Raw genomic sequence first — 57,671 nt, 5'->3', positions numbered from 1 at the left:
TAGGCCGGGAGCCAAGAGGCGCGCGAAATATATCCCCATACGCACCCAATGAAAACGAGTATCACAATGATATTTTCTCGTTGGCTGGATGAAAAGAACTGCTACAACGACAAACATTAATACAAAACACTCACCATTCAGCCAACTTGTATAATAAAACACCGACACCGGCGTCATTACTGGCGATAAACGGCGATTACCTCCATACGGGTGAGAAGCAGAATGTGAATGTCAGTCAGACAAGTTCTGACAAGCCAGCCGTTTCCCTTGCTGGTGACTGTCACGGGCCAGATCCAGCAGCGCCATCACGGCCAGCGCCTCACCGGCCGGGACAGGGTTCTCCCCCTCCCCCCGAATGGCGGCGCAGATACCGCGATAGTAGGCACCATAATCGCCCGCCTCACCGGCCACAATCTGTTGCTGGAGCTGACCATCCCGAATGCGGCTGAGCTGGCCGGGCTCGTTATCCACGCCCCAGTCCTTCGCCGGTGGCCGTTTGCCGAGCTTGAGCTGATCTTCCTGCACATCCATGCCGAACTTGATAAACGACCCCTCGCTGCCGTGGATGACAAAACGCGGCATGGTAGCCGAGACCAGACAGCTGCCGTGCAATATGACTCTCAGCTCGCCATAACCCAGCACCAGGTGGAAGTAGTCATCCGCCAGGGCACCGGGGCGCTGCTGCGCCAAATCGGCCTGTAGCCAGTCTGGCTGACCGAACAGCTGGAGTGATTGATCCAGAATGTGAGGGCCGAGATCGAACCAGAGTCCGGAACCCGGGCCACCCGCTTCACGCCAGCGCTGGCGCACCTCGGGACGGTAGCGATCGAAGTGGGATTCAAACTGGGCGATCTGCCCCAGAGTACCTTCTGCCAGCAAACGACGTATTGTAAGGAAGTCTCCGTCCCAGCGCCGGTTGTGGAAGATGCTGAGCAGCCGCTGCTGCTTCCCGGCCAACTCCACCAACGCTTTCGCCTCGGCCAGATCCAGCGCGAACGGCTTGTCGATCACCACGTGCTTGCCGGCCAGCAACGCCTGGCGGGCGATCGGGGCATGAGTATCATTGGGGGTGGCGATCACCACCAGATCCACCGACGGATCGGCCAACACCTCTGCCAGCGAACCAACCCGGCAACCGGGCAGATCGGCCTGCACTTTGGCGGCATCCCGGCTCACCACCCAGTCGAGGGAGAGCCCGGGGGTACTGGTCAGGAAGGGGGCGTGAAAGGTCTTGCCTGCGAAGCCATAGCCCACCAGGGCGGCGTTGAGAGTCTGGCTCATCCGGTTATCTCCACGGGTCTGTGTCATGGGGCGCAGGCGAGAGGCCACCTGCAAAAAGAGAAGGGGGCTCATGGCCCCCTGAGTGTGCCCATCAGAGCACAGGATTTATTGCAAACACAAGCGCCGGCCCTGACGGGTCAACAGCAGCAACAGGGGCGGCAACAACAGCCACATGTGCAGCGCCAGCTGATTGAGCGGATCCGGCATCAACCAACCTGTGATCCCCACCAGCGCGCCGGAGCCGCTCATCTGGAACAGACCGAGCAAGGCGGCCGCTGTGCCGGCACAGTGACCGAACGGTGCCAGCGCCATGCCGGCGGCGGCCCCCAGGATCATGGCAAAACCGATACTGGAGAGAAATACCGGACCCATCATGGCCAACGGGTGCTCGATGTGCATAACCAGAGTCAGTACGATGGCGGAGAGCAGCAGCACCAACAGGCCGATGCGCAGGGTGCGTCTTGGCCCCACTCTGGCAATGAAGCGGGGCGCCAAGAAGCAGGCCAGGATGTTCAGGGCGGCATTGGCCGTGAACCAGTAGCTGAAACCGCTCATGTCCAGCCCCAGCTTCACCATCAGCTGCACCGGCGCTGCCGTGACATAGGCCAGGATCACCGCCATCGCCAGCATGCAGAGGCTGGCGTTGAACAGGAAGCTGGGGGAGCGCAGCACCGGGCTGTAGCGGGCCCAGCTGATAAGCGGACCGCTGCTGCTGGTCTCCTCCGGGCGGGTCTCCGGCATGCGCCACAACAACCAGCTGCCGACGATCACCGCATAACCGGCCATGAACCAGAAGTTGGCCGACCAGCCCGCCTTGGCGGTGAGCCAGCCACCGAGCAGCGGCGCCAGGGCAGGAATGAAGCAGATGGCACCATTCAGATAAGAGATCATCTGACCGCTCTTCTTGGGGCCATAGCTGTCACGCACCACCGAGAAGGCGGCGACCGAGGTGGCACAGGCACCGAAGCCTTGCAGGACTCGCGCCAGCATCAGCTCACCCAGGCTGGCGGCAAAACCGGCCGCCAGCGCGCTCAGACCATAGAGCAGCACACCGCCCAAGGCGATGGGCTTGCGGCCGTAGCGATCGGCGAGCGGGCCTACCAGCAGCTGCCCCAGTCCCATGCTGAACAGGAACCAGGTGATGGTGCCCTGCATCAGGGTCACCTCGGCGCCCAGCTGCTCGGCCATCTGCGGGATGGCGGGCAGATAGATGTCGATGGCCAGCGGACTGAACAGCACCAGTAGAACAAGCAAAAGTATCAATGGCATCAGTCACCTCGTGGCATGGGAAAAATTGATTGGGGCGCGAGTCTACTGACTCACAGTAATGAATTGAAATGGTATTTAATCACTTATGTTATTCCATTCAGGAAACATTCATTCTATCCACATCTCATGACAGCCCCGGCAAGGGTGATCCAGGGCAATTGGCGCTTTTCCTCCACGCCAGCCCCGCATAGAATGCGCAGATTATTTTTGCGGAGGTGCTCGATGAACAAGCTTGTCCTGGCAACAGGTAACCAGAAAAAGGTGAAGGAATTGGCCGCCATGCTGGCCGATATGAAGATCCAGGTGATCCCACAGAGCGAGTTTGCGGTCTCCGATGCCGAAGAGACCGGCACCACCTTCGTCGAGAATGCCATCATCAAGGCCCGCCATGCCGCCCGCATCACCGGCCTACCGGCGGTTGCCGACGACTCAGGTCTGGAAGTGGATCTGCTGCACGGCCGTCCCGGCGTCTACTCCGCCCGCTTTGCCGGTGAGGGTGCCAGCGACAAGGACAACATCGACAAGCTGCTGGCCGAGCTGAAAGGGGCTCCCGAGTATCTCAAGAGCGCCCGTTTCTGGTGCGTGCTGGTCTACATGCGCCACGCCGACGATCCCACCCCCATTATTTGCCAGGCAAGCTGGGAGGGGATGATCATCGACGAACCCCGCGGTCAGCACGGCTTTGGCTATGACCCCGTGTTCTTCGTCCCCGAGCATGACTGCACCTCGGCCCAGATGCCGAGCGAGCTGAAAAACCAGCTCAGCCATCGCGGCCAGGCACTGGCCAGGCTGAAAGCCGCCCTGGCGGCGACTCACTGAGTCCGGACAAGGCGCCAGCATACGCTGGCACGCATTTCATCTACAATGGGGGCCGTCAGCCCCCGTTTTTTATGTTTGATCATTGGAAGCCCCATGTTGCAACTGCCGCCCCTCTCCCTCTATATCCATGTGCCCTGGTGCGTCCAGAAGTGCCCCTACTGCGACTTCAACTCCCACGCCCAGAAAGGGGAGCTGCCTCACCTCGAGTATGTGACCGCCCTGCTGGAGGATCTGGATCAGGATCTGAAGTGGGCGCAGGGGCGTTCGCTCTCCTCCATCTTCATCGGCGGGGGAACCCCCAGTTTATTGAGTGTGGAAGCCATGCAGACCCTGCTGGACGGGGTACGCGCCCGCATCGCCCTGACCCCGGATTGCGAGATCACCATGGAGGCCAACCCGGGCACGGTGGAAGCGGACAAGTTCGCCGGCTTCCAGCGAGCAGGCATCAACCGCATCTCCATCGGGGTGCAGAGCTTCCAGCAAGAAAAGTTGACCCGGCTCGGCCGCATTCACGGCCCCGAAGAGGCGCGCAAGGCCGCCGCCCTGACCCACGCCATCAAGTTGCCCACGTTCAACCTGGATCTGATGCACGGCCTGCCGGATCAGAGCCTGGACGATGCCCTTTATGACCTGCAGCAGGCCATCGACTGCGCACCGCCGCATCTGTCCTGGTATCAGCTCACCATAGAGCCGAACACGGCCTTTGCCTCCAAGCCGCCACGGCTGCCGGAGGATGACACCCTGTGGGACATCTACGAGCAGGGCCACGCCATGCTCACCGCCCAGGGTTATCACCAGTACGAGATCTCGGCCTATGCCAAAACGGGCTATCAGTGCCGCCACAACCTCAACTACTGGCGTTTTGGCGACTATCTCGGGATAGGTTGCGGCGCCCACGGCAAGATGACGGATCTGGCCAGTGGCCAGATACTGCGCAGCGCCAAGGTGAAGCACCCGAAAGGCTATCTGGATCCCGCCCGCCCCTACCTGGACAACCAGTGGCAGGTGACCGAGGACGAACTGCCGCTGGAGTACTTCATGAACCGGTTCAGATTATTCGAGCCGGCCCCCAAGGCAGAGTTCGAGGCCTACACCGGCTTGGGCCTGGAGCGGGTGGAGACAATGCTCGCGATTGCCCAGACTAAGGAGCTGATCGAAGACCTGGGGGATTGCTGGCAGCTCACCGCCCTCGGCCATCGCTATCTCAACGTGCTGCTCGAACTCTTTATGGATGAGTGAGAACTCGTTCACGATCTTGCGGCAAGACAGTGAGCAAGTTCTGTCGTATAGAGAAAAAGTCGGGGCGCCATTGGCGCCCCGTTTTTTTTTGCTTTCAACTCAGTAGAAACCCGCTCAGCAGCAGACGCGCACCCTCTGCTGTTGACCGGGCTCCCACCGCTTGCCGTGCTTGGCCTTGCGCTGATAGCTGCCCCTGCCCTTCTTGCTCGGCTCAACCCTTGCCTGGAACAAGGGAGACGTCACCAATGCCTTGAGGTGATTGTCCTGAATGATTCCGCGCAGATGTTCGCAGGCGGGCTCGGTGGTGACCAGGGTCACCTTCTTCTTGGCCATATCGGCTCCTTGATGCGGTTGTGTGTATGCCCATCGCCCCTGCCACCACAGATCCGGGGCAGGCGGCGAAAAAACGTGCCGATTGTGCACCTCTATCATCCCGCCAGAAAGGGTCCAAATGGAATGCTCAGGCGGGACGATAGATAACCCGTACCAGCCCGCTCTGCAGCACGGTACTTGAGACCGGCGTGAGCCGTCCGGGCAGGGCGCCCGTAAATAGAGGTGCGCCAGCCCCCAGAGTGACCGGCACCCAGAACAGGGTCAGCTCGTCCACCAGTGCGGCCTGCAATCCCTGCCGCACCACCTCGCCACCGTCCAGATAGATATGTCTACACCCCTCCTGCCACAACTCGCTCAGTACCTGTGCCAGTTCTCCCTGTCTGAAGGAGACATGGGCACGAGCGGCGGCGGGTCTGTGTGTCAGCACAACGACGGGCTTGTCGCCATAAAACCACTCTGGAAAACCGAGTACGGTATCGTAGCTGTTGCGCCCCATCAGCAAGGTATCCGCACTGGCCATCAGCGCACTGTAGCCTGTCTCCTCTTGGGAGTCGCCGTTGTAGGGCTCAAGCCAGGCCAGATCGCCGCCCTCTCCCGCAATAAAGCCGTCAAGGGACAGAGCGAGAAAGGCGGATACCCGTGGCCGGCGGCGCTCAGTGCTCATGGTCGTGGTGCTCATGGCGGGAGGGCGCACCGGATTCCAGTGTCTCGAGGATGGCGCAGTGCTCCGCCGAGCGTGGACCGCCACAGCAGATGTTGGAGAGCTCGCGCAGGTTCTCGCGAAAGCGGGTCAGCTCCATGATCTTCTGCTCCACCTGAGCCAGCTTGGTGTCGGCCACTGCCTTCACCTCCTGACAGGTGACCTTGGCCTTGTTGGTGTCCAGATCCAGCAGCTCACCTATGTCGGCAAGGGAGAAACCCACCGACTTGGCGCGTATGATGAACTCCAGTCGCCGCTTGTCCTGCTCGCCGTAGAGACGGTAGCCGGACTCATTGCGAATGCCCGGCGAGATGAGTCCATTTTTCTCATAAAAGCGCAGCGTATCCGCCTTCACTCCACACGCCTTGGCCAATTCCCCGATCCGATACATGCCCTGTCCCCCATTGGATTTGCCGTTCAAAAAACCGGAACCCACTATCGCCCCTTTGCCCATTGATTGCCAGCCAAGGGCAGGGAACGGACAACCAAAAGGTGCTGCCGTCACTTTTTTCCATCAAAAACACCGAAAAGACAAACGTTTCACAAAAAACAACCAGAAAACGTTTAACACCGCACCAGGCAAGGCTTTGCCACCTTAAAAAATCCACCACAGTTCACATTTTTTGTGTAGAATACGCGCCCACAAGAGAGCGTCGCGTCAAGCGGGCATTTCCTAAAACGCGTTTGCCAACAGCAGGTCTTTTTGGCGAGAGTGGTTTGCGAAATCCCCCACTTCCATTTATTTGGGGACTCTCTGTGTTGAGCCTCGCCTCCCATGGAACAGTCCCCGTTATGCTGAGGACGATAGTGTGATGGAACAAGCTCGACCCATTCGCCGTGCACTGCTGAGTGTGTCTGACAAAACTGGCATCCTGGAATTTGCCAAGGCACTCAACGAACGTGGCGTGGCCTTGCTCTCCACCGGCGGTACCGCCAAGCTGCTCGCCGACGCGGGTCTGCCGGTGACCGAGGTCTCCGACTACACGGGTTTCCCAGAAATGATGGATGGCCGGGTCAAGACCCTGCATCCCAAGGTTCACGGTGGCATTCTCGGTCGTCGCGATCAGGATGACGCCATCATGGCCCAACACGCTATCTCCCCCATCGACATGGTTGTCGTCAACCTCTACCCCTTCGCCGCGACCGTGGCCAAGGCCGGTTGCACTCTGGCTGATGCGGTCGAAAATATCGACATCGGCGGCCCGACCATGGTGCGCTCCGCCGCCAAAAACCACAAAGACGTGGCCATCGTCGTCAAGGCTACCGATTATGGCCGCGTGATCAGCGAGATGGATACCAACGGCAACAGCCTGCAGCTTGCGACCCGCTTCGATCTCGCCATCGCAGCCTTCGAGCACACAGCCGCCTATGACGGCATGATCGCCAACTACTTCGGCACCATGGTGCCGAGCTATGGTGACAACAAGGAGGGCGACGCCGAGTCCCGTTTCCCGCGCACCTTCAACAGCCAGTTCATCAAGAAGCAGGACATGCGCTACGGCGAAAACAGCCATCAGGCTGCCGCCTTCTATGCCGAGGAACAGGCTGCACCAGGTTCTGTCTCCTGTGCCATCCAACTGCAGGGCAAGGCGCTCTCCTACAACAACATCGCCGACACCGACGCGGCGCTGGAGTGCGTAAAAGAGTTTGATGAGCCGGCCTGCGTCATCGTCAAGCACGCCAACCCCTGTGGCGTGGCCATCGGCAGTGACCTGCTGACTGCCTACGATCGCGCCTACCAGACCGACCCCACTTCAGCCTTTGGCGGCATCATTGCCTTCAACCGCGAACTGGATGGTGCCACTGCTGCAGCTATCGTTGCGCGCCAGTTCGTCGAGGTGATCATTGCCCCGAGCATCAGCCAGGCAGCCCGTGATGCCGTTGCCAGCAAGCAAAACGTGCGCCTGCTCGAATGCGGCCAGTGGACGGCGCCGGCCCAAGGGTTTGACCTCAAGCGGGTCAACGGCGGCCTGCTGGTGCAGGAGCGGGATCTTGGCATGGTGACGCAAGGTGACCTGAAAGTGGTCAGCAAGCGCCAGCCAACCGAGGCTGAACTGAAAGATCTGCTGTTCTGCTGGAAAGTGGCCAAGTTCGTCAAATCCAATGCCATCGTCTACGCCAAAGAGGGCCAGACCATAGGTGTCGGTGCCGGCCAGATGAGCCGGGTCTACTCCGCCAAGATCGCCGGCATCAAGGCCGAGGATGAAGGGCTGACGGTGGTGGGCTCCGTCATGGCCTCCGACGCTTTCTTCCCGTTCCGCGATGGCATAGATGCCGCCGCCGCCGCCGGCATCTCCTGCGTTATCCAGCCAGGTGGCTCGATGCGCGATCAGGAGGTGATCGACGCCGCCGACGAACACGGCATGACGATGGTGTTCACCAACATGCGCCATTTCCGTCACTGATGGGTCAGGGTCGCCGCTGGCGGCCCTTTTGTTGTCTCTTTTCAACTGACTATTTTCAACCGGCGATGTGCCATCTGCGGCCGAGCCGGTTACCACAAATAGAAGCGAGCGATACGATGAAAGTACTGATCATTGGCAACGGCGGCCGTGAACACGCCCTGGCCTGGAAGGCCCAGCAATCCCCTCTGGTGACCCGGGTGTTCGTCGCCCCCGGTAATGCCGGTACTGCCCACGAGGGCAGCATCGAAAACGTGGCCATCTCGGCCACTGACATCCCGGCCCTGCTTGCCTTTGCCCAGGAGCAACGCATCGGGCTCACCATCGTCGGCCCGGAAGCGCCGCTGGTGAAGGGAGTGGTCGATGCATTCCGCGCCGAGGGGCTGGCCATCTTCGGCCCGACCGCCGCCGCCGCCCAACTGGAAGGCTCCAAGGCCTTTGCCAAGGATTTCCTGGCCCGTCACGCCATCCCGACCGCCGAGTACCAGAACTTCACCGAGGTGGAGCCGGCACTGGCCTACCTGCGCCAGAAGGGCGCCCCCATCGTCATCAAGGCCGATGGCCTGGCTGCCGGCAAAGGGGTCATCGTTGCCATGACGCTGGCCGAGGCTGAAGAGGCGGTGTGTGACATGCTCTCCGGCAACGCCTTTGGCGATGCCGGTGCCCGAGTGGTAATCGAGGAGTTTCTGGACGGGGAAGAGGCGAGCTTCATCGTCATGGTAGACGGCACACACGTGCTGCCGATGGCCACCAGTCAGGATCACAAGCGGGTCGGCGATGGTGATACAGGGCTCAACACGGGTGGCATGGGGGCTTACTCCCCGGCCCCCGTGGTGACGGCTGACGTGCACAAGAAGGTGATGGAACAGGTCATCATGCCGACAGTGCGTGGCATGGCGGCAGAAGGCAACGTCTACTCCGGCTTCCTCTACGCCGGCCTGATGATCGACGGTCAGGGCAATCCCAAGGTGATCGAGTTCAACTGCCGCTTCGGCGATCCCGAGACCCAACCCATCATGCTGCGCATGCGCTCCGATCTGGTGGAGCTGTGCCTGGCAGCCTGCGCCGGCAAGCTGGATCAGGTCGAAGCCATCTATGACCCTCGCGTCGCCATCGGTGTGGTGCTGGCGGCCGGCGGTTACCCCGGCGACTATCAGCAGGGCAAGCCCATCAGCGGCCTGCCGGTCGAAGAGGCAAGCGGTGAGAAGGTATTCCACGCCGGTTCACAGCTGGATGGCGATACCGTCATCACCGCCGGTGGCCGCGTGCTGTGTGCCACAGCCCTTGGCTACACAGTAGCCGAGGCGCAGCAACGCGCCTATCAACTGGCGGCTCGCATCAAATGGGACGGTGTCTTCTATCGCAAGGACATCGGCTGGCGTGCCATCGAGCGTGAACAGCAGCAGTAATGAGCAGGGCCCGGCAGGGCCCTCTCTTTATCCGACTTATCCGACGGCCAGCTGGCCCGGCATCATGGCCGGAGCTGCATGGTTCGGTTGACTCAGCATCTTCCTCACATCTCCCCCTTCCCCGTTACCCTTTGTGACAAAAAACAGCAATATTCACAAACAGTTCACGCAATGTCATGGCATCATGCCTGTGACGAATCCAAACAAGGGTTCATAAGAAGCCATACAAAATCGATAAGCATGTCGTTAAATAAGGAAATCCCATGTTGAAAACTGTTCGCCCCCTGTTGCTGCCCCTGATGTTTGGCCTGATGACCCTGCCTGCCATCGCCGGTGAGCTGGAACAACCGATGAAGAAGATCGGCTTCAACTACAAGCAAGCCGTCAAAGCCGACGATGCAGCCACCATGGAAAAGTACATTAACGAGATGAAGGCTCAGTTCGACGTTGCCAAACAGAAGAACATGCCTGCCGCCAAGAAAGAGAAGTTTTTGGAAGGTATGAACGAAGTACAGACTGAACTGGATGCCAGCCTGGCGGCACTCAAGGCGGGTGATGAGGCCAAGGCACGTGAGCACCTGGCCAAGGTCAATGACCTGAAGAAGGAGTACCACAAATATGCCAAGCAAAAAGGCTGATCCCTTTCACTGGGACAGTCTGGTTCGCCTCACCCACTGGGGTGTGGCGGCCATCTGTATCGGCAACCTCTGGCTCAACGAGGCGGGCGAGGAATGGCACGAGCGGCTGGGTTATCTGGCCATTGCCCTGATCAGCCTGCGTCTGGTGTGGGGACTCTCTTTTGCCAAAGGTCATGCCCGGCTGCGAGCCCTCATCCCAAGCCGGGAAGATTTTCGCCAGCAAGCGGTGGAGCTGCGCGAGCGCACGCCACCGGCCCCCGGCCATCACGGCAGCGGCAAGCTGGCGGTATGGGCACTATGGCTGACTATTCTGGCCACAGCCGGCAGCGGCTGGTTCCAGAATACAGAGACGGGTTTTGAGCTGGGAGCGGACGACTGGCACGTCTGGTGTACCTGGACACTGCAAGGGCTGATCGCTCTGCACCTGACTGCACTTGTATTCACCTCCTGGCGCCAGCGCAGCAATCTGGTGGCCCGTATGTTGCCCCGACGTCGGGGTACACGGCTCCAGCAGCAGGAGCCCAACGCCTGACATCTCATGGGGCCCCCTCAGGGCCCCTGTTATCCCTTCTTCCCTTTGACCACATGCAGCACCATCTCCGCCCCTCTCTACTGCATGCTCCCTCCCCCCCCTCTCACCCGCGGTGAGACGCGGTAATCCCTTCGGATGCACAGTCAATGAAAGCATTTTCATTCACAATTATTAACTAATTTCGACAGTTCGATTTTCAACCTCGCCAATTTCATCAATGCTACTGAGCCGAACGAGGATTGTTCGTAGTCCGTTCGAAATTCATGCAGTGATACACCAATAACAGCAAAGTCGAAGGGAAAATCGTCATGCATAACACACTGTTTCGAACTGCCATGCTGGCCGCGATATTGGGCTCATTCAGCCACAGCGCCGCAGCCGAAGGCGTCATGGTCCACCTGTTCCAATGGAAGTTCAACGACATTGCCAACGAGTGCGAGAAGGTACTCGGTCCCAAGGGATTCGGTGGCGTGCAGATCACGCCACCGGCTGAACACAAGCAGGGAAGTGAGTATTGGTGGACAGTCTACCAACCTGTCAGCTTCAAGAATTTCAACAGCTTTGGCGGCAGCGAGACCGAACTCAAGAGCATGATCGCTCGCTGTAACGCCGCAGGGGTCAAGATCTATGCCGACGCCGTCTTCAACCAGCTTGCCTCTGGTACCGGTACCGCAACGGGCGGCGGCAGCTACAACTCGGGACAGTACCTGTATCCCCAGTTCGGCTACAACGACTTCCACCACAGCGGCGACATCACCAGCTACAGCGACAGCAGCAACGTCTGGAATGGTGCCCTCTACGGCATGCCGGATCTCAACACCGGCTCCTCCTACGTGCAGGATCAAATAGCCACCTACATGAAGACCCTGCTCGGCTGGGGGGTCGCAGGCTTTCGCATCGATGCGGCCAAGCACATGGCCCCTGCCGACGTGAAGGCGATCCTCGACAAGGCTGGCACCCCCAAGGCCTACCTTGAGGTAATTGGCGCCGCTGGCGAGTCAGCCGACATCCAGCCCAACCGCTACACCTACATCGATCGGGTCACCGACTTCAAATACGGTACCGATCTCGCTGCCAACTTCAACGGCCAGATAAAGAACCTCAAGACCTTGGGCGAGAGCTGGGGGCTACTCCCTTCCAGCAGCGCTTTCGTCTTCGTGGTCAACCACGACCGCGAGCGTGGCCACGGCGGCGGTGGCATGCTCACCTTCATGAACGGCGCCCGCTATGAACTGGCCAACACTTTCATGATGGCCTGGCCATATGGCTGGAAGCAGGTGATGTCGGGCTATCGCTTCGCCGACCTGAGCAAATACGAGACCGACAAGGGCGCCCCGCCCAGCACCCCGTGCTCCGACGCCCAGTGGAACTGCGAGCAACGCCGCCCGATGATCATGAACATGGCCCTGTTCCATAACAGAACTGATGGCCAGCCAGTCAACAACTGGTGGGACAACGGCAACAACCAGATAGCCTTCGGTCGTGGTGACAAGGGCTTTGTTGCCATCAACAACGAGAGCGGCAACCTGGTAGCCACAGTGCCGACCGGCCTGCCGGCTGGCGAGTACTGCAACATACTGAGCGGCGACAGCTACTGCAACGGCAGCTACATCACGGTAGACGGCAGCGGCAAGGCCGCTCTCAACGTACCCGGTATGAAGGCCGCAGCCATTGTGGCGGGCTGCACCAAGAGCACTCCTTGTGGTGAACCTATCTCCACCAACAAGTTCACCAGCATGAACATTCGCGGTACCCAGAACGCCTGGGGCAACACCGCCATGACGGTCGATGCCACCCGCGTCTGGACCAGCACAGTTACCTTCACTGGTGCCGATGATGCCACCGCAGCCCAACGATTCAAGTTCGATGTCTATGGCAACTGGACGGAAAACTATGGTGACAACGAGGGGGATGGTATTGCCGACAAGGGCAGTACCAAGGACATCTACGTCAGCGGTGCAGGCACCTACCGCATCTCCCTCAAGGAGAACGATATGAGTTATACGGTGACGCCCCTGATCAACAACCAGGCGCCGATCGCCGCCATATCGCCCAAAACCATCAGCGTCAAGCTCGGTGACAGCCTGGTGTTTGACGCCTCCGCCTCCAGCGACGATACCGCTGTTGTGAGCTACAGCTGGTCCAGTGGCGGCAATGCCAAAACCGAGAGCGTGCTGTTCGATACCCTGGGTTTGCACACCATCACGGTCACAGTGGCAGATGCCGAGGGGCTGACCTCAAGTACCAGCGCCACCGTCAACGTCACCGATGTCAACGGCACCTACTCCAGTGTGCTGCCGACCCTGAGCTTCCGCGGCACCCCCAACAGCTGGGACGCTCTGGCCATGACCCTGGTCGGCGACAACCTGTGGGAGGCGCAGGTCACCTTTGATGGACAGGTTAACCAGCGCTTCAAGTTCGACGTCAAGGGTGACTGGACCCAAAACTACGGCGATAACAACAAGGATGGCGTGGCCGATCTGACTGGTACCGACATCTACACCACAGTCACCGGTCAGTACCGCGTACGCTTCAACGACCAGACCCTGGCCTACAGCCTGACACCCGTCAGCATCAGCTACGCCAAGAACTTCGCCAGCCTGAACATTCGTGGCACCACCAACAGCTGGGGCACCACCCCCATGACTCTGGTGAGCGATCACCTGTGGCAGGCCACTGTCAACTTTACCGGCGCAGGTGATGCCAATGGCGGACAGCGCTTCAAGTTCGACATCAAGGGCGACTGGACCCAGAACTACGGCGATACCAACAAGGATGGCGTGGCCGAACTGACCGGCGCCGACATCACCACTTCCGTGGTTGGTGCCTATGTGGTTCGCTTCAACGACCAGACCCTGGCCTATACCCTAAGCGCCCAATAAGCCCCGGGAGCTCTCTCAGGCTTCCCCCGAGGGCTCAGCTGTCCTCGGGGGAAATGAGCCCCTGACCTTCATGACCTCCTTCCCACACGGCAGGAGGTCTTTTCATACTGGCTGGCTCCTTCTCCCACATTATCAGATACTTGCCACGCTCCCTGTTCGCTGACGTGCAGACATAGTACCTTCACATCCCAATGCAGGAGCGCATATGAAACGATTGGAAAGCCTCAAGGCCGAGGGCAGGATAGAAGAGGCTCGCCAGCACGGCCTGCTGCAGCTCATCAAGCCTCCACGAGATACCGGACTGCATGACGAAGTAGCCTGCCTGCACGATAACTAGGGGCAAGAGGCGCAGGCTATTCCCCTCTATCTGCTGGCCAGCGCACAGGGACTGACGGGTGAGGCGCTGCGTGGCGCTCGGCTCGGCCTTGGCAGCTCTTATCGCGCCACTGGGGTGCTGGTCGCCTTCGAGCAGGGGCTGGCCCACTTCTCCGATGCCAATGAGTTCAAGGTATTTCGCGCCATGGTTTGCTACAACCTGAGGCGCCACAAGGAGGGAATGGAAAGCCTGCTGGTGGTACTGCCAGAGACGGCGACAAGTCCGACGCTGACCCCTTATCTGCACGCCATCGCCCTCTATGCCGCCGATCTGGATCGACGCTGGTAAAGAGCCAGAAACAAAAAGGCCGCTCATGATGAGCGGCCTTTTTACGGAATTTGGTGGCCCCTGCCCGACTTGAACGGGCGACCAATCGATTATGAGTCGACTGCTCTAACCAACTGAGCTAAGGGGCCAGATTGTTGGTTTTGCGGCGTGGATTATAGGGGATGTAGAGAAGGCAGTCTATAGGCAGATCAACCACTTGGCGACATTTTGTCCACTTCCCTGCCCAGATCTCTGCCGATCTGCTCACGTCCCATAAAGTCCGGATAAAACAAAGCCCCGCATGGCGGGGCTTTTGAGACGACGGCTCTGGGCACAGACCTCAGGACTATTCGTCCAAGAAGCTGCGCAGCACTTCCGAACGGCTCGGGTGACGCAATTTGCGCAGTGCCTTGGCTTCGATCTGACGAATACGCTCACGGGTGACGTCGAACTGCTTGCCCACTTCCTCGAGGGTGTGGTCAGTGTTCATGTCGATCCCGAAACGCATCCGCAGCACCTTGGCTTCGCGGGCAGTCAGACCGGCCAGCACTTCGCGAGTCGCGTTGCGCAGGCTTTCGCTGGTCGCCGCATCCGCCGGCAGAGCCAGGGTGGTATCTTCGATGAAGTCGCCCAAGTGGGAGTCTTCATCATCGCCGATGGGCGTCTCCATGGAGATAGGCTCCTTGGCGATCTTCAATACCTTGCGGATCTTGTCTTCCGGCATGCCCATGCGCATGGCCAGCTCTTCCGGATTCGGTTCGCGACCCATCTCTTGCAGCATCTGACGGGAGATTCGGTTGAGCTTGTTGATGGTCTCGATCATGTGTACCGGGATACGGATGGTACGGGCCTGATCCGCGATGGAGCGGGTAATGGCCTGACGGATCCACCAGGTCGCATAAGTCGAGAACTTGTAGCCACGACGGTATTCAAACTTGTCTACCGCCTTCATCAGACCGATGTTGCCTTCCTGGATCAGATCCAGGAATTGCAGACCACGGTTGGTGTACTTCTTGGCGATAGAGATAACCAGACGCAAGTTGGCCTCAACCATCTCTTTCTTCGCACGGCGGGCCTTGGCCTCGCCTATGCTCATGCGGCGGTTGATATCCTTGATCTGGGCGATGGAGAGACCCGTCTCTTCTTCGATCTGCTGCAACTTGCCGATGGAACGCAGCACTTCTTCGTCCATCTCGACCAGACGCGAAGACCAGGCTTTGCCAGCCTGTTTCTGGTATTCAAACCAGGCAGTTTCACACTCATTGTTGGTGAAGGCCGCGACGAAGGTTTTCTTCGGCATTTTGGCCTGCTCAACGCAGAGTTTCATGATGATGCGTTCCTGTACGCGGACCCGCTCCATCATCTCGCGCATGTTGTTGACCAAGCGATCGAACTGCTTGGGCATCAGGCGGAATTGACGGAACACATCGGCCAGCTGGGCAATCGCAGCCTGGGTATCTTCGTGCGCGCGGCCATTCTTCTGAATGGAGAGGCGCGTTACCTCATACTGGGCACGCAGCTCACCAAACTTTTCGCGAGCGACTTCCGGATCCGGACCACCGTCACCGTCGTCGTCCGAGCTTTCGCCGTCTTCGTCTTCATCTTCGTCTTCATCTTCGTCTTCATCGGCCAGATCGTCTTCGCCGAGCTCGGAGCCGATATGGGTCGCGGTCGGCGCGACGTCATCAGCCTCGTTAGGATCAATGAAACCAGAGATGATGTCGGACAGACGCAGCTGTTCGGCTTCATATTTATCATACTGCTCAAGCAGATAGGTAATCGCTTCCGGGTACTCGGCAACAGAGCTTTGTACCTGGTTGATACCGTCTTCGATCCGCTTGGCGATGTCGATTTCGCCTTCGCGGGTCAGCAGTTCGACGGTACCCATTTCACGCATGTACATGCGGACAGGATCGGTCGTACGACCAATCTCAGATTCAACAGATGCCAGTGCCTGGGCAGCTGCTTCGGCAGCGTCCTCATCGGCGGTACCACCTTCAGCCATGATAAGGTCATCGGCATCCGGGGCGTTTTCAACCACCTGAATGCCCATATCGTTGATCATCTGGATGATGTCTTCGATCTGATCAGAGTCGACAATGTCTTGCGGGAGGTGATCGTTCACCTCGGCATAGGTCAGGTAGCCCTGTTCTTTACCTTTGGCAACGAGGAGTTTAAGCTGAGACTGCGGGGTTTGCTCCATAGAACTCATCCGGTTGGTGTTGCTAGGTTGCGCGTACAGTGCGCTGCTGCGCAAATAGCCAATTCTAATAGAAAACCGCCAGACATGCTATGTCTGGTTGCGGCGTCGGTCATGAGAAACCCCTGCCCGCAGTATTGTCGGGGCCAGGCGGTTATAAAATTTTTGCTTTTAATCCCGTCGATTCGGGCAACGGTATTCATATTGGGACTAATCACTCAAATATCAAGCCCCACTCTCATTTCTTTTCTCAATCTGTACCTCTCTGATCAGCATCATCAGCTCCTGCGTTTCCTCAGAGCTTAGCCCTTCCTGAGCCACCTTGGCCTGCAATTCTTCAATTCGTTGCTTCAGAAACTGGTTGATGAAACCGACGAAGGTATCCTGCAGCTCTCCCAGAATATCCGGCTCCTGGTCGAGCTTGATCTCTTCAAACAAGTCGTGCATCGCAAGCTGGGCGAGGATCTCGCCCTCTTTGGTGCCGCGCCAGTGTTCCAGCAAGATGCCCGTGGTGATCCCGGGCTGCGCCAGGATCTGCTGATGCAGCTGCAGCAGGAACTTGATGCCTTGTACCCGCAGCCCGGCCAGCTCAGGCATGGCTGGCAGCTCGGCCGTCACCGCTGGATATTGCACCATCAGGGCCAGGGCACGACGCAGCGGCGTCAGCTTGGCAGCCTTGGGTTTGGTTAGCTCGGCCTTGGGTTGGCTATTGCGGGCGAACAGTTCGGCGATACGCTGCTTGTTCTCACCCCAGCGCATCATGCTGGAGAGGCGAGTGATCAGCCCCTCACGGGTAAACCCCTCCGGAACCCGGCGGATCAGTTCGGCAGCCTTGTTGGCCACCTCGAACTTGCCCGCCTCACCAGACAGTGACGCATCCCGCCCCAGACGCTCAAACATGAAGTCGGCGAAAGGTTGCGCCTGATCCAGCAGGGCCTCGAAACCCTCCCTGCCGATCTGGCGCACCAGCGAATCGGGATCCTCACCATCGGGCAGGAACACAAACTTCAGCTCACGGCCATCCTGTAGATGGGATAGGGCATTATCCAACGCCCGCCAGGCCGCCTCACGGCCGGCCTTGTCGCCGTCATAGCAGCAAACCACTTCGGCGGTGGTACGAAACAGGGTATGGATATGGTCAGTGGTGGTGGCAGTACCCAGTGCAGCCACCGCATAATCGATGTCGTACTGGCCGAGCGCTACCACGTCCATGTAGCCCTCTACCACCAGGATCCGGCGAGGATCCTTGTGTGCCTGCTTAACCTCGTAGAGGCCGAACAGCTCCCGTCCCTTGTGGAATATGGGGGTCTCCGGCGAGTTGAGGTACTTGGGCGTACCGTCTCCCAGTACCCGACCGCCAAAACCGATGACCCGGCCTCGCTTGTCCCGGATCGGGAACATGATGCGATCGCGAAAGCGATCATAGCTGCCGGGACCGCTGTCACGAGTGATCAGCATGCCACCCGAGATGAGTAACTGCTCGTGATCGCGGCTGGCACCAAAACGGCGTCTCACCTGATCCCAGTCTGCGGGGGCATAACCGATATTGAAACGCTTGACCACTTCGCCGGTCAGGCCGCGCCCCTTCAAGTATTCCACCGCCTGGGGTGCACTCTTGAGATTGCTCTCGTAGAAGCGGGCGATCTGGTTCATCAGCTCATAGAGATCCTTGCTGACGGACGGTTGGCTACTGCTCGATCCACCAACGCTCTGCTCACGAGGCACCTGCATGCCCTGCATGCTGGCGAGCTCTTCAATGGCATCAGGAAATTCGAGACCGTCATACTCCATGACAAAGCCGATGGCATTGCCGTGGGCGCCACAGCCGAAACAGTGATAGAACTGTTTCTCCTGGCTGACGGTAAAAGAGGGACTTTTTTCGTTATGAAAAGGGCAGCAAGCCTGATAGTTCTTACCGGCTTTTTTCAGCCGCACTCGCGAGTCGATCAGCTCGACTATGTCTGTGCGTACGAGCAGATCATCGATAAAGGATTGTGGGATCCTGCCTGCCATAACCGTCCTGTTTCACTGCGTAGAAAATAAAAAAGCCGCGCATTCCCAGGGAAGCACGGCTTCTTCGACCAAACAAGAGAGTTGCCTGTTACGCCAAGCGGGTTTTCACCTGAGCACTGACGGCGCCGACATCTGCACGCCCCTGAATTTTCGGCTTCAAGACAGCCATGACCTTGCCCATATCAGCCATGACGGCAGCACCACTTTCAGTGATGGCTTGCTCAATCAGTGCGGCAATTTCGTCTGCGGTCAGTTGTTGTGGCAGGAACTCCTGCAGCACAACGATCTCTGCGGACTCTTTGTCGGCGAGATCCTGGCGACCGGCAGCTTCAAATTGGCTGATGGAATCACGGCGCTGTTTGACCATTTTGGTCACGACAGCGAGGATATCCTCATCATTGAGCTCGATACGGGAATCAACTTCACGCTGCTTGATTTCTGCCATCAACAAACGGATCGCCCCCAAGCGAGCCTTATCTCTGGCAAGCATGGCGAGTTTTTGTTGATCCTTGAGTTGATCCTTCAGAGACACGGCATTATCTCCCGATTAGTACAGGCGGATACGACGTGCGTTTTCGCGAGACAGCTTCTTGGCGTGACGCTTTACAGCAGACGCTTTGGCGCGCTTACGAATGGTAGTCGGCTTCTCGTAGAACTCACGGCTACGAACTTCAGACAGGATACCGGCCTTTTCGCAAGAACGCTTGAAGCGACGCAGAGCAACGTCAAACGGCTCATTTTCACGGACTTTGATTACTGGCATGTGCCTTTCACCTCAGTGATATATTGTTAGCTGACCATCAGTCGATCAGCATGTCTTAAAATGGTGCGAAATTATACTCTGGACAGGGAATGAAAGTAAACCCGCAGAGATCGCTCTGGTTTAAAAAACCCGCGAAGGTTACCATAGCCGTCTCATTTTAGCAGTGAAATTTTTTAGCAATGCGTGTATTGGGCATAGAGACATCCTGTGATGAAACCGGGATCGCGATCTTCGACGATCAAAAAGGGATCCTTTCCCATCAGTTATACAGCCAAGTCAAGCTGCATGCGGACTACGGTGGCGTCGTCCCCGAGCTCGCCAGCCGGGATCATGTACGCAAGACGATCCCCTTGATCCAGGCCGCATTGCAAGAGGCGGGACTGGGTAAAGATGACATAGATGGCATCGCCTATACTGCGGGTCCAGGGCTGGTTGGCGCCATTCTGGTAGGGGCCACCATAGGCCGCTCACTGGCGATGGCGTGGAACAAACCGGCCATCGCCGTGCATCATATGGAAGGCCACCTGCTGGCTCCCATGCTGGAAGAGAGAGCGCCCGAATTCCCCTTCGTGGCGCTGCTGGTCTCCGGCGGTCACTCCATGCTGGTGCGGGTTGACGGTATCGGCAGCTATCAACTGTTGGGCGAATCCATCGACGATGCCGCTGGCGAAGCGTTCGACAAGACCGCCAAGTTGATGGGGCTGGACTATCCGGGGGGGCCTCTGCTCTCCCGGCTGGCCGAGAAAGGCGCCAGCGGTCGCTTCCACTTTCCCCGTCCCATGACGGACAGGCCCGGACTCGACATGAGTTTCTCCGGCCTCAAAACCTTTGCTGCCAACACCATTGCCGCCAACGGCGATGATGAGCAGACCCGCGCCGATATCGCCCGCGCCTTCGAAGATGCAGTGGTCGATACCCTGGCCATCAAGTGCCGCCGTGCCTTGAAGGAGACCGGCCTCAATCGCCTGGTGGTGGCCGGCGGCGTCAGCGCCAACCGTCACCTGCGCGCCCAGCTGGCCGAGCTGATGGAGAGCCTCAAAGGCGAGGTATTCTATCCGCGCACCGAATATTGCACCGATAACGGCGCCATGATTGCCTATGCAGGCATGCAGCGCCTGAAGGCGGGTATATTCGAGCCGCTGGCGGTCAAAGCTGTGCCGCGCTGGCCGCTGGACACTCTGGATCCGGTGTGATCCTGCGGATCCGGTTGCAATGAAAAAGGGGCTTATGGCCCCTTTTTTGTTGCTGTCAGCCGCGCCAATGCGCGCTACGCGCTAATTGGTACGAAACAGCGCCTCAATGGAGAGTCCCTGCCCCAGCAGGATCTCCCGCAGGCGCCGCAGTCCTTCCACCTGGATCTGGCGTACCCTCTCCCGGGTCAGGCCGATCTCGGACCCCACGTCTTCCAGCGTGGCCGGTTCATAACCGAGCAGGCCAAAACGACGAGCCAGCACCTCACGCTGCTTGGGATTAAGCTCCTCCAGCCAGTGCACTATGCTGGCACGCATGTCGTCATCCTGCGACTCCAGCTCGGGCCCCATGCCACGTTCGTCAGAGAGTACATCCAGCAGCGCTTTGTCGCGATCGCCGCCGATGGGGGTGTCCACAGAGGTTATTTTCTCGTTGAGCTTGAGCATGCGATTCACGTCGTCTACCGAGCGATCCAGCGCAAAGGCAATATCCTCTGCGGTCGGTTCATGATCAAGACGATGGGAAAGTTCACGAGCGGTACGCAGATAGACGTTCAGCTCCTTGACCACATGGATGGGCAGACGGATGGTACGAGTCTGGTTCATGATGGCCCGCTCTATGGTCTGGCGGATCCACCAGGTAGCATAGGTCGAGAAACGGAAACCGCGCTCCGGGTCGAATTTCTCTACCGCGCGGATGAGGCCGAGGTTGCCTTCTTCGATGAGATCCAGCAGCACCAGGCCGCGGTTGTTGTAGCGACGGGCTATCTTGACTACCAGTCGCAAGTTGGACTCAATCATGCGCTTGCGAGCGGCTTTATCACCTCGCAAGGCACGACGAGCATAATAGACTTCTTCTTCGGCGGTGAGCAGGGGAGAGAAACCAATCTCCCCCAGATAGAGCTGGGTGGCATCCATCACCTTGTTCAGTTCCGGTGCCATCAGTTCATCGGAAATAGTCTCTTCGACCTCGGCCGCTACTTCCCGAACCTCTTCCTCCTCATGGGTCTCCAGCTCCTCGTCGAACTCTAACTCTGCATCCTGCATAACCAGTTGTTCTTGGCTCATGGTGTGTCTCCCTGACCTGAACCAGAGTAAGACTTAACTCTCTGGGGTTAACGCTTTGGCAAATGGCTCATCGGGTTTATCGATTTGCCTCGATACCGGATTTCAAAGTGCAATCGCACATCCGGGGCGTCCGTGCTACCCATGTTGGCAATGACTGCTCCGCCCTTGACGCTATCCCCTTCCCTGACCCGCAACTCATCGTTGTGAGCGTAGGCAGAGAGGTAGTCATCATCATGCTTGAGGATGATCAGCTTGCCATAGCCTCTTAGTGCGCTACCCGCATAGACGACCTTGCCGCCACTCGCTGCGTAGACGGGTTGCCCCTTCTGACCAGCGATATCTATGCCTTTGTTTCCCTGTTCTGCAACGGAGAAACCCTCGACAATCCGGCCTTGTGTCGGCCAGTGCCAAGAAAGTCTCGACTGAGGCTTATTGTCTGTTTTTTGTTCTTTGATCTGAGCGTATTCTTTTGAAGATGGCTGAGCAATCGTTTTCTGTTTGATAAATGGCGTGGTCGTACCTGATGGCGCTGTCGCCAGCGGTTTGGGGCCTGTACTTTGTGGCGTGACCGGACTCGTTATGGCGACCATCTGGCTGCCTCCGGTGCTGGCAGACTGCACATTCAATACTTGGCCAACATGGAGTGCATAGGGCGCCTGCAGGCTGTTGCTCTGTGCCAACGTCTGATTCGACATGCCAAACTGACGGCCTATGCTGCTCAGAGTATCCCCTGGGCGCACCTGATAGGTCCCAGCACTACGTACAACCGTCTGACTGCCGGCGGACGCATCGAACCGGAGCTGTTGCCCTGGATAGATGTTATAGGGAGGACTGATGCCGTTGAGGCTGGCAAGAGACGGCACATCATTGCCCGAATTGAAGGCGATGGAGTAGAGGGTATCCCCTTTTTTCACCGTGTAGCTGTTGCCCTGAATGGCCGGCTGAGCCGCCCCCTGACGAGTCGGTATGGTAGAAACAGGGCGATCATTGCCCAATCCCTGTACCGGAGCAGCAGTCTTGCTGGAAGAGCAAGCGAGCAGCAGCCATGACAACACGACGATACTGCTTCCTTGCCAAACACGCGAACGCATAGTGGATCCTTAACGACTAAACCAGAAATAGGCCACAACGGCCAAACCAATACAGAGCCAGCCCAGCACATCCACATATTGCATCAGCTTGCGCTCCATCTTCTCACCGCCCCAGCGCATCAGGCCTGCCACCAGGAAAAAACGCATGCCACGCCCGATCAACGAGGTCACGATGAAGGGCAACAGCGCCATGTGCAACAGGCCTGCCGTAACGGTAAACACCTTGTAGGGGATCGGCGTGAAGCTGGCAATAAAAATCACCCAGATGCCCCACTGCTCGAACCACTGCCGGGCCAGGGTAATCTTGTCTTCGTATCCGACCGAGGTAACCAGTGGCTGCACCACAGGATCCCACAGCGCATAGCCAAGCGCATAGCCAAACAGCGCCCCCAATACAGAGAAAAACGTCGCCAACGCAGCGTAATGCCATGCCTTGTGTGGCTTGGCCAGTGCCATGGGCGCCAGCATCACGTCCACCGGGATCGGCCAGAACACCGACTCGATGAAGGCGGTGATCGCCAGATAATAAGGGGCGTACTTGTGGCGAGCCCACTGCATCACCAGCACGTATAGACGAGAAAAAAATGTCACTCAACATCTCCGTTGATCAGGGGAACAAAGCGCACCGGCTCCAGGATCTTGCTGGTCAGCTGGGAGCCCGACCGCTCGATCAGCTGCAGCGTCTGCTGGCTATCCCCCACCGGCAACACCAGACGGCCGCCATCGGCCAGTTGATCGGTGAGGGCCGTCGGTACCTCGCTGGCTGCGGCCGTGACCAGAATGGCATCGAATGGTCCCTTGTTGGACCAACCCAGCCAGCCATTGCCGTGCTTGGCTGAGACATTGTGCAGATCGAGCTGTCGCAGCCGGCGTCGGGCCTGGAACTGCAGCGACTTGATCCGCTCCACCGTATAGACATGCTCTACCAGATGGGCCAGCACCGCCGTCTGATAACCGGAGCCTGTGCCGATCTCCAGCACGTGGGCCGGATCATTCTGGATCAGCAATTCAGTCATCCGCGCCACCATATAAGGCTGGGAGATGGTCTGACCGTGGCCGATGGGCAACGCCGTGTTGTCCCAGGCCTTGTGGGCCATGGCTTCATCCACAAACAGCTGGCGCGGCACTTTCGCAATCGCCGCGAGCACGCGGAAATCACGAATATCCTGTGCGATCAGCTGGTTTAACAGGCGCTGTACTATCACACCGTCATCCCTGCAGGTCTAACCAAGCCCCCAGACCCGCCAGACTGCTGTAGGCAGTCATATCGATGGTCAGGGGGGTGATCGAGACGTAGCCCTGCTCGATGGCGGCGAAATCCGTGCCTTCTCCCGCATCCTGCTGGCTGCCGGGGGGGCCGATCCAGTAGATGGGCTGACCACGGGGATCCTCGCTGCAGATCACAGATTCCGCCCGATGACGGTTGCCAAGGCGAGTCACCCTGATCCCCTTGATCTGATCGAGGGGCAGGTCCGGCACGTTGACGTTGAGGATCTGATCGGCAGGCAGCGGGTGCACCATCATGCCCTTCACCAACAGGGCCGCATAGTGGGCCGCGCTGGCGAAATGGGTCTTGCCTACCAGCGAGATGGCCAGCGAGGGAAAGCCGAGGTGACGCCCTTCGGTAGCCGCCGCGACCGTGCCCGAGTAGATGACATCATCCCCCAGGTTGGCACCGTGGTTGATGCCAGCCACCACCATGTCGGGTTCAGGGCGCACCAGTTCGTTGACCGCCAGGTGCACGCAGTCGGTCGGCGTCCCCTTCACCGCATAGCTCTCGATCCCATTAAAACCGGTTTCGCTGAGGCGGGTAACCCGCAACGGCACCTCCAGCGTCAGGGAGTGACTCGCGCCGCTGCGGTTGCGATCCGGCGCCACCACTATGACTTCGCCACAGGCCGTCAGCGCAGCGCTGAGGGCACGGATCCCCTCGGCATGCACGCCATCGTCATTACTGACCAGAATTCGCATCGGACTGATTCCTGAAACCATGATCGGCCTCTTCGGCCTGCATTAATTCGCGTACCACGCTGGTGGCAAAGGCACCGGCCGGCAGGAAGAACGACAGGGTCAAGGCCTCGCCGTCCAGCTGCCAGCTCATCTGTTCCGGCTTGAGCAGGAGCGGGCGGCGGTCCTGATCCAGCCCGGCCTTCTCCAGACCTGCGCACCATTCGGGGTAAGCGGCCAGCACTCCCTGCTCGAACTCGGCCGCCGCCCCCTGGCTGGCCAGCCGGCCACGGCCCCACTGGGGAGCGGTCAGCTGCACGTCACCGGAGGCGAGACGCGCCTCCAGCTCGGGGGTCAGCAGCTCTTCGCTGAAGATGGAGTGGCTGCCCTTGAGCATCACGCAATCACCGGCCAGCAGCTGGTGAGCCAGCCCCTGCTCGATACGGGCACTGACGATGGCATTGAACAGCATGCTGCGGGCGGCGGAGAGGTAGAGGGAGCGCTTGTTGCGATCATTGATCCGCTTGCCGGCAAACATCGCCTTGGCCGCTTCCAGATTGTTGCCACCCCGGCCAAAACGCTGCTCGCCGTAGTAGTTCGGCACCCCCTGACTGGCGATGGCCTGCAGGCGGGATGCCAGTCCCTCGGTCTGTTCCAGCCCGGTCAGACGCAGGGTGAAGTGGTTGCCCTTGAGGTAGCCGACCCGCAGCTTCTTGTTGTGGCGCTTCACCTGCAGGATCTGGATGCTGTCGCTCTCAATTACCGAAAGGTTCGGCTCTGCCTTGCCCGGCAGGTGAATGCCGAACCACTGCTCGGTCACGGCGTGGCGATCTTTCAGCCCAGCCCAAGTCACCGCATTGCGGTTGACCCCGGCCGCATCGGCCAGCAGGCCCGCCACCCAGGCGGTGTTCTCGCCGGTTTTGCGCACCCGCACGAAAATGTGTTCGCCCTCGCCGCAGGGCTCGAAGCCGAGATCCTCAACCACCACGAAATCACTGGCCTCGGCCTTGAGGATGCCGCGGGCGGCGGGCGCTCCGTGCAGATAACTGAGTTGTTCCAACATTATTGTTTCACCAGTAAGACGACGGCTTCGGTGGCGATCCCTTCCTTGCGCCCCGTAAACCCGAGTTGTTCTGTGGTAGTCGCCTTGACATTCACCCGGTTCAAATCACACATCAGGTCGGCGGCCAGCACGGCGCACATGGCGTCGATATGGGGCGCCATCTTGGGGGCCTGGGCTATGATGGTCACGTCCAGATTGCCGATGGCATAACCCGCCTTTTTTACTCGGGCAAACACGTCCCGCAGCAGGATCCGGCTGTCGATCCCCTTGAATTGCGCGGCGGTATCGGGAAAGTGGCGGCCTATGTCACCGGCACCTATGGCGCCAAGCAGGGCATCGCTCACCGCGTGCAGTACCACATCGCCGTCGGAATGTGCCAGCAGGCCCTGTTCATACGGCACGGCGACGCCACCCAGCATGCAGGGGCCAACCCCACCAAATTTGTGTACATCAAAACCATGTCCAATTCGTATCACGCCTGACATCCTCCAAACACGCAGGAAACTTCTCCGCCTAAACCTTGTTCACCTCAAGATCGGCCTGACATCCTCCAAACAGGCAGGAGACTCATCCACCCAAACCCTGTGCACCTCAACCGCATGTCCCATCCGGATCATGCTCGCTCCTTGTCTGGGTGTATCGACTTATGCCTGCTGGCTTAAAAACAGCCCCGCCAGAGAGAGATCCTCCGGCCGGGTCACCTTGATGTTGTCGGCACGCCCTTCCACCATCCGCACGGTGAAACCGGCACGCTCCATGGCGGAGGCCTCGTCGGTAATGGTGGCCCCCAGCGCCAACCCCTCCTCCAGCGCCCGCAGCAGGGTGCGGGCGAGGAACATCTGCGGCGTCAGGGCATGCCAGAGCTGCTCGCGATCGACGGTGCCGAGTATGTTGCCCATGGCGTCTGAACGCTTCATGGTGTCGCGCACCCGGCTGCCGAGAATGGCGCCACCACACTGGATGGCGGTGGCGATGAGCCGGTCGAGATCGCCGTGGGTCAGACAGGGACGGGCGGCATCGTGCACCAGCACCCACTCCCCCTCTGCCACATGCAGCGCATTGAGAACGGAAAAGGCGCGCTCGGCGCCCCCCTCTACCCGCAGGACACGCGGGTCGGTCGCAACGGGCAGGGCATCAAACCAGCGATCGTGGGGCGCCAGCGCCACTATCACCCGGGCGATGGCCGGGTGAGACAGCAGGGCGCCGAGGGTATGTTCGAGAATGGTCTGTCCCGCCAGTTGCAGATACTGTTTCGGACAATCGGCGCCCATCCGGCTGCCAATCCCGGCGGCGGGGACTATGGCGGTCAACCCGGTCTGGCGATCAGTCATCGTAAGCTGCGTCTCCCGAGCTGGAGCCCTTGTCCTTATCCTTATCCTTGGGGATGATCCGGTAGAAGGTCTCGCCCTGCTTGATGTAGCCGAGATCGTTGCGCGACAGCTCCTCTATGGCCTCGAGGCCCGAGGTCAGATCGTCAATCTCGCGATAAATCAGGTTGTTGCGATCCTTGAGTACCAGATTGTCCTGCTGCTGCCGGGAGATGGCGTCGGACAATTCGTGATAATCGGACAGGCCATTCTTCCCCAGCCAGAGGTCATATTGAAGCCCTCCCAACAGGAAGAGCAGGATAAGAGTGAGTAGCCGCATGCACTGAGTCTCCTTCAAGCGGCCTAGTTTCCCATATTCGCAGGCAAGACAAAAGGAAGCCTGTGTCCCGGATGGGCTGGGCCGGAATAAAAAATGCAGAAACCGCACCTAGCGATGACGGAAACGAAAAAGCCCCGCCAGATTGGCGGGGCTTTGAGCAGATTAAGGGCGGGCTGGAATTAAGCCTGGTTTTTAACTTCTTTCAGACCGCGGAAAGGAGCTTTGGCACCCAGAGCTTCTTCGATACGGATCAGCTGGTTGTACTTGGCAACACGGTCAGAACGGCTCATGGAACCGGTCTTGATCTGGCCAGCAGCGGTACCCACGGCCAGGTCGGCGATGGTCGCGTCTTCGGTCTCACCGGAGCGGTGGGAGATGACGGCAGTGTAGCCAGCGTCTTTAGCCATCTTGATGGCAGCCAGAGTTTCGGTCAGGGAACCGATCTGGTTGAACTTGATCAGGATGGAGTTGGCAACGCCGTTGTCGATGCCGCGCTTCAGGATCTTGGTGTTGGTTACGAACAGGTCGTCACCCACGATCTGGATTTTCTTGCCCAGTTCAGCTGTCTGGTAAGCAAAACCGTCCCAGTCAGATTCGTCTAGGCCATCTTCGATGGAGACGATCGGGAACTTGGTGGTCAGGTCAGCCAGGTAGTCAGAGAAACCGTTGGAGGTGAAGATACGACCTTCGCCTTTCAGGTTGTACTCTTTCTTCTCTGCGTCGTAGAACTCGGAAGCAGCACAGTCCATGGCCAAGGTGATGTCTTTACCCAGAACATAGCCAGCAGCAGCAACGGCTTCTGCGATCACTTCCAGCGCTTCGGCGTTGGATTTCAGGTTGGGAGCGAAACCACCTTCGTCACCAACAGCAGTGTTGTAGCCCTTGGACTTCAGCACTTTGGCCAGGTTGTGGAACACTTCGGCGCCCATGCGAACGGCTTCTTTCAGGGTCTTGGCGCCAACCGGCTGGATCATGAACTCCTGGATGTCGACGTTGTTGTCGGCGTGCTCACCACCGTTGATGATGTTCATCATCGGCAGCGGCATGGAGTAAACACCCGCGGTGCCGTTCAGCTCGGCGATGTGAGCGTACAGCGGCATGCCTTTGGCAGCAGCGGCGGCTTTGGCGTTGGCCAGGGAAACAGCCAAGATGGCGTTGGCGCCAAACTTGGATTTGTTCTCGGTGCCGTCGAGGTCGATCATGATCTGGTCGATAGCGGCCTGGTCCTTGGCATCTTTACCCAGCAGAGCTTGAGCGATCGGGCCGTTTACGGCTTCGAGGGCTTTCAGAACGCCTTTACCCAGGAAACGGCTCTTGTCGCCGTCACGCAGTTCCAGCGCTTCGCGGGAACCGGTAGACGCGCCAGACGGAGCGGCTGCCATACCAACAAAACCACCTTCCAGGTGAACTTCGGCCTCAACGGTCGGGTTACCACGGGAGTCGATGATTTCACGACCGATCACTTTAACGATCTTGGACATGTGTATTTCCTCAGGTTTCGTAAAAAAACAACAAAAATATGCCAAAAAAAGCGGCTGTGGCACAGAGCCTCAACCGCATTTATTTTCAATTACTTCAGATTACGCTTCTGATACTCGCCTGCCGCCTTCACAAAACCGGCGAACAGGGCGTGGCCATCACGGGGAGTCGAGGTGAACTCCGGGTGGAACTGCGCCGCCACGAACCAAGGGTGATCCGGGATCTCGATAATTTCCACCAATTTTTTGTCGGCGGAGAGACCGGTCACTTTCAGACCTGCCGCTTCAATCTGCGGCAGCAGCTTGTTGTTCACTTCGTAACGGTGACGGTGGCGCTCGTAAATGGTCGGGCTGCCGTACATCTGACGCACCTTGGAACCTTCGACCAGGTGGCAGAGCTGGGAGCCCAGACGCATGGTGCCGCCCAGATCAGACTTCTCGGTACGGGTCTCGACGTTGCCTTCGTCATCCACCCACTCGGTGATGAGACCGACGACCGGATAGGCGCAATCTTTCTTGAATTCGGAGGAGTGAGCCCCTGTCATGCCCGCCACGTTGCGTGCAAATTCGATCATGGCAACCTGCATGCCGAGGCAGATACCCAGATAAGGGATCTTGTTCTCACGGGCATACTGGGCCGCCTGGATCTTGCCTTCCACGCCGCGCTCACCGAAGCCACCCGGCACCAGGATCGCGTCCAGGCCTTCCAGCAGCTCGGAGCCACGGGTCTCAATGTCCTGGGAGTCGATGTACTTGATGGTGACGGAGAGACGAGTCTTCAGACCACCGTGCTTGAGTGCTTCGTTGACGGACTTGTAGGCATCCGGCAGGGAGACGTACTTGCCGACCATGCCGATGGTCACTTCCGCAGTCGGGTTGGCCTCTTCAAAGACAACCTGTTCCCACTCGGACAGGTCGGCTTCTTTGCACTCCAGACCGAAACGCTCGGTGAAGTAGGAGTCCAGATTCTGGGATTTCAGCAGTGCCGGGATCTTGTAGATGGAGTCGACGTCTTTCATGGAGATGACGGCGCGCTCAGGCACGTTGCAGAACAGGGCAATCTTGGCACGCTCATTGGCCGGAATGGCACGGTCGGAGCGGCAGATCAGCACATCCGGCTGGATCCCGATGGAGAGCAGCTCTTTCACCGAGTGCTGGGTCGGCTTGGTCTTCACCTCGCCGGCGGCGGCTAGGTAAGGCACCAGGGTCAGGTGCATGAACATGGCGCTGTTGCGGCCTACTTCGGCAGCCAGCTGACGAATGGCCTCGAGGAACGGCAGGGACTCGATATCGCCCACGGTACCGCCCACTTCGACGATGGCAACCTGATGGCCTTCGGCACCGGCAATCACCCGCTCCTTGATGGCGTTGGTGATGTGCGGGATGACCTGAATGGTGGCGCCCAGATAGTCGCCACGGCGCTCTTTACGCAGCACGTCGGCGTAAATGCGGCCAGTGGTAAAGTTGTTGCGGCGAGTCATCTTGGTGCGGATGAAACGCTCGTAGTGGCCCAGATCCAGATCGGTTTCGGCCCCGTCCTCGGTTACGAATACTTCACCGTGCTGAGTCGGGCTCATGGTGCCCGGATCCACGTTGATATAGGGGTCCAGTTTCATGATGGTCACATCCAGACCACGGGCTTCCAGAATGGCTGCCAGAGAAGCTGCGGCAATGCCTTTGCCGAGGGATGAAACAACGCCACCAGTTACAAAAATATATTTTGTCGTCATGCTGAACCTGAAAGAAGTTTAGGGAATTTTAAGGGGTGCTTCGGGGATGAAGCAGGACGGGGAAACAGTATACCAAAACCCCCTCTCCCAAACAATGAACAAAAATCTATCAGGCTCACAGCCCCTTCATCTTGCGCCAAATCAACTTTGTTCGGTTTCCTTGGCCTTGTCCCAGGCTGCGTCTAGCTTTTCCAGCGAGCAATCGGTCATTTTCAGCCCTTCCGCGGCGATAAACTGCTCAACCTGACGAAAGCGACGTTCGAACTTGCTATTGGCGCCTCGCAGCACCTGCTCCGGATCCTTGCCAAGATGACGTACCAGATTGACGGTGGCAAACAAGAGGTCGCCGAGCTCATCGCTCACCCGTGCCTCGTCGACGTCGGCCATCAGCGCCTCTTCCATCACCTCGTCGATCTCTTCGTGGATCTTGTCCACCACAGGACCCAGCGTCTTCCAGTCGAAGCCCACCGTGGCACAGCGCTTCTGGATCTTGGCCGAGCGGGTCAGGGCCGGCAGCGCGAGCGGTATGTCATCCAGCACGCTTTCCTTGTCGAGCGCGGCCCGCTCCTTGGCCTTTTCTGCTTCCCAGTTCTGCTTCACCGCCTGTTCGTCGCCAAGGTCAGCCTCGGCGAACACATGAGGATGCCGGCGAATGAGCTTCTCGCTCACAGTGTCGACGATATCGGCGAAATCGAACAGTCCCTGCTCCTTGCCCAGCTGGGCGTAGAAGACCACTTGGAACAGCAAATCGCCGAGTTCCCCCTTCAATCCCTGCCAATCGCGAGTTTCGATGGCATCGGCAACCTCATAAGCCTCTTCCAGAGTGTGCGGCACTATGGTCTGGAAGCTCTGCTTGAGATCCCAGGGGCAACCCTCTTGCGGGTCGCGCAGGCGAGACATGATATCGAGCAATTGAGAGAGGTCGTAACGTTGAGACATGAGCTACTCACTTTCGATTCGTTAAATGGGGATGAAGCGACATCAAGCCGCGCAGCCGATCAATCTCATGTCGAGCAGTTGGGGCAGATCGTAACGTTGGGACATGGGAGATTCGCTTTCAGGTCGTTCAAACAGGGGAAAAGCGACCGGCCACCCAGGGCCGGTCACTTTTTATCGGGTATCAGAGGCGCTTGGCGCTGATCACGTCGTTGAGCTGACTGAGCTTGGCCAACGCCCGGTTAAAGGCATTGATGTTGTAAATCTCCAGCTCCATGTCGATCTCGGCGGTCTGCTCGCGCACGTTGGAGCGCGAACGCACCCCCATCACGTTGATCTTCTCGTTGGCCAGCACTGTAGTGATGTCCCGCAGCAGACCCGAGCGATCGTTGGAGAGGATGCGTATGGTGAGGCCATAACCACCCGAGTAGTTCTCCCCCCACACGGCATCGATCAGTCGCTCCGGGTTGCGACGGGAGAGCTCCTTGAGCTGCTCGCAATCATCCCGGTGGATGGACACCCCGCGCCCCATGGTGATGAAGCCCTGAATGGTGTCGCCCGGAATGGGCTGGCAGCAGCGGGCGATGTGGGTCATCAGATTGCCGACCCCTTCCACCACGATGTGATCCTTGGGCTTGGGCCGGAACGGGGTATTGGCCTTCTGCTCCAGTTTTTCCAGCACACGGCGATCTTCTTCCTCCGCCGTCGGCTTGTTGTAACGGGTGTCCAAGTAGTTGAGCAGCTGATTGATGCGGATGTCGCCGCTGCCGATACCGGCCAGCAGATCTTCCAGCTCCTCGGCGTGGAAACGCTCGAGCACCACTTTGTCCACCTTGGAGAGGGTCAGGTTGTGCCTGTCCAGCTCCTTCTCCAGCAGCTCCTTACCGGCGGCGATGTTCTTGTCCCGATCCAGCTTTCTGAACCAGGTGGCCACCTTGGCCCGCGCCCGACTGGAGCGCAGGAAGCCGGAGTTGGGGTTCATCCAGTCGCGGCTCGGGTTCGGCTCCTTCTGGGTGATCACTTCCACCTGGTCGCCGGTCTGCAGCGCATAGGTGAAGGGCACTATGCGACCGTCAATCTTGGCGCCGATGCAGCGGTGGCCGATCATGCTGTGCACGTGATAGGCGAAGTCGAGCGGGGTGGCCCCCGCCGGCAGATCAATGACATCCCCTTTCGGGGTGAACACATAGACCCTGTCCTCGAACACCTGACTGCGCAGATCCTCGAGCAGGGATCCGCTCTCGGAGAGATCCTCCTGCCAAGCGAGCAGCTTGCGCAGCCACTCGATCTTGTCTTCGAAATTGTTGGCCTTGTTGGCGGCCTGGGCCCCTTCCTTGTAACGCCAGTGAGCAGCCACGCCCAGCTCGGCGTCCTGATGCATCTGGTCGGTACGGATCTGGATCTCCACCGTCTTGCCCTCGGGCCCCACCACCACGGTGTGGATCGACTGGTAGCCGTTGGGTTTGGGGTTGGCGACATAGTCGTCAAATTCGCGGGGAATATGGTGGAAATGGGTATGGACTATGCCGAGCGCCGCATAGCAATCCTGCAGCCGCTTGGTCACCACCCGCACAGCACGCACGTCGAACAACTCGTTGAATTCGAGGTGCTTCTTCTGCATCTTGCGCCAGATGCTGTAGATGTGTTTCGGGCGCCCGTAGACCTCGGCCTCGACCCCCGCCTCTTTCAGCGCATCGCGCAGGGACTGTACGAACTCACGAATGTAGCGCTCCCGGTCGAGGCGCTTCTCATCGAGCTGTTTGGCAATCTGCTTGTAGGTGTCCGGGTGCAGGTAACGGAAGGCGAGATCTTCCAGCTCCCATTTGAGCTGTCCTATGCCGAGCCGGTTGGCGAGCGGCGCATAGATGTTGGTGATCTCCTGGGCCATCAGCACCCGGGTCTCTTCATCCGCCTTCTTGGCCTCACGCAGGCAGGCGATACGCTCCGCCAGTTTGATGACCACGGCACGCACATCCTCGACCATGGCGAGCAGCATGCGCCGCACGTTGTCGACCTGCTCCGGCGAGGTTTCGCTGCGGTGCAGGGTCTGCAAGGAGCGGATGGCTTCCATCTCCAGTACCCCTTCCACCAGCTTGGCGATCTTGGGACCGAAGTCTTCGTCCATCCGCTCCTGGCTGATGAGGCCGGCTTCGACGAAGGGGTAGATGATGGCGGCCTTGAGGGTGCCGAGATCCATGCTGAGCATCAGCAGGATGCCCGCCATCTCGACGCCACGCACCAGCAGGCGGTTGGTGAGCGCCTCGTCACCGAGCGTCAGACAATACTGGTAGACGGTTCGCAACTGATCCTTGTCACTGTCACTCAGGGTGAGCGAGCTGACCCACTCTTCCAGGGTGAAGTTGTCTTTCAAATGAATATCGCGAACCGCAACCATGGTATCAATCCTTTAAATTATTGGGCCGAAAGCTGCCGCTTCCTCCCCCTCACCTGATGAGACTGCCTCAAATGGGGATATGCGGAGATTTTTTCAAGGCATATTGTCAAGAAAGACAATAGAGTTCTCCGCCAGGCCCTGCCGATTTACGAGGGGCTAGATTACCCCAATCATGCCCGCTCAAACAGCCTGATGGACGCCAGATATACCGGAATAAAGGCACCTCTCCGGCCCCCAAACACATCAGACCAGGGGGCTGAATTACTCCGTTCATTCACGCTCAAACAGGGCCATGGACTCCAGATGGCCGGTGTGAGGGAACATGTCGAGCATTCCCAGGCGTACCAGTCGGTAGCCCCCCTTCACCAGCACCCGACTGTCACGGGCCAGGGTGACCGGGTTACAGGAAACGTAGACCACTCGCTGGGGTGAAAGTTTCACGACGTGACCCATCACCTCCAGCGCGCCGGGGCGGGCCGGATCCAGCAGCACCAGATCGAACCCTTCCCGTGCCCAGGACATGCCGACTATGTCACCGCTCAAGTCCGCTTTGTAGAAACGGGCGTTGTCGATGCCGTTGCGGCGGGCGTTCTCCTCGGCGCGGGCCACCATGGCCAGCTCCCCTTCCACTCCCACCACTTCACGGGCCTGGCGGGCCAGTGGCAGGGTGAAGTTGCCGATGCCGCAGAACAGATCCAGCACCTTGTCATCCTTGCTAGCCCCGAGCCACGTCAGCGCCTGGGCCACCATGCTCTGATTGATGGGACCATTGACCTGAATGAAGTCACCGGGAGCGAATGCAAGAGACAGGCCATCCAGTGAGTAGGATGGCTGGAATACTTGGTGCAGCGGCTCGATGCGTTCATCGGCAGCCTGCAGATAGAGGTCTATCCCCTGCGCCTGCGCAAATGCCACCAGCAGGGCACGATCCGCCTCGTTGGGGCGACCGGTGTGGCGCAGCAGCATCATGATCCCCTGCTCTGCCTGGATCAGCTCCGCATGGCCCAGCTCACGCTGGCTCTTGAGACGATTGAGGCACTCGCGCAGCGGTGCGATAAGCGCAGAGAGCGGCTCGGCCAGCACGGGGCAACCTTCAATCTCCACCAGGTCATTGGACTGGCGACGACGAAAACCGACCCGGGTGCAGCGGCCATTCTTGTCAAACTTGATGGCCAGCCGGCAAACCCGGCGGTAGGCGCGAGACGCCCCTGTCAGCACAGGCTCCAGCGCTGGCGCCTTGATCTTCCCCAGCCGCTCGAACAGGCTGACCAGCCCGGCCTCTTTGGCTGCCTGCTGATCCGCCTCGCCGAGGTGCTGGGCATTGCAACCGCCGCACTCGCGATAGTGACTGCAGAAGGGGGCGATGCGATTGGCCGCCGGGGTCACCACCTGTTGCAAGGCGGCGTGGGCATACTGCTTCTTGTCTTCGAGGATGCGGGCCTTGACCTGCTCACCGGGCAGCGCCCCTTCAATGAAGATCGCCTTGCCCTGATGACGGCCGATACCGACGCAGTGGTGATCCAGACTGTCTACCGTAAATTCAATACGTTGGGGCTGGGTGGATTTCTTTTGGGGCTTGAAAAACTGGGCCATAAAACTTGGTGCCTATAGGTGGCTATGTCATGATTGTGGAATCTGCAGCAGGCTATTGTCCCACAAGAATAATAGTATGACCAAATCCGGCCTGCGGGCCCGCCCACTGTCGTTGACCCTCTTGCCTACCCTGCTTTTCGGGGGACTATCCGCATGACCAAATCCGGCCTGCGCGCTCATGCCGTGTCATTGACAATCTTGCCCCCCCTGATGATCGGGGGACCATTCGCATGACCAAGTACGGCCTTCGAGCCCGTGTGCTGGCCTTTACCATATTGCCGACCCTGATCATTGGCGGCCTGATGGCTGGCTATTTTACCTTCCACCGCTACCAGCAGCTGGAAAACAACCTGATCGATCAGGGCATCAACATCATAGAGCCGCTGGCCATCGCCAGTGAATACGGCATGACCCAGCACAGCCGGGAATCGCTCAAGCGGCTGATTGGCCTGACCCACCGCAAGAACTCGCCGCTCATCAAGTCCATCGCCGTCTTCACCCAGGACAACCAGCTGTTCGTGACGTCCAACTATCACAGAGACTTCACCCGGCTGCGGCTGCCTGATGGCAGCCAGATCCCCGAGCTGACCAGCGTCACCCTGTACGGTGACGACATCATATTGCGCACCCCGATCCAGGCCGAAACCAGCATGGATGGCTTCCCGCTGCCCAGTGACGTGGAACCGCCCATGATTGGCTACATCTCCATGCAGATGACCACGGACAGGGCCATGATCCTGCAGTATCGCGACACCTTCTTCGCGGTACTCATCGTGCTCATCGGCATTGCCTTCAGCACCCTGTTTGGCTTTCGCCTGGTAAAAAGCGTGACCCAGCCCATCACCGACATGGTGCAGGCCGTGCACAAGATCAGGGAGGGGCGGCTCGATACCCGGGTCAGCGGCCAGCTCACAGGCGAGCTGGACATGCTGAAAAACGGCATCAACGCCATGGCCAAGGCGCTCTCGGAATACCATGAGGAGATGCAGCAGAACATCGATCAGGCCACCTCGGATCTGCGGGAAACCCTGGAGCAGATCGAGATCCAGAACGTCGAGCTCGACATGGCCAAGAAGCGGGCGCAGGAGGCGGCACGGGTCAAATCCGAGTTCCTTGCCAACATGTCCCACGAGCTGCGCACTCCGCTCAACGGCGTCATCGGCTTTACCCGCCAGTTGCTCAAGACGGCGTTGACCCCGAGCCAGACCGACTACATGCAAACCATAGAGAAGTCGGCACGCAACCTGCTCGGCATCATCAACGACATCCTCGACTTCTCCAAACTGGAGGCGGGCAAGCTGCAGCTGGAAAATATCCCGTTCAGCCTGCGCGACACCCTCAACGAGACCATGCACCTGCTCGGTCCCAGCGCCCACGACAAGCAACTCGAACTCTCACTGCAGGTGGATTCAGAGGTGCCGGACTACCTCACCGGCGACCCCATGCGTCTGCAGCAGGTGCTGACCAACCTCACCGGCAACGCCATCAAGTTCACCGAGCGCGGCAACGTGGATGTGCGCATCGAGCAGACCGGCGGCGGCAACGGCAACAAGGTGCGGCTCAACGTGCTGATCCGCGATACCGGCATCGGCATCTCGGAAGAGCAACAACGCCAGCTGTTCCAGGCCTTCAACCAGGCCGACTCCTCCATCTCGCGCCGCTATGGCGGCACGGGCCTCGGCCTCGTCATCACCCAGAAGCTGGTACAGCAGATGGGGGGCCAGATCCGCTTCGAATCCGAGCTGGGCAAGGGCTCCGTCTTCTCCTTCAGTCTGGACATGGACATCTCTCCCCTGCCCCAGACCGACAAGCTGCCGCTGGATCGCATCCAGGGCAAGCGAGTCTGGCTGCTGGAGCCGGATCCCTTCAGCCACTCCTCCCTCTGCGCCCTGCTGGCGGAGTGGCAGCTGGATGTGCAGTCGCTCGCCATCGACACCATCTGGCCCGAAATGAGCAACCAGGACATGGTGATCATCGGCAGCAGCACACTGCACACACCGCAGCAGGTGATCGCCCGCCTCGACGGGCTGGACGGCCAGCAGAACACCATAGTGCTGCTCAGCAGCCACGAGCCCTCGCTCTATGACGCCATGCTGGCCCATGGCGCCCAGCACTGCCTCTCCAAGCCCACCAACCACCGCAAGCTGCTGCACGCCCTGCTCTCCCCCGAGGCAGCCAAGAGCGCGCCGCTGCCCGCCCCCTCCCCGCGCAGCGTGCAGGCTATCAAGGTGCTGGCGGTGGACGACAACGCGGCCAACCTCAAGCTGATCGCCGCCATGCTCAAGGAGATGGTGAGCCAGGTGGTGGTGTGCAAGAACGGCAAGGAGGCGGTCAGACTGGCTCAGAGCCAGCCATTCGACATCATTTTCATGGATATACAAATGCCGATCATGGATGGCATCAGCGCCACCCAGGCGATCCGCAGCCAGTCCCTCAACACAGAGACGCCCATAGTCGCGGTCACCGCCCACGCCATTCCCGGCGAGCGGGAGCGGCTGATCCGCCAGGGGATGGATGACTATCTGGCCAAGCCCATCGACGAGAGCATGCTGGCCCAGCTCATCACCGACTTCGCCCATAGACGCCACCAGAACCACGCGGATCAGCAGATAGACTGGTCCCTGGCGGTGCGCCAGGCCGCCGGCAAGCTGGATCTCGCCAAAGAGATGCTGACCATGCTGATGGCCAGTTTCGACGAAGTGGATCCTGTGCTGGAGGCGGCCCTCGCCGGTCAGGTAGAGGATGCCGAGGTACTGGCCCAGCTGCATCGCCTCAACGGCGGCTGCGCCTATTCCGGGGTGCCCGGCCTGCAACGGCTGCTCTCCCAGCTGGAACAACAGCTGCGAGACGGGGTGCCGGTCAACGAGCTGGAACCTGAATTGCTGGAGTTGCAAGATGCGATGGAGCAGGTGCGTCAGGAGGCCCCACGCTACCTCGTCTGAATGAGCGGGAGGCAGGGCTGCCCGCCCTTGGCAGCAGCCCCTTGCACCCTTTTCCTGACAGGGCCCGCCCCGCTTTTTCTGACGCGGGGCGCGCCAGATGGTAAAGTTGCGCCGTTTCTACAGGAGTCAACATGACCAACAACGATATTCTGCGCCGTCTGCGCTACGCCCTCACCATCAGCAATGACCAGATGGTCGAGATGTTTGCCAAGGGCAACCTGACGGTCACTCACGCCCAGCTGCACAGCTGGCTGATGAAAGAAGCCGCCGAAGGGGAAGAGCAGGAGGCTGGCTATGTCGCCTGCCCCGATGCGGCCCTGAGCCAGTTCCTCGACGGCTTCATCATAGCGCGCCGCGGTGTGCGGGAAGATGCCCCGGCCCAGGTGATCCCGAACCGGATCAACAACAACATGATACTGCGCAAGCTGCGCATCGGCCTGAACTACAAAGAAGAGGACATGCTCGGCACCCTCAAGCTCGCCGACTTCAACCTCTCCAAGTCCGAACTGAGTGCCCTGTTCCGCTCCAAGGATCACAAGCACTATCAGGATTGCGGGGATCAGATTCTGCGCAACTTCCTCATCGGCCTCACCGCCAAGTACCGCGCCTGAGTCATGGGCCGGCGTTTCCGCTCACTGTCAGCCCGCCTCTCGCTGGCCAGTGGGCGGCGCTGGCCGTCGCGTCTTCCCGATCCGGGCGCGAACAGGGCCAGGTGGCTGCGGTTATGGCCACTCTGCCTCATACTGCTGCTGAGCGCCTGCCAGCCTGCCCCCTATCAGCTCTCTTCCCGTTACCCCAGCGCCAACCAGAATGAACGCATCGCCTTCCTGATCCTGCACTACACGGATGAGGACGACGCCCGCTCCCTGCGCCTGCTGACCGAACCGGCCCACCAGGTAAGCGCCCACTACCTGATCCCCCGCGACACCGACCAGACGCCACTGCCCGTCTACCAGCTGGTGCCCGACAGCCAGCGCGCCTGGCATGCGGGCCGCAGTCGCTGGCACCAGTATGCGGGGCTCAACGCCAGCTCCCTCGGCATCGAAATCGTCAATCTGGGCTATCCGCCGGAAGATGAGTTGCTACCCGCCCACCAGCGACGCTGGCAGCCTTACACCCGGACGCAGATCGCCGCCATCGGTGCCCTCACTCAGGAACTGGTGCTGCGCTATCAAATACCGCCAACCCAGGTGCTGGGCCACAGCGACGTCGCTCCCGAGCGCAAGCAGGATCCCGGCCCCCACTTCCCCTGGCGCGAGCTGGCCCTGCGCTACGGGGTGGGAGCCTGGCCCGACGAGGCCAGAGTCACGGCCCTGCGCCAACAGCCAGCCCCTGCCTGGGATACCCTCGCCTGGCAACAAAAATTGGCCCGTTACGGCTATGGAGTCGCCCCAAGCGGCATCTGGGATGAGCAGAGCCGCGCCGCCCTGCGCGCCTTTCAGCTCCATTTCCGCCCCGCTCTGGTCAGCGGCGAGCCCGATGAACAGAGCCAGGCCATCCTCACCGCCCTGCTGGAACGTTACTTCCCCGAGCCGGGCTGAGCATCTCTCCTGCCAACGAAAGAGGGACGCCATGGCGTCCCTCTTTCTCACCCCCTTTACCAGCCCGGCTCAAGCCGGCACCAACAGCACCTCTATCCCCGCCTGGCGCAGCCCGACCAGGGTCTCGGCCGCAATGGCGTCATCCGTGATCAGGGTGTGGATCCGCCGGGTGTCGACTATCTTGTGCAGGCTCAACCGACCAAACTTGCTGGAATCCGTTACCACTATGATGCGCTCGGCCACGTGGCACATGCAGCGGTTGAGGCGCGCCTCATCCTCATGATGGGTGCTGACGCCGCGCTCCAGATCGATGCCATCCACCCCGAGGAACAGCAGATCAAAGTGGTAGTTCTGCAGGGACAGATCCGCCTGGGCACCGTAGAAAGAGAGCGACTTGCGGCGCAAGTGCCCCCCCGTCATCAGCAGTTCTACCCCTTCCGCCTCCAGCAGGGCATTGGCCACGTTCATGCCGTTGGTCATCACCACTATCTCCTGGTGCTCGCGCAGGTGACGCGCCACCTCCAGAGTGGTGGTCCCCGAGTCGAGAATGAGCCGACTCCCCGCCTGCACCAGGCTCGCCGCCATGGCACCGATACGCTGCTTGACCGGGGTATTGAGCACGCTCTTGTCGGCTATGGTGCGCTCGGGCACCGCCTGATTCGGTTCACACAAGAGGGCCCCGCCATAGGCGCGTACCGCCACCCCCTGCTTCTCCAGAAACGCCAGATCGTTGCGAATGGTGACGGTGGATACCTGATAGTGACTGGCCAGCTCGTTGACCTGGACGCTGCCATTGCTGCGCAGTTGCTGAATGATGCGTTCCCGCCGCTCGCTGGTGCCGAGCATGCTTTTTTCGGTTGTTTGCATAGTCTCTCTGCCGGAGTGCTGTGGTGAAAACCTGGGCTTTCACTTCGTTACGTTTACCTATTAACACCCAGCCTTTATGCCAAATCAAGCTTTCATTGGTTTAAAAAGCCTCACAAGACTCTTCCAAAACGTCAAAAACCTTTCGATTCATTTCTTTTTGTGATCTTGCTCAAGATGTGAGCACGCTTTTGTTTCGTTTAAGGGGCGTGGCGCCTAGGGTAAAGAAAGACATCGAAAGACTGAAGTCGCATTCAGCCATGAGGAAGAGGGAAATGAAATCAATGCTGGCACTGATCGCACGACACAAGCAGGGGGAACCGGTCGGGATCCATGCCGTCTGCTCTGCCCACCCGCTGGTGCTGGAGGCCGCCCTGCGGCTGGCGGCACAAGGAGATGATCTGCTGCTGGTCGAGGCCACCTCCAATCAGGTGGATCAATTCGGCGGCTATACCGGCATGACGCCGGTGGATTTTCGAGATCGTCTGCACCGGCTCGCTGCCGAGTGCCACTTCCCCCAGCAGCGGCTGGTATTGGGAGGCGATCACCTGGGCCCCAACCGCTGGCAGGGGGAGCCGGCCGAGCAGGCCATGGAACACGCCGAGGTGCTGATCGCCAGTTATGTCGCCGCCGGCTTCAAGAAGATCCACCTCGATTGCAGCATGTCCTGTCTGGGGGATCCTGTGCCGCTCCCCGATGAACTGGTCGCCGAGCGGGCCGCCCGGCTGGCCCTGATCGCCGAGCAGACCTGCCAGGCCGAGTTTGGCTGCTGCGATCTGGTCTATGTGATAGGCACAGAGGTGCCGGTGCCGGGCGGTGCCCATGAGACGCTGGCCGAGCTGGCCGTGACCACACCGGAAGCCGCCCGCCATACCTTGAACACCCATCAGCAGGCCTTTGCCAACGTTGGGCTCGACGCCATCTGGCCCAGGGTGATCGGTCTGGTGGTGCAACCCGGGGTGGAGTTCGATCACACCCACGTCATCGACTATCGATCCGACAAGGCCGCCCCCCTCAGCCGGATGATCGAAGCCTATCCCCATCTGGTGTTCGAGGCGCACTCCACCGACTACCAGACCCCGGACGCCTACTGCCAGCTGGTGCGCGATCACTTCGCCATCCTCAAGGTTGGCCCGGCCCTCACCTTCGCCCTGCGCGAAGCGCTGTTCGCCCTCGCCGCCATCGAGGAGGAGCTGGTGGTCGCCCGTGCCTGCTCGGGCCTGCGCCAGGTGCTGGAGGAGACCATGCTGGATCGTCCCGACTTCTGGCGCAGCCACTATCAGGGCAATGCCAACGAGTGCCGGCTGGCCCGCAGTTACAGCTATTCCGACCGCATTCGCTACTACTGGCCCGACAGCCGGGTTGACGACTGCTACGCCCGGCTGCTCGCCAACCTGGCCGCCGAACCCATTCCCCTGCCGCTGCTCAGCCAGCATCTGCCACTGCAATACCGCAAGGTGCGCCAGGGCACGCTGTCGGCCCAGGCACACGACCTCATTCTCGATCAGGTGCAGGAGGTGCTGCGCCAATACGCCCATGCCTGTGGCACCACCCCCGCCAGTCATTCCCGGCTCACCCCGGTTACATAAGGAGTTGTAGAGATGATCCTCGGTTATCCAGAAGAGACACTGCGTTCGGCCAACGGCTTGGCCACCGCCCGCGAAATCCGGCAGCAACCCGCCGCCTGGCGGGAGACCCTTGCCATGGTGGAGGAGTGCCGCGCCACCATAGAGCGCTTCCTGCTGCCCCTGCTGTCCCGGAGCAACCTGCGGGTGATCCTGACCGGCGCCGGCACCTCCGCCTTTGCCGGCCGGGCCCTGGCGCCCTACCTCAGTGCCCGCCTCAACGGCCGCTTCGAGGCGATCGCCACCACCGACATAGTCACAGACCCTGGCGATTACCTGGCACAGGACTGCCCGACTCTGCTCATCTCCTTCGCCCGCTCCGGCAACAGCCCGGAGAGCGTGGCCGCGGTCGAGCTGGCCAGCCAGCTGCTGAGCGAGTGCCACCACCTGGTGCTCACCTGCAACGACGAGGGGGAACTCTATCGTCGCTGCCAGAAGGATGCCCGCTCCCTGGCGCTGCTGATGCCGCCCCAGACCCACGACCGCAGCTTCGCCATGACCAGCAGCCTGACCAGCATGATGCTGAGCTGCCTGGCGGTGTTCCTGCCACGCCAGTTCAATCCCGCCGCCAGCCAGCCGCTCATCGCCCTAGGGGAAGCCATTCTGCCCCAGGCCGAACTGAGCGTGCCCGAGTGGAATCAACCGCTGCCGGAGCGGGTCATCTACCTCGGCAGCGGCAGCCTGCAGGGAGTGGCCCAAGAGGCCGCGCTCAAGCTGCTTGAACTCACCTCGGGTCAGCTGATGGCCATGTACGACTCCCCCACAGGTTTTCGCCACGGGCCCAAGTCGGCCATCAACCGCCAGACCCTGATAGTGCTGATGATCTCCAACGATCCCTACACCCGCCAGTACGATCTGGACCTGCTCGGCGAGCTGCGCCAGGAGGGCCACGCAGCCCGGATCGTCGCCCTGGCCGATCGGCCGAATCCGCTCATCACCGCCGGTGAACACATCTATCTGCCCACCCCCCTCAACGGCGACGATGCCGAGCTGGCGTTCTGCTACCTGCTCTATGCCCAGTACTACGCCTTCCACACGGCGCTGGTGCTGGGCATCACCCCGGACAACCCCTGCCCGAGCGGCCGGGTCAACCGGGTCGTGCAGGGGGTCAACATCTATCCGTTCAACCAGCAAGGAGGCGTCTGATGCCGAACATAGTGCTGAGCCGTATCGACGAGCGCCTGATCCACGGTCAGGTCGGGGTGCAATGGGTCGGGTTTGCCAGCGCCAACCTGGTGTTGGTAGCCAATGACGAGGTGGCGGAAGACCCCATCCAGCAGAACCTGATGGAGATGGTGCTGGCGGAGGGTATCGCGGTGCGCTTCTGGCCGCTGCAGAAGGTGATCGACAACATAGGCAAGGCCGCCGAACGCCAGAAAATATTGCTGGTGTGCAAGAGTCCGGCGGACTTTTGCACCCTGGTGGAAGGGGGAGTGCCCATCCCCCGCATCAACGTCGGCAACATGCACTACGCCGACGGCAAGCGTCAGATCCACAAGACGGTATCGGTGGACGAGACGGACATAGCGGCGTTTCGCACCCTGCAGGACGCCCACGTCGAGTGCTTTGTCCAGGGAGTGCCGACCGAACCGGCACAGGACATTTTCAACCTGATCTGATTAAGGACAATTGTGATGGAAATCAGTTTATTGCAAGGGCTCTTGCTGGGCATGCTGGCGTTCTTCGCCGGGCTTGACCTGTTCAACGGCCTGACTCACTTCCACCGGCCCGTGGTACTGGGTCCGCTGGTGGGCCTGATCCTCGGCGACCTGCCCACCGGCATACTGGTGGGCGGCACCCTGGAGCTGGTCTGGATGGGACTGGCGCCGCTGGCGGGGGCGCAACCGCCCAACGTCATCATAGGCACCATAGTCGGTGCCACCTTCGCCATCACCACCGGGGTCAAGCCGGATGTGGCGGTCGGGGTCGCAGTCCCGTTCGCGGTCGCGGTCCAGATGGGGATCACCTTCCTCTTCTCGGTGATGTCGGGGGTCATGTCCCGCTGTGATCGTATGGCGGAGGCAGGCGATACCCGTGGCATAGAGCGGGTCAACTACCTGGCCCTGCTGGCACTCGGCACCTTCTACTTCCTGTGCGCCTTCCTGCCCACCTACTTCGGGGCCGAACACGCCAAGACCGCCATCGACGTGCTGCCCGCCCGCCTCATCGACGGCCTCGGGGTCGCCGGTGGCATCATGCCCGCCATCGGCTTCGCCGTGCTGCTCAAGATCATGATGAAGAACGTCTACATCCCCTACTTCATCCTCGGTTTCGTTGCCGCCGCCTGGCTCAAGCTGCCGGTGCTGGCCATAGCCGCGGCCGCCCTGGCCATGGCTCTGATCGATTTCATGCGCAAGGACCCGGCGCCACAAACCCGCCCCATCCAGGAGGAAACTGAAGATGGCATCTAACAACACCGCCACCCGGCTGACCCAGGCGGCCGAGCCGCAACCGACCCGCACCGTCTCCGACGACGTCTACGAAGATCAGCACCTCGGGGCCGAGCTGACCCGCCAGGACATCAACCGCTTCGCCTGGCGCTCCCTGCTGCTGCAGGCCTCCTTCAACTACGAGCGGATGCAGGCCTCCGGCTGGCTCTACGGCCTGCTGCCGGCGCTGCAGAAGATCCACACCAACCCCAAGGATCTCTCCCGGGCCATGAAGGGGCACATGGGCTTCTTCAACACCCACCCTTTCCTGGTCACTTTCGTGATGGGCATAGTGCTGGCGATGGAGCGATCCAAGCAGAACGTCAACAGCATACAGAGCACCAAGATCGCGGTCGGTGCGCCGCTCGGCGGGATTGGCGATGCCATGTTCTGGCTCACCCTGCTGCCCATCTGCGGCGGGATCGGCGCCGATCTGGCGCTGCAGGGCTCCATCATGGGCGCAGTGTTCTTCTTCCTGCTGTTCAATGTGGTGCACTTCGGCCTGCGCTTCGGGCTGGCGCACTACGCCTACCGCATGGGGGTCGCCGCCATTCCGCTCATCAAGGCCAACACCCGCAAGGTGGGCCATGCCGCCTCCATCGTCGGCATGACGGTGATCGGCGCCCTGGTCGCCACCTATGTGCGGCTCGGCACCACCCTGGAGATCACCGCCGGTGATGCCGTGGTGAAGCTGCAGGCGGACGTGCTCGACAAGCTGATGCCGGCCTTCCTGCCGCTGCTCTACACCCTGGCCATGTATGCGCTGATCCGCCGCGGCTGGAGTCCGCTGCGCCTCATCATCATCACGGTCGCGCTCGGTATCGTCGGCAAGTTTGCAGGCTTCCTCTAATCCGGTGCCGGCGACAGGCCGGCCCCCTTTGCTGTAAAGGAACACCTTATGTTGGGCATCATCATTTGCGGTCATGGCGGCTTCGCCAGCGGCATGGAGCAGGCCATGAACCAGATCCTCGGCGAGCAGGAGGCGGTGGTCGCCATCGATTTTCCGGAATCCTCAACCACGGCCTTGCTGCAGAGCCAGTGCGAGGCAGCGCTGGCGCGGGTCGACCGTGGCGACGGCGTGGTCTTTCTGACCGATCTGCTGGGTGGCACCCCGTTTCGGGTCGCCTCCACCCTGGCGCTGCGCCAGCCAGACCGGGAAGTCGTGACTGGCACCAATCTGCAGCTGCTGCTGGAGATGGTGATGGATCGCGGCGAGCTGACCCCGTCCCAGTTTCGCGAGCAGGCTCTCTGCTGTGGCCATCGCGGCCTCACCAGCCTGGTGGACGAGCTGGCGCGCGAGCGGGCCGAATCGCGGGTCGAGGAGGGTATCTAGATGGCAACACGGATCCGGGCCCGTCGCCTGCTGACCGAGCAGGGTTGGCTGGAACATCAAGCACTTACCCATGAAGGTGGCATCATCACCGCCATCGCCCCCATCCCGGCCGACGATCCGGTGCGGGAGGTCGAGTTGCTGGTGCCCGCCCTCATCGATGGCCACGTGCACGGTGGGGCCGGCGTCGACGTGATGGACGAGGAGGCCGGCGTGCTGGCCCGGCTTTCCCTCGCCAAGGCGGCGGAAGGGGTCGGTGCCTTGCTCGCCACCACTGTCACGGCACCGCTACCCGCCATCACGCGCGCCCTGAGCCGGGTCGCCGATGCAATGGAGAGCGGCATGCCGGGCGCCCAGCTGCTCGGCAGCTATCTGGAGGGTCCCTACTTCACCCCCGACAACAAGGGCGCCCATGACCCGGCCCTGTTCCGGGAGCTGGACCTGGCGGAGCTGACACAGTTGCAGCGCCAGGCGCGCGGCACCCTGAAGGTCGTCGCCCTCGCCCCCGAGAAGGCCAACGCCCTGGCGGCCATCTGCCACCTCAAGGCGGCCGGCATCCGGGTGATGCTGGGTCACTCCGCCGCCGACCACGACACCACACAGGCGGCACTGACGGCCGGTGCGACCGGTCTGGTGCACTGTTTCAACGGCATGCGCGGACTGCACCACAGGGAACCTGGCATGGTCGGTGCCGGCCTGGTGCATCCCACCGCCTGGCTGGAGCTCATCGCCGATGGCCACCACGTCCATCCGACCGTACTCAAGCTGTGCCATTGTTGCGCCGGGGATCGCCTGCTGCTCATCACGGATGCCATGCGCGCCGCCGGCATGCCGGACGGCCACTACCTGCTCGGTGACTACCGGGTGGAGATGAAGGACGGGGTGGTGCGCACCGCTACCGGCGGCCTGGCAGGCAGCACCCTCACCCTGCTCGGGGCGGTGCGCAACATGGTGCAGCTGGCCGGCGTGCCGCTGGAGGAGGCCATCCACATGGCTTCGCTGGCACCGGCCCGGATGCTGGGGATGGAACATCGCCTCGGCTCGCTGGCCGTTGGCAAGCAGGCCAACCTGCTCGCCCTCACTCCGGCCCTCTACCAGCAACATATCTGGGTCGCCGGCAGGGAGATAACTCCCGCCAGCGCCCCCGCCTCTTTCTCTGAACCCGACGCCACCCAAGGCGCCAAGGAGTCCTCATGTATCTGATCTCGTCCCACGAAATGCTTAAAGATGCCCAACGCCGCGGCTACGCGGTACCGGCCTTCAACATCCACAACCTGGAAACCGTCGAGGTGGTGGCCCGCACCGCCGCCCAGCTGAGCTCCCCCGTCATCCTGGCCGCCACGCCGGGTACCTATCGCCATGCCGGGGTCGAATACCTGGTCTCCATCTGCGCCTCGGCGGCCCACCAGTACCGCATACCGCTGGTGCTGCACCTGGACCACCACGAGGATGAACAGGATATCCACTTCAAGGTCGAATCCGGCATCCACTCCGCCATGATCGACGCATCCCACCTGCCATTCGAGGAGAACGTCGCCAAGGTGCGGCGGGTCGTCACCTTCTGCCACCGCATGGGGGCGAGCGTGGAGGCCGAGCTGGGCCAGCTCGGCGGACAGGAGGATGACCTGATAGTGGACGCCGCCAACGCCCATCTGACCGATCCGGACAAGGCGGCCGAGTTCGTGGCGCGCACCGGCATCGACTCCCTCGCCGTGGCTATCGGCACGGCCCACGGTCTCTACAAAGAGGAGCCGCGCCTCGATTTCGATCGCCTCGCCGCCATCCGGGACAGGGTCTCCATTCCGCTGGTGCTGCACGGCGCCTCCGGCATTCCCGATCGGGACGTGCGCCGCTGCATCGCGCTCGGGGTGTGCAAGGTCAACGTGGCCACCGAGCTGAAGATCGCCTTCTCCGACGCCATGAAGGCCTTCCTCGCCACCCACCCGGATGCCAGCGATCCGCGCCAGTATCTGGTGCCCGCCATGGCCGCCATGGAGGAAGTTGTCGCCGCCAAGATCCGCATGTGCATGAGCGACGGCAAGCTGTAACCGGCCAGCGGGCTCGCCCGCCTGGTGCGCCCGCACCACATCCCGCACATCCGCCAGCCTCAGGAGGACGCCAAGCCCCATCACCCCAGTCACACCGCCATTCATCATCGATACGGAGATAAATATGAACGCACGTACCGCCATGACGCTGCTGGTCCTGCTGACCTTGCCCGCCCTCGCCCGGACCGAGGTGATGTCGCTGCAGGGCAACCAGTACCAGATCAGCGTCAAAACGGATGCCGGAAAACTCCAGGAGATCACCTTCACCAACACGGCGAACGGGGATGTCATACGCTCGAATACCCTGTTCGATATCAAGGGGCTGGATGACAGGCTGACCTCGTCGGCCGACTTCACTGTAAATGCGTTTGCCAAAGAGCAGGACCACATTGACATCGCACTGAGCAACGCCGACTTCCTGATCAAGAGCGAGATCCGGCTGGCCAAAGACAAGCGCTACGCCAGCATCGACTTCTCCCTCGACACCCTCAAGAATGGCAAACGGATCAACGGCTTCTCCATGCTGCCGTTCCACTCTCAAGCACCCTTTGTCTACGGCACCATCAACAGCTCGCCCATCGTCAGCGACAGCTTCTTCATCACGCCGCAGAATCCGCTGGTCAACACCCGTGCCTACGAGGGGGGAGTCAGCCAGCTGATCCCACTCACGCTGCCGCTGGAGCAGGGCAAGCCGCTCACCTATCGCACCTATGTCGGCACCTTCGGCGAGGGCCAGCTCAGACGTGACTTCAACGAGTTCATCAACGATGCCCGTGACAGACCCTACGCCCCCTATCTGCACTACAACTCCTGGCTCGACATCGGCTTCTTCAACCCCTACACGGAAGCCGACGCCCTGACCCGTATCAAGCAGTTTGGCGAGGCACTGGTCGCCCGGCGCGGCGTGACCATGAGCGGCTTCCTGTTTGACGATGGCTGGGACGATCGACTGGGCAACTGGGGTTTCAGCAAGGACTTCCCCGACGGCTTTCGCAAGCTCAAAACTGCGGCCGGGCAGTATCATGCCCAACTCGGCATCTGGCTCTCCCCCTGGGGCGGCTACAACAAGCCGAGGGATGAGCGGGTTTCCCATGCCGCCGAATTCGGCTACGAGCTGAGCGATGGCAAGTTCGCCCTCTCAGGCCCCGTCTACTACAAAAATTTCCACCAGAAGGTGATGTCGCTCATCCAGGAGCAGGGCGTCACCCACTTCAAGTTCGATGGCACAGGCAACGCCAACAAGCAGATCAAGGGCAGCCAGTTCACCAGTGACTTCGATGCCGCCATCCAGCTGATCTCGGATGCCCGCGCCGCCAATAATGAGGTTTTCATCAACCTGACCACGGGCACCACGGCCTCTCCCGCCTGGCTCTTCTTCGCCGACTCCATCTGGCGCGGCGGCGATGACATCAACTTCTATGGCCCTGGATCCAAAGTACAACAGTGGATCACCTACCGGGATGCGGAGACCTACCGCTCCATCGTCAAGCAAGGCCCGCTGTTTCCGCTCAACTCCCTGATGCTGCACGGGCTTGTCTATGCCAAGCAGGCCAAACATCTGGATCAGCAGTCGCCACAAGATTTTGCCGATCAGGCCTGGAGCTACTTCGCCACCGGCACCCAGTTGCAGGAGCTCTACATCACCCCGGATCTGCTGAGCGGCGAGAACTGGGATCTGCTGGCCAAGGCGGCGCTCTGGTCGCAGCAGAACCAGGCAGTGCTGTTTGACAGCCACTGGATAGGTGGCGACCCCACCCTGCTGGCCGTCTATGGCTGGGCGGCGTGGAGCCCAGCAAAGTCTTTCATTACCCTGCGTAACCCTTCGAGCCAGCCTCAACAGTTCTTCCTGGAACCGACTCGCCAGCTTGAAGTGCCCACCACAGAGGCGAAAGGCTTTAATATCAAGCCACTATATGGCGACAACAAAACCGTGCCGACTTCAATCAGCGATGGGATGGTCATCAAGCTGGCGCCACTGGAGCTTATCACCCTGGAACTGACCCCGACTGGAGCCAAGCCAGCCGCAGCGGAAAAATCCTGAGTCTGGATGAGGTGCTGCATAACAAAAAGGGACGCCATAGCGTCCCTTTTATTCGTCTCGCGGTGCTGTGCTATACCGCCGGGCTGTCAGATCCCCTGACGGGCTTCCTGCATCAGCAGGCGCATGTCGCTGACCGCCTTGGCCAGGCCGTCGAAGGCGGCGCGGCCTATGATGGCGTGACCGATGTTGAGCTCATAGAGCTCGGGGATGGCGGCGATGGCCTTGACGTTGTGATAGTGCAGGCCGTGGCCGGCATTGACCTTCAAACCTTTGCCGGCGGCATAGGAGGCGCCAGCGGCAATGCGTTTGAACTCGGCGTTGCGCTCGGTATTCGTGGTGGCATCGGCGTAGCGGCCGGTGTGGATCTCGATAAAGGGGGCACCACTCTCGACCGCCGCGTCAATCTGGTGCGGGTCGGCGTCGATAAACAGCGATACCTGAGCGCCGACGGCCGAGAGGCGCGTCACCGCATCGGTAATTTTGTCGAGCTGACCGGCTACGTCCAGGCCACCCTCGGTGGTCACCTCGGTGCGCTTCTCCGGCACCAGGCAGACGAAGTGAGGCTTGATGCGACAGGCGATGCCGATCATCTCCTCGGTCACCGCCATCTCCAGGTTCATTCTGGTCTGTATGGTCTGGCGCAGCACCTCGACATCACGATCCATGATGTGGCGACGGTCTTCCCGCAGGTGGATGGTAATGCCATCGGCACCGGCCTGTTCGGCCACGAAGGCGGCCTGTACCGGATCCGGATACTGGGTGCCACGGGCATTGCGCAGGGTGGCGATATGATCGATGTTCACACCCAGATAGATTTCGCTCATTGATGACTCCTTGAAACACTTCATCTGTTAACTGTGCAGCTGCCACCTTGGCGCCAGCGCGGATATCCATATGTCACTGTGTGCTGGCTTTGCGCTTTAAGAACAGCTCCCGGCTCTTCAACTGCCGCTTGCCCAGATAGGGTTGCAGCGCCAGCCGGCTGAAACGCTTGGCCGCCTGCAGCAAGGGAGGGGTATCGAATCGCCCCTCGGCGAAGGCCAGCAAGTGGGCACCGAGGAACAGGGTACGGGGATCCGGCGCCCGCTCGCAAGCGACAAAGCCCAATTCGCGCTCGAAGCCGTAGAGCAGCTCGGGCTGGATCGCAGACTCGTCATCGGCGGCGTACTCGAAGTCCACCGCATAGCCAAGCGCCTGCAACAGCAGGAATTCGAAGCGACGCAGCGGCAGCTCGGGCGTCTCGCCATCCGCCAGCGCCATCAGGGCACGGGCATAGGCGTCGAACACCTCGGGAAAGGGGGTATGGGCTTCCAGCAGGTAGTAGACCAGTTCGTTGAGGTAGAGGCCGTAGAAGAGGCGATCGCCACCGAGTCGCAATGAGTGATCCGGACATTCGACCTGGGCGAGATTCTTGAGATCCCCCTTGCCGCGCCAGCTGATGGTGAGCAAGGAAAAAGGTTGAAGCAGCCCCTTCAGAGGGGAGCGTGGCCCGCGAGAACCGCGAGCCACCAGGGTAAATCGGCCACTATCCTGGGTAAACACCTCGACCAGCTGACTGGTCTCCCGATAGGGCCGACTGTGGATGACGAAGGCTGGACTCAGCAATCAGTCATCGCCATAGCCGAGACTGCGCAGAGCGCGCTCGTCATCGGCCCAGCCCGCCTTGACCTTGACCCACAGCTCAAGGAACACCTTGTTCTGGAACAGGCGTTCCATGTCGATGCGTGCCTCTGTGCCTATGGTCTTGATCTTCTCACCCTTATTGCCGATGACCATCTTCTTCTGGCCATCGCGCTCCACCAGGATCAGGGCGTTGATGTGATAGATGCCACTCTCTTCCACCTTGAAGCGCTCGATCTCCACGGTCACGGAGTAAGGCAGCTCCTCACCGGTGAAACGCATCAGCTTCTCGCGGATGATCTCGGAGGCCATGAAGCGGGAAGAGCGGTCGGTCACGTAATCTTCCGGGAAGAAGAAGTTGTTCTCCGGCAGCAGATCCTTGGACCACTCGCGGATCTTCTCCACGTTGGTGCCCTTCTCGGCGCTGATGGGCAGGATATGGGAGAACTTCATCTGCTGGCCCAGCCACTCCAGGTGGGGCAGCAGGTCTTCCTTGTCCTTGACGTTGTCGATCTTGTTGACCGCCAGCACCACGGGACAGGGCAGATGGCGCAACTTGCCGAGCACCATCTCGTCATCCTTGGTCCAGTGAGTGCCGTCGACCACGAACACCACCATGGCCACATCCCCCAGCGAACTGGTGGCGGCGCGGTTCATCAGGCGGTTGATGGCCCGCTTCTCTTCGATGTGCAGACCCGGGGTATCCACATAGATGGTCTGATGGTTCTCCTCGGTGTCGATCCCCAGGATCCGGTGACGGGTGGTCTGGGGTTTCTTCGAGGTGATGCTGACCTTCTGGCCGAGCAGCTTGTTGAGCAGGGTGGACTTGCCCACGTTGGGGCGGCCCACGATGGCGACAAAGCCGCAGTAAGTCGTATCTGTCATGACAGTTTTTCCAATGCCTGTTGTGTTGAAAGACCGCGGCCTCTTGCATCAATAGCAGTCATAACAGTCTTTCCAATGCTTGCTGCGCCGCAGCCTGTTCGGCCTTGCGACGACTGGTGCCGACCCCGACCAGCGGACCATCCAGGCCTTCCACGTCGCACTGGACGGTGAACTCCTGGTTGTGGGCCTCGCCCTTGACGTTGGTCACTGTGTAGGTCGGCAGGGATTTACGGCTTCCCTGCAAAATTTCTTGCAGGCGGGTCTTGGGATCCTTCTGCTCTATGCCAGGGCGGATCTCGTCCAGACGGCTGGCATACCAGCTCAGCAGCAGCACCCGCACCGCCTCAAGATCAGTATCCAGATAGACGGCGCCAATCACCGCCTCGACCGTGTCGGCCAGAATGGATTCACGGCGAAAACCGCCGCTCTTGAGTTCGCCGGGCCCGAGGATCAGGTGATCCCCGAGGTCAAACTCCCGGCCCAGTTCGGCCAGGGTCTTCTCGCGCACCAGGGTGGCGCGCATCCGGCTGAGGTCCCCTTCCGCCGCTTGCGGGAAGCGGTGGAACAGAGCATCGGCAATCACCAGACTCAAAATGGAGTCTCCCAAAAATTCCAGCCGCTCATTGTGACGGGAACCGGCGCTACGGTGAGTCAGCGCCCGGGTCAACAATTCCTGATCGTGAAAGACATGCCCGAGACGGGACTGCAGTCTGTTCATTTTGATATTCATTTACTTGATTCCGCCAATGCGGTTGAAGCGCACACCTGTCGGTACCCAACTTGGCAGCAGGGAGCCTTCTTCGCGCTCGAATTCAAAACTTATCCAGATGGCGACCGCCTTGCCGACCAGGTTCTGTTCGGGCACAAAGCCCCAGAAACGGCTGTCGGTACTGTTGTCACGGTTATCACCCATCACGAAGTACTGACCTTCCGGCACCACCCACTCGTCGGGGTAGGTGCCGGGCTGGCGATAATAACGGCCGACCATATCGGGCATCAGCGGGTTGCGAAGGGTCTCGTGAGACACCTCGCCCAGCTGCTCGGTATAGCGGTCAAGCGGGATCCCCATCTGGGTAAATTCACCCCTTTGTTCAAACTTGACGTCGAGCTTCTGGAAGCCCGGGCACGTTTTCCCTTCCTGCTCCTCGCACTTGGGCCGGATCATCAGCTCCTTGTTGCGATAGATGACCCGATCACCCGGCATGCCGACCACTCGCTTGATGTAGTCCACCCGGGTATCCAGCGGATACTTGAACACCACCACATCGCCGCGTTTGGGTTCGCCAGTCTCGAGGAACTTGGTGTTGGTCACCGGATCCTTGAGGCCATAGGCAAACTTCTGCACCAGGATGAAGTCGCCCACCAGCAGGGTGGGCATCATGGAGCCAGACGGGATCTGGAACGGTTCAAAGATGAACGAACGCAGAATAAGCACGAGCGTGATGACCGGGAAGACCCCGGCGGTCTGTTCGATCCAGACCGGCATGGGGGCAACCTTGGCCAGGGTTTTCTCATCCAGATGAGCGCCGCCATGGGCACGAGCCACGGCAATCTTGGCGGCCCGCTGCTTGGACCAGATCAGCTTGTCCAGACACCAGATAACACCGGTGATCGCGCAGACCACCACCAGGATCAGGGAAAACGTGCTTGCCATCGATTAATCCTTTCCTACATGGAGAATTGCGAGGAACGCCTCCTGCGGCACGTCGACACGGCCCAGAGACTTCATCCGCTTCTTGCCTTCTTTCTGCTTGTTCAGCAGCTTCTTCTTCCGGCTCACGTCACCACCGTAGCACTTGGCGGTCACGTCCTTGCGCAGCGCCTTGACGGTGCTGCGGGCGATAATCTGGTTGCCGATGGAGGCCTGAATGGCGATATCAAACATCTGGCGCGGGATCAGCTCACGCATCTTCTCCACCACCTGGCGACCGCGATACTGAGCGTTCTCCTTGTGGGTGATGATGGCCAGCGCATCGACGCGCTCACCGTTGATCATGATGTCCAGACGGACCATGTCAGAGGTTTCGAAGCGCTTGAAGCCGTAATCCAGCGAGGCATAACCACGGCTGGTGGATTTCAGGCGATCGAAGAAATCGAGCACCACTTCCGCCATCGGGATTTCATAGGTCAGCGCCACCTGCTTGCCGTGATAAACCATGTTGGTCTGCACGCCACGCTTCTCGATACAGAGGGTGATCACGTTGCCCATGTACTCCTGCGGCAGCAGGATATGACACTCGGCAATCGGCTCACGCATCTCTTTGATATTGTTGACCGCAGGCATCGCCGCCGGACTATCAATATGGATGGTGGAGCCGTCATTGAGTTCAATTTCATACACCACGGTCGGCGCCGTGGTGATCAGATCCAGATCGTACTCACGCTCCAGACGCTCCTGGATGATCTCCATGTGCAGCATCCCGAGGAAGCCGCAACGGAAGCCGAAACCCAGCGCCGTAGAGCTTTCCGGTTCGAAGAACAGGGAGGCGTCGTTGAGGGAGAGCTTGTCGAGCGCGTCACGGAACGACTCGTAATCATCGCTGGAGATGGGGAACAGACCGGCATACACCTGCGGCTTCACCTTCTTGAAACCGGCCAGCGCCTTGTCGGCACCGTTTTTGGCCTGCGTCAGGGTATCGCCCACAGGCGCACCGTGGATGTCCTTGATGCCGCAGACAACCCAACCTACCTCGCCACAGCCCAGCCCCATGGTATCTACCTGTTTTGGTGTGAAGATACCGATACGATCGACACCCCACACCTGGCCGGTGCTCATCACCTTGATCTTGTCGTTCTTCTTCAGCGAACCGTTCTTGACCCGCACCAGAGAGACAACGCCCAGATAGGAGTCGAACCAGGAGTCGATGATCAACGCCTGCAACGGGGCATCCGGATCACCTTCCGGTGCAGGAATGCGTGCAACGATCTCTTCCAGCACCAGATCGACACCGAGGCCGGTCTTGGCGGAGCAGCGTACCGCGTCCATCGCATCGATCCCGACGATGTCTTCGATCTCCTCGGCAACCCGCTCGGGTTCTGCGGCCGGCAGGTCAATCTTGTTCAGCACCGGCACCACTTCCAACTCCATTTCCATGGCGGTGTAGCAGTTGGCCAGAGTCTGTGCCTCAACCCCCTGGCCGGCATCTACCACCAGCAGCGCCCCTTCACAGGCCGCCAATGAGCGGGAGACCTCGTAGGAGAAATCCACGTGGCCCGGGGTGTCGATAAAGTTCAGCTGGTAGGTGTTACCGTCTTGTGCCTGGTAGTTCAGGGTCACACTCTGTGCTTTGATGGTAATGCCGCGCTCGCGCTCCAGGTCCATGGAGTCAAGCACCTGAGCCTGCATCTCGCGGGAGGACAGGCCGCCGCAAGTCTGGATCAGACGGTCCGACAGGGTCGATTTACCGTGGTCGATGTGCGCAATAATCGAAAAGTTACGAATGTGTTTCATCGAGCAAGAATCACTCAAAATTAGGTTAGGGCCGGATATGGAGGCAGGATTTTACTGGATAACCCGGTCGACGGCCAATCTTTAGTCGACGGAGCACCAGAAATACAGGCCTGCACGGTCAGGAGAGGTTGCGGGTATGGAGTACCACACCCAGCATGCGAGGGCCATATGCCCCCTGATCGAGTCGAGTGGAAAAGTAACGAACCAGTGAAAATCCGACCAGGCCCCCCAACAGGCAGCTGAGGATGGTGATCCCCTCCCCGCCCGCCAACAAGGGTGCCAACCAGAGCTGACCAAGCAGGGCGCCCGCCAGCAAACAGAACAGCGGCAACACATAAACCAGGGCCGCGCCCCGCAGGATGCTCGCCTGGGGAATGCCGAGCCTAACTTGCTGGCCGACGCTCACCTCGGCGGTAAGGGCAACCCGCAGCCGTTGCTGCTTCATCGGAAACGCCTTGGCAACCGTGCCGGTACCGCAATTGGACTGTTGATGACAACCGCTGCAGGCGGAGCGCCGTTCACACTCCACCCAGGCATGTTGTCCATCAATGGCCACCACGGTCGCCAGCTCTTCGCTCATTTTACTCACAAGACGCTTCCACAATAACGAGGGACAGATTGACTCAATCTGAACATGACTGCCCCGCTTGAGCAAGCGGGAGTGCAAACACGATTATTGCACAGTCTCATTGCGGGCCAGGGGCTGCACCGACTCGGCGATGCGCTTTGCCGTTTCGGCCGGGACTTCTCCCACGACAGTGATCTCGACCCCCACGTCATTGACGTAGCTCACCAGCGAGGTCGCCCCCTGGCGGATCAACTGCTGGCGCACCGCCGGCTTGGGATCGACCCTGGCCACATAAACGGAGAGATCCACCAGACCATCGGAGAGCATCATGTAATCCACCGGCAAGCTGGTAGTCACCAGCTGGTGCCTGTCCTGTGACAATACCTTGAAACCATCCGGCAACCAGGTGAGGCGCCAGTTCAGCGTCTGCTGCGGCGCTGGATAGGCATCCTCCAGTGCCAGCGCCTGGGGCAGCTTGCTGCCAGCCAACTTCACCAGCCAGGGCGCGGGGGTGCTCAGCCTGTCCAGATCCACACCCAGCACCTGCTCGACCAGGTTGCCTTCCCGATCCACCATATCCACCCGCAGCAACAAGCGGCTCTGCTCATCGATCCAGAGTACGAAGCCATACTTGTCCGCCTCCTTGGGCACCAGCCTGACCACCTGCGCCACCAGACCGGCTACCCGGCTGCGACCGGCCAGTACGGGATCATAACTTTCCAGTACCCGGGGCAGCGGCATTCTCACCAAGGTCGCCCAGACCCCCGGGAAACGGGCGCCCTTGAGGGTGTAGGGTTCGTGGGTATTTTCGAAGAAGGTGAACTCGTCCTGGCGCTGCAGGTACTCGATGGTCTTGCCGTCGAGGTAGCTCAGGTGAGCCACCTCCTTGCCATCGATCACCCCATGGCTGAAACGTATGGGTTCGAGACGCCCCTGATGGGCCTTGACCATGGATAATTCGAAATTCTGTTGCGAGACGGCACTCTGCATCTGCTGCAACAAGGCCTGGGGGGGGGGGGGGGGGGGGGGGGGGGGGGGGGGGGAGCAGCACGGGGGGGGGCGCGCC

At 60.2% G+C, this 57,671-nt stretch carries 53 protein-coding genes, 1 tRNA gene and 1 pseudogene; 22 read left to right on the top strand and 33 right to left on the bottom strand.

What is annotated here, in order from left to right:
• Positions 1-231: 231 nt before the first annotated feature.
• Together ACW5XD_RS19400 and ACW5XD_RS19395 are read right to left on the bottom strand one after the other, a co-directional pair.
• Positions 232-1,281: an oxidoreductase gene (locus ACW5XD_RS19400; RefSeq protein WP_456496301.1), complete on the bottom strand. Its 1,050-nt coding sequence runs from the start codon at positions 1,279-1,281 to the stop codon at positions 232-234.
• A gap of 105 nt (positions 1,282-1,386) precedes the next feature.
• A complete protein-coding gene (locus ACW5XD_RS19395; RefSeq protein ID WP_456496287.1) occupies positions 1,387-2,550 on the bottom strand; it encodes a multidrug effflux MFS transporter in 1,164 nt (387 codons plus the stop codon).
• Positions 2,551-2,772: 222 nt separating this feature from the next.
• Between ACW5XD_RS19395 and ACW5XD_RS19390 the strand changes: the two genes are divergently transcribed.
• Together ACW5XD_RS19390 and hemW are read left to right on the top strand one after the other, a co-directional pair.
• Entirely contained in the window at positions 2,773-3,369 is a 597-nt protein-coding gene (locus ACW5XD_RS19390) for an XTP/dITP diphosphatase (RefSeq protein WP_456496286.1), read from the top strand.
• A 93-nt stretch (positions 3,370-3,462) separates the two neighbouring features.
• Positions 3,463-4,608, top strand: a complete 1,146-nt coding sequence (gene hemW / locus ACW5XD_RS19385; protein ID WP_456496285.1) for a radical SAM family heme chaperone HemW — start codon at positions 3,463-3,465, stop codon at positions 4,606-4,608.
• 114 nt (positions 4,609-4,722) lie between these two features.
• Here the strand turns inward: hemW and ACW5XD_RS19380 are convergent, their stop codons facing one another.
• From ACW5XD_RS19380 to zntR, 3 genes are all read right to left on the bottom strand, one after another.
• Complete coding sequence (locus ACW5XD_RS19380) at positions 4,723-4,941, bottom strand: alternative ribosome-rescue factor A (protein WP_456496284.1); 219 nt, start codon at positions 4,939-4,941, stop codon at positions 4,723-4,725.
• Between the two features lie 127 nt (positions 4,942-5,068).
• On the bottom strand, positions 5,069-5,605 hold the full coding sequence (locus ACW5XD_RS19375) for a dihydrofolate reductase family protein (RefSeq protein ID WP_456496283.1): 537 nt from the start codon (positions 5,603-5,605) through the stop codon (positions 5,069-5,071).
• Positions 5,595-6,032 (bottom strand): Zn(2+)-responsive transcriptional regulator, encoded by a 438-nt coding sequence (gene zntR, locus ACW5XD_RS19370; protein WP_456496282.1) that lies wholly within the window; start codon positions 6,030-6,032, stop codon positions 5,595-5,597. Before zntR ends, ACW5XD_RS19375 begins: the two co-directional genes overlap by 11 nt.
• Before the next feature lie 421 nt (positions 6,033-6,453).
• Between zntR and purH the strand changes: the two genes are divergently transcribed.
• The 7 genes and pseudogenes from purH to ACW5XD_RS19335 all read left to right on the top strand — a co-directional run.
• Complete coding sequence (gene purH, locus ACW5XD_RS19365; protein WP_456496281.1) at positions 6,454-8,046, top strand: bifunctional phosphoribosylaminoimidazolecarboxamide formyltransferase/IMP cyclohydrolase; 1,593 nt, start codon at positions 6,454-6,456, stop codon at positions 8,044-8,046.
• 116 nt (positions 8,047-8,162) lie between these two features.
• On the top strand, positions 8,163-9,452 hold the full coding sequence (gene purD / locus ACW5XD_RS19360; protein ID WP_456496280.1) for a phosphoribosylamine--glycine ligase: 1,290 nt from the start codon (positions 8,163-8,165) through the stop codon (positions 9,450-9,452).
• Positions 9,453-9,715: 263 nt separating this feature from the next.
• Positions 9,716-10,090, top strand: a complete 375-nt coding sequence (locus ACW5XD_RS19355; protein ID WP_456496279.1) for a cytochrome b562 — start codon at positions 9,716-9,718, stop codon at positions 10,088-10,090.
• On the top strand, positions 10,071-10,622 hold the full coding sequence (locus ACW5XD_RS19350; protein WP_456496278.1) for a cytochrome b/b6 domain-containing protein: 552 nt from the start codon (positions 10,071-10,073) through the stop codon (positions 10,620-10,622). The genes ACW5XD_RS19355 and ACW5XD_RS19350 overlap by 20 nt, the downstream gene beginning before the upstream one ends.
• A 308-nt stretch (positions 10,623-10,930) precedes the next feature.
• A complete protein-coding gene (locus tag ACW5XD_RS19345) occupies positions 10,931-13,504 on the top strand; it encodes an alpha amylase C-terminal domain-containing protein (protein ID WP_456496277.1) in 2,574 nt (857 codons plus the stop codon).
• Positions 13,505-13,709: 205 nt separating this feature from the next.
• Positions 13,710-13,841 carry a hypothetical protein gene (locus tag ACW5XD_RS19340; RefSeq protein WP_456496276.1) on the top strand — a complete coding sequence of 44 codons (132 nt, stop codon included), beginning with the start codon at positions 13,710-13,712 and terminating at the stop codon, positions 13,839-13,841.
• 12 nt (positions 13,842-13,853) lie between these two features.
• A pseudogene (locus ACW5XD_RS19335) lies at positions 13,854-14,168 on the top strand (tetratricopeptide repeat protein); the annotation flags it as partial.
• 51 nt (positions 14,169-14,219) lie between these two features.
• Here the strand turns inward: ACW5XD_RS19335 and ACW5XD_RS19330 are convergent.
• The 5 genes from ACW5XD_RS19330 to rpsU all read right to left on the bottom strand — a co-directional run bounded on the left by ACW5XD_RS19330 (position 14,220) and on the right by rpsU (position 19,123).
• A tRNA-Ile gene (locus ACW5XD_RS19330) sits at positions 14,220-14,296 on the bottom strand.
• 197 nt (positions 14,297-14,493) lie between these two features.
• Complete coding sequence (rpoD, locus tag ACW5XD_RS19325; RefSeq protein ID WP_456496300.1) at positions 14,494-16,389, bottom strand: RNA polymerase sigma factor RpoD; 1,896 nt, start codon at positions 16,387-16,389, stop codon at positions 14,494-14,496.
• A gap of 183 nt (positions 16,390-16,572) precedes the next feature.
• Entirely contained in the window at positions 16,573-18,360 is a 1,788-nt protein-coding gene (dnaG, locus tag ACW5XD_RS19320; protein WP_456496275.1) for a DNA primase, read from the bottom strand.
• 88 nt (positions 18,361-18,448) lie between these two features.
• Positions 18,449-18,892: a GatB/YqeY domain-containing protein gene (locus ACW5XD_RS19315; protein ID WP_021139213.1), complete on the bottom strand. Its 444-nt coding sequence runs from the start codon at positions 18,890-18,892 to the stop codon at positions 18,449-18,451.
• A gap of 15 nt (positions 18,893-18,907) precedes the next feature.
• Positions 18,908-19,123, bottom strand: coding sequence for a 30S ribosomal protein S21 (gene rpsU / locus ACW5XD_RS19310; protein ID WP_005309452.1), 216 nt, complete (start codon positions 19,121-19,123; stop codon positions 18,908-18,910).
• Positions 19,124-19,302: 179 nt separating this feature from the next.
• Between rpsU and tsaD the strand changes: the two genes are divergently transcribed.
• A complete protein-coding gene (gene tsaD, locus ACW5XD_RS19305; RefSeq protein WP_456496274.1) occupies positions 19,303-20,316 on the top strand; it encodes a tRNA (adenosine(37)-N6)-threonylcarbamoyltransferase complex transferase subunit TsaD in 1,014 nt (337 codons plus the stop codon).
• A gap of 81 nt (positions 20,317-20,397) precedes the next feature.
• Here the strand turns inward: tsaD and rpoS are convergent, their stop codons facing one another.
• The 14 genes from rpoS to rlmD form a co-directional block, all read right to left on the bottom strand.
• Complete coding sequence (gene rpoS / locus ACW5XD_RS19300; RefSeq protein ID WP_042872653.1) at positions 20,398-21,381, bottom strand: RNA polymerase sigma factor RpoS; 984 nt, start codon at positions 21,379-21,381, stop codon at positions 20,398-20,400.
• Between the two features lie 47 nt (positions 21,382-21,428).
• Entirely contained in the window at positions 21,429-22,472 is a 1,044-nt protein-coding gene (locus ACW5XD_RS19295; RefSeq protein ID WP_456496273.1) for a peptidoglycan DD-metalloendopeptidase family protein, read from the bottom strand.
• 9 nt (positions 22,473-22,481) lie between these two features.
• Positions 22,482-23,063: a YqaA family protein gene (locus tag ACW5XD_RS19290; RefSeq protein WP_456496272.1), complete on the bottom strand. Its 582-nt coding sequence runs from the start codon at positions 23,061-23,063 to the stop codon at positions 22,482-22,484.
• Entirely contained in the window at positions 23,060-23,677 is a 618-nt protein-coding gene (locus tag ACW5XD_RS19285) for a protein-L-isoaspartate(D-aspartate) O-methyltransferase (protein ID WP_456496271.1), read from the bottom strand. The genes ACW5XD_RS19290 and ACW5XD_RS19285 overlap by 4 nt, the downstream gene beginning before the upstream one ends.
• 4 nt (positions 23,678-23,681) lie before the next feature.
• Complete coding sequence (surE, locus tag ACW5XD_RS19280) at positions 23,682-24,443, bottom strand: 5'/3'-nucleotidase SurE (RefSeq protein ID WP_042872659.1); 762 nt, start codon at positions 24,441-24,443, stop codon at positions 23,682-23,684.
• Positions 24,424-25,482 (bottom strand): tRNA pseudouridine(13) synthase TruD, encoded by a 1,059-nt coding sequence (gene truD / locus ACW5XD_RS19275; protein ID WP_098980694.1) that lies wholly within the window; start codon positions 25,480-25,482, stop codon positions 24,424-24,426. Before truD ends, surE begins: the two co-directional genes overlap by 20 nt.
• The gene (gene ispF, locus ACW5XD_RS19270) at positions 25,482-25,958 is read right to left on the bottom strand and encodes a 2-C-methyl-D-erythritol 2,4-cyclodiphosphate synthase (protein ID WP_042872662.1); all 477 of its coding nucleotides are present in this window, start codon (positions 25,956-25,958) and stop codon (positions 25,482-25,484) included. The genes truD and ispF overlap by 1 nt, the downstream gene beginning before the upstream one ends.
• Positions 25,959-26,126: 168 nt before the next feature.
• Positions 26,127-26,813 carry a 2-C-methyl-D-erythritol 4-phosphate cytidylyltransferase gene (gene ispD, locus ACW5XD_RS19265; RefSeq protein ID WP_456496270.1) on the bottom strand — a complete coding sequence of 229 codons (687 nt, stop codon included), beginning with the start codon at positions 26,811-26,813 and terminating at the stop codon, positions 26,127-26,129.
• Positions 26,806-27,129 carry a cell division protein FtsB gene (gene ftsB / locus ACW5XD_RS19260; protein ID WP_456496269.1) on the bottom strand — a complete coding sequence of 108 codons (324 nt, stop codon included), beginning with the start codon at positions 27,127-27,129 and terminating at the stop codon, positions 26,806-26,808. Before ftsB ends, ispD begins: the two co-directional genes overlap by 8 nt.
• Before the next feature lie 179 nt (positions 27,130-27,308).
• Entirely contained in the window at positions 27,309-28,610 is a 1,302-nt protein-coding gene (gene eno, locus ACW5XD_RS19255) for a phosphopyruvate hydratase (RefSeq protein WP_043142126.1), read from the bottom strand.
• Between the two features lie 89 nt (positions 28,611-28,699).
• Positions 28,700-30,337 (bottom strand): glutamine hydrolyzing CTP synthase, encoded by a 1,638-nt coding sequence (gene pyrG, locus ACW5XD_RS19250; RefSeq protein WP_042872670.1) that lies wholly within the window; start codon positions 30,335-30,337, stop codon positions 28,700-28,702.
• 141 nt (positions 30,338-30,478) lie between these two features.
• The gene (gene mazG, locus ACW5XD_RS19245) at positions 30,479-31,276 is read right to left on the bottom strand and encodes a nucleoside triphosphate pyrophosphohydrolase (RefSeq protein ID WP_456496268.1); all 798 of its coding nucleotides are present in this window, start codon (positions 31,274-31,276) and stop codon (positions 30,479-30,481) included.
• A gap of 181 nt (positions 31,277-31,457) precedes the next feature.
• Complete coding sequence (gene relA, locus ACW5XD_RS19240; RefSeq protein WP_456496267.1) at positions 31,458-33,668, bottom strand: GTP diphosphokinase; 2,211 nt, start codon at positions 33,666-33,668, stop codon at positions 31,458-31,460.
• A gap of 270 nt (positions 33,669-33,938) precedes the next feature.
• Positions 33,939-35,261: a 23S rRNA (uracil(1939)-C(5))-methyltransferase RlmD gene (gene rlmD / locus ACW5XD_RS19235; RefSeq protein WP_456496266.1), complete on the bottom strand. Its 1,323-nt coding sequence runs from the start codon at positions 35,259-35,261 to the stop codon at positions 33,939-33,941.
• Positions 35,262-35,491: 230 nt separating this feature from the next.
• On the opposite strand from rlmD, the gene barA reads away from it, so the two are divergent.
• The 3 genes from barA (at position 35,492) to ACW5XD_RS19220 (ending at position 39,744) form a co-directional block, all read left to right on the top strand.
• The gene (gene barA / locus ACW5XD_RS19230; RefSeq protein WP_456496265.1) at positions 35,492-38,203 is read left to right on the top strand and encodes a two-component sensor histidine kinase BarA; all 2,712 of its coding nucleotides are present in this window, start codon (positions 35,492-35,494) and stop codon (positions 38,201-38,203) included.
• A 131-nt stretch (positions 38,204-38,334) separates the two neighbouring features.
• Positions 38,335-38,814, top strand: a complete 480-nt coding sequence (locus tag ACW5XD_RS19225) for a YehS family protein (RefSeq protein WP_005318863.1) — start codon at positions 38,335-38,337, stop codon at positions 38,812-38,814.
• Positions 38,815-38,817: 3 nt separating this feature from the next.
• A complete protein-coding gene (locus ACW5XD_RS19220; RefSeq protein WP_456496264.1) occupies positions 38,818-39,744 on the top strand; it encodes an N-acetylmuramoyl-L-alanine amidase in 927 nt (308 codons plus the stop codon).
• 69 nt (positions 39,745-39,813) lie between these two features.
• Here ACW5XD_RS19220 and ACW5XD_RS19215 read toward each other — a convergent pair whose 3' ends face one another.
• Complete coding sequence (locus tag ACW5XD_RS19215) at positions 39,814-40,611, bottom strand: DeoR family transcriptional regulator (protein ID WP_456496263.1); 798 nt, start codon at positions 40,609-40,611, stop codon at positions 39,814-39,816.
• Between the two features lie 272 nt (positions 40,612-40,883).
• Between ACW5XD_RS19215 and kbaZ the strand changes: the two genes are divergently transcribed.
• The 9 genes from kbaZ (at position 40,884) to ACW5XD_RS19170 (ending at position 50,081) form a co-directional block, all read left to right on the top strand.
• Positions 40,884-42,197 (top strand): tagatose-bisphosphate aldolase subunit KbaZ, encoded by a 1,314-nt coding sequence (gene kbaZ, locus ACW5XD_RS19210; RefSeq protein WP_456496262.1) that lies wholly within the window; start codon positions 40,884-40,886, stop codon positions 42,195-42,197.
• A 12-nt stretch (positions 42,198-42,209) separates the two neighbouring features.
• The gene (locus ACW5XD_RS19205) at positions 42,210-43,379 is read left to right on the top strand and encodes an SIS domain-containing protein (RefSeq protein ID WP_456496261.1); all 1,170 of its coding nucleotides are present in this window, start codon (positions 42,210-42,212) and stop codon (positions 43,377-43,379) included.
• A complete protein-coding gene (agaV, locus tag ACW5XD_RS19200) occupies positions 43,379-43,852 on the top strand; it encodes a PTS N-acetylgalactosamine transporter subunit IIB (protein WP_456496260.1) in 474 nt (157 codons plus the stop codon). The genes ACW5XD_RS19205 and agaV overlap by 1 nt, the downstream gene beginning before the upstream one ends.
• Positions 43,853-43,867: 15 nt before the next feature.
• Entirely contained in the window at positions 43,868-44,644 is a 777-nt protein-coding gene (agaW, locus tag ACW5XD_RS19195; protein WP_456496259.1) for a PTS N-acetylgalactosamine transporter subunit IIC, read from the top strand.
• Positions 44,634-45,512, top strand: coding sequence for a PTS N-acetylgalactosamine transporter subunit IID (agaE, locus tag ACW5XD_RS19190; protein WP_456496258.1), 879 nt, complete (start codon positions 44,634-44,636; stop codon positions 45,510-45,512). The genes agaW and agaE overlap by 11 nt, the downstream gene beginning before the upstream one ends.
• A 48-nt stretch (positions 45,513-45,560) precedes the next feature.
• Entirely contained in the window at positions 45,561-45,995 is a 435-nt protein-coding gene (gene agaF, locus ACW5XD_RS19185; RefSeq protein WP_456496257.1) for a PTS galactosamine/N-acetylgalactosamine transporter subunit IIA, read from the top strand.
• Positions 45,996-47,195, top strand: a complete 1,200-nt coding sequence (gene nagA, locus ACW5XD_RS19180; RefSeq protein WP_456496256.1) for an N-acetylglucosamine-6-phosphate deacetylase — start codon at positions 45,996-45,998, stop codon at positions 47,193-47,195.
• Complete coding sequence (locus tag ACW5XD_RS19175) at positions 47,186-48,040, top strand: tagatose bisphosphate family class II aldolase (RefSeq protein ID WP_456496255.1); 855 nt, start codon at positions 47,186-47,188, stop codon at positions 48,038-48,040. The genes nagA and ACW5XD_RS19175 overlap by 10 nt, the downstream gene beginning before the upstream one ends.
• Before the next feature lie 124 nt (positions 48,041-48,164).
• Complete coding sequence (locus ACW5XD_RS19170; RefSeq protein WP_456496254.1) at positions 48,165-50,081, top strand: enterotoxin; 1,917 nt, start codon at positions 48,165-48,167, stop codon at positions 50,079-50,081.
• Positions 50,082-50,167: 86 nt separating this feature from the next.
• Here the strand turns inward: ACW5XD_RS19170 and pdxJ are convergent, their stop codons facing one another.
• From pdxJ to ACW5XD_RS19130, 8 genes are all read right to left on the bottom strand, one after another.
• Positions 50,168-50,905 carry a pyridoxine 5'-phosphate synthase gene (gene pdxJ, locus ACW5XD_RS19165; RefSeq protein WP_456496253.1) on the bottom strand — a complete coding sequence of 246 codons (738 nt, stop codon included), beginning with the start codon at positions 50,903-50,905 and terminating at the stop codon, positions 50,168-50,170.
• Between the two features lie 73 nt (positions 50,906-50,978).
• A complete protein-coding gene (gene recO / locus ACW5XD_RS19160; RefSeq protein WP_042872706.1) occupies positions 50,979-51,686 on the bottom strand; it encodes a DNA repair protein RecO in 708 nt (235 codons plus the stop codon).
• A complete protein-coding gene (gene era / locus ACW5XD_RS19155; RefSeq protein WP_042033774.1) occupies positions 51,687-52,586 on the bottom strand; it encodes a GTPase Era in 900 nt (299 codons plus the stop codon).
• 58 nt (positions 52,587-52,644) lie between these two features.
• The gene (gene rnc / locus ACW5XD_RS19150; RefSeq protein ID WP_456496252.1) at positions 52,645-53,316 is read right to left on the bottom strand and encodes a ribonuclease III; all 672 of its coding nucleotides are present in this window, start codon (positions 53,314-53,316) and stop codon (positions 52,645-52,647) included.
• On the bottom strand, positions 53,317-54,240 hold the full coding sequence (lepB, locus tag ACW5XD_RS19145; protein ID WP_456496251.1) for a signal peptidase I: 924 nt from the start codon (positions 54,238-54,240) through the stop codon (positions 53,317-53,319).
• 3 nt (positions 54,241-54,243) lie between these two features.
• On the bottom strand, positions 54,244-56,037 hold the full coding sequence (gene lepA, locus ACW5XD_RS19140; protein ID WP_456496250.1) for a translation elongation factor 4: 1,794 nt from the start codon (positions 56,035-56,037) through the stop codon (positions 54,244-54,246).
• A gap of 118 nt (positions 56,038-56,155) precedes the next feature.
• Positions 56,156-56,617 (bottom strand): SoxR reducing system RseC family protein, encoded by a 462-nt coding sequence (locus tag ACW5XD_RS19135; protein ID WP_288033478.1) that lies wholly within the window; start codon positions 56,615-56,617, stop codon positions 56,156-56,158.
• Between the two features lie 93 nt (positions 56,618-56,710).
• Positions 56,711-57,671 (bottom strand): MucB/RseB C-terminal domain-containing protein (locus tag ACW5XD_RS19130; protein WP_456496249.1); only part of this gene is annotated, 961 nt, incomplete at its 5' end.

The organism is Aeromonas enterica (assembly GCF_054052465.1).
Note: the sequence above shows the minus strand (reverse complement) of the source record. Positions and strands in the feature narration are given on the sequence as shown.

Excerpts from the sequence above, each read along its gene's own strand:
- ACW5XD_RS19400 (WP_456496301.1), bottom strand. The coding sequence starts at position 1,281 with ATGAGCCAGACTCTCAACGCCGCCCTGGTGGGCTATGGCTTCGCAGGC.
- ACW5XD_RS19395 (WP_456496287.1), bottom strand. The coding sequence starts at position 2,550 with ATGCCATTGATACTTTTGCTTGTTCTACTGGTGCTGTTCAGTCCGCTG.
- ACW5XD_RS19390 (WP_456496286.1), top strand. The coding sequence starts at position 2,773 with ATGAACAAGCTTGTCCTGGCAACAGGTAACCAGAAAAAGGTGAAGGAA.
- hemW (WP_456496285.1), top strand. The coding sequence starts at position 3,463 with ATGTTGCAACTGCCGCCCCTCTCCCTCTATATCCATGTGCCCTGGTGC.
- ACW5XD_RS19380 (WP_456496284.1), bottom strand. The coding sequence starts at position 4,941 with ATGGCCAAGAAGAAGGTGACCCTGGTCACCACCGAGCCCGCCTGCGAA.
- ACW5XD_RS19375 (WP_456496283.1), bottom strand. The coding sequence starts at position 5,605 with ATGAGCACTGAGCGCCGCCGGCCACGGGTATCCGCCTTTCTCGCTCTG.
- zntR (WP_456496282.1), bottom strand. The coding sequence starts at position 6,032 with ATGTATCGGATCGGGGAATTGGCCAAGGCGTGTGGAGTGAAGGCGGAT.
- purH (WP_456496281.1), top strand. The coding sequence starts at position 6,454 with ATGGAACAAGCTCGACCCATTCGCCGTGCACTGCTGAGTGTGTCTGAC.
- purD (WP_456496280.1), top strand. The coding sequence starts at position 8,163 with ATGAAAGTACTGATCATTGGCAACGGCGGCCGTGAACACGCCCTGGCC.
- ACW5XD_RS19355 (WP_456496279.1), top strand. The coding sequence starts at position 9,716 with ATGTTGAAAACTGTTCGCCCCCTGTTGCTGCCCCTGATGTTTGGCCTG.
- ACW5XD_RS19350 (WP_456496278.1), top strand. The coding sequence starts at position 10,071 with ATGCCAAGCAAAAAGGCTGATCCCTTTCACTGGGACAGTCTGGTTCGC.
- ACW5XD_RS19345 (WP_456496277.1), top strand. The coding sequence starts at position 10,931 with ATGCATAACACACTGTTTCGAACTGCCATGCTGGCCGCGATATTGGGC.
- ACW5XD_RS19340 (WP_456496276.1), top strand. The coding sequence starts at position 13,710 with ATGAAACGATTGGAAAGCCTCAAGGCCGAGGGCAGGATAGAAGAGGCT.
- dnaG (WP_456496275.1), bottom strand. The coding sequence starts at position 18,360 with ATGGCAGGCAGGATCCCACAATCCTTTATCGATGATCTGCTCGTACGC.
- rpsU (WP_005309452.1), bottom strand. The coding sequence starts at position 19,123 with ATGCCAGTAATCAAAGTCCGTGAAAATGAGCCGTTTGACGTTGCTCTG.
- tsaD (WP_456496274.1), top strand. The coding sequence starts at position 19,303 with ATGCGTGTATTGGGCATAGAGACATCCTGTGATGAAACCGGGATCGCG.
- rpoS (WP_042872653.1), bottom strand. The coding sequence starts at position 21,381 with ATGAGCCAAGAACAACTGGTTATGCAGGATGCAGAGTTAGAGTTCGAC.
- ACW5XD_RS19295 (WP_456496273.1), bottom strand. The coding sequence starts at position 22,472 with ATGCGTTCGCGTGTTTGGCAAGGAAGCAGTATCGTCGTGTTGTCATGG.
- surE (WP_042872659.1), bottom strand. The coding sequence starts at position 24,443 with ATGCGAATTCTGGTCAGTAATGACGATGGCGTGCATGCCGAGGGGATC.
- truD (WP_098980694.1), bottom strand. The coding sequence starts at position 25,482 with ATGTTGGAACAACTCAGTTATCTGCACGGAGCGCCCGCCGCCCGCGGC.
- ispD (WP_456496270.1), bottom strand. The coding sequence starts at position 26,813 with ATGACTGATCGCCAGACCGGGTTGACCGCCATAGTCCCCGCCGCCGGG.
- ftsB (WP_456496269.1), bottom strand. The coding sequence starts at position 27,129 with ATGCGGCTACTCACTCTTATCCTGCTCTTCCTGTTGGGAGGGCTTCAA.
- eno (WP_043142126.1), bottom strand. The coding sequence starts at position 28,610 with ATGTCCAAGATCGTTAAAGTGATCGGTCGTGAAATCATCGACTCCCGT.
- pyrG (WP_042872670.1), bottom strand. The coding sequence starts at position 30,337 with ATGACGACAAAATATATTTTTGTAACTGGTGGCGTTGTTTCATCCCTC.
- mazG (WP_456496268.1), bottom strand. The coding sequence starts at position 31,276 with ATGTCTCAACGTTACGACCTCTCTCAATTGCTCGATATCATGTCTCGC.
- relA (WP_456496267.1), bottom strand. The coding sequence starts at position 33,668 with ATGGTTGCGGTTCGCGATATTCATTTGAAAGACAACTTCACCCTGGAA.
- rlmD (WP_456496266.1), bottom strand. The coding sequence starts at position 35,261 with ATGGCCCAGTTTTTCAAGCCCCAAAAGAAATCCACCCAGCCCCAACGT.
- barA (WP_456496265.1), top strand. The coding sequence starts at position 35,492 with ATGACCAAGTACGGCCTTCGAGCCCGTGTGCTGGCCTTTACCATATTG.
- ACW5XD_RS19225 (WP_005318863.1), top strand. The coding sequence starts at position 38,335 with ATGACCAACAACGATATTCTGCGCCGTCTGCGCTACGCCCTCACCATC.
- ACW5XD_RS19220 (WP_456496264.1), top strand. The coding sequence starts at position 38,818 with ATGGGCCGGCGTTTCCGCTCACTGTCAGCCCGCCTCTCGCTGGCCAGT.
- ACW5XD_RS19215 (WP_456496263.1), bottom strand. The coding sequence starts at position 40,611 with ATGCAAACAACCGAAAAAAGCATGCTCGGCACCAGCGAGCGGCGGGAA.
- kbaZ (WP_456496262.1), top strand. The coding sequence starts at position 40,884 with ATGAAATCAATGCTGGCACTGATCGCACGACACAAGCAGGGGGAACCG.
- ACW5XD_RS19205 (WP_456496261.1), top strand. The coding sequence starts at position 42,210 with ATGATCCTCGGTTATCCAGAAGAGACACTGCGTTCGGCCAACGGCTTG.
- agaV (WP_456496260.1), top strand. The coding sequence starts at position 43,379 with ATGCCGAACATAGTGCTGAGCCGTATCGACGAGCGCCTGATCCACGGT.
- agaW (WP_456496259.1), top strand. The coding sequence starts at position 43,868 with ATGGAAATCAGTTTATTGCAAGGGCTCTTGCTGGGCATGCTGGCGTTC.
- agaE (WP_456496258.1), top strand. The coding sequence starts at position 44,634 with ATGGCATCTAACAACACCGCCACCCGGCTGACCCAGGCGGCCGAGCCG.
- agaF (WP_456496257.1), top strand. The coding sequence starts at position 45,561 with ATGTTGGGCATCATCATTTGCGGTCATGGCGGCTTCGCCAGCGGCATG.
- nagA (WP_456496256.1), top strand. The coding sequence starts at position 45,996 with ATGGCAACACGGATCCGGGCCCGTCGCCTGCTGACCGAGCAGGGTTGG.
- ACW5XD_RS19175 (WP_456496255.1), top strand. The coding sequence starts at position 47,186 with ATGTATCTGATCTCGTCCCACGAAATGCTTAAAGATGCCCAACGCCGC.
- ACW5XD_RS19170 (WP_456496254.1), top strand. The coding sequence starts at position 48,165 with ATGAACGCACGTACCGCCATGACGCTGCTGGTCCTGCTGACCTTGCCC.
- pdxJ (WP_456496253.1), bottom strand. The coding sequence starts at position 50,905 with ATGAGCGAAATCTATCTGGGTGTGAACATCGATCATATCGCCACCCTG.
- era (WP_042033774.1), bottom strand. The coding sequence starts at position 52,586 with ATGACAGATACGACTTACTGCGGCTTTGTCGCCATCGTGGGCCGCCCC.
- rnc (WP_456496252.1), bottom strand. The coding sequence starts at position 53,316 with ATGAATATCAAAATGAACAGACTGCAGTCCCGTCTCGGGCATGTCTTT.
- lepB (WP_456496251.1), bottom strand. The coding sequence starts at position 54,240 with ATGGCAAGCACGTTTTCCCTGATCCTGGTGGTGGTCTGCGCGATCACC.
- lepA (WP_456496250.1), bottom strand. The coding sequence starts at position 56,037 with ATGAAACACATTCGTAACTTTTCGATTATTGCGCACATCGACCACGGT.
- ACW5XD_RS19135 (WP_288033478.1), bottom strand. The coding sequence starts at position 56,617 with ATGAGCGAAGAGCTGGCGACCGTGGTGGCCATTGATGGACAACATGCC.